Annotated in this window: 63 protein-coding genes, 1 other RNA gene and 1 riboswitch (1 of these 65 running past the window's edge); of the genes, 56 read left to right on the top strand and 8 right to left on the bottom strand. The window is 32.5% G+C overall.

All coding sequences use genetic code 11. The features are described 5' to 3' along the window. Positions 1–625, bottom strand: partial view of a glucose-6-phosphate dehydrogenase gene (zwf, locus tag LQ693_RS04155; RefSeq protein WP_025907035.1) — the 5' portion only. It extends 860 nt beyond the left edge of the window; 625 of the gene's 1,485 nt are visible here — the first part of the coding sequence; the start codon lies at positions 623–625; its stop codon lies off the left edge, out of view. Between the two features lie 195 nt (positions 626–820). Between zwf and rnz the strand changes: the two genes are divergently transcribed. Then, positions 821–1,738 carry a ribonuclease Z gene (gene rnz, locus LQ693_RS04150; protein WP_119594015.1) on the top strand — a complete coding sequence of 306 codons (918 nt, stop codon included), beginning with the start codon at positions 821–823 and terminating at the stop codon, positions 1,736–1,738. A 56-nt stretch (positions 1,739–1,794) separates the two neighbouring features. Here the strand turns inward: rnz and proC are convergent, their stop codons facing one another. Next, positions 1,795–2,610, bottom strand: coding sequence for a pyrroline-5-carboxylate reductase (proC, locus tag LQ693_RS04145; protein ID WP_025907039.1), 816 nt, complete (start codon positions 2,608–2,610; stop codon positions 1,795–1,797). Positions 2,611–2,749: 139 nt separating this feature from the next. Between proC and LQ693_RS04140 the strand changes: the two genes are divergently transcribed. Beyond that, a complete protein-coding gene (locus LQ693_RS04140; RefSeq protein WP_103362133.1) occupies positions 2,750–3,505 on the top strand; it encodes an SDR family NAD(P)-dependent oxidoreductase in 756 nt (251 codons plus the stop codon). Between the two features lie 42 nt (positions 3,506–3,547). On the opposite strand, the gene LQ693_RS04135 is transcribed toward LQ693_RS04140, so the two are convergent. After that, positions 3,548–4,459 carry an aldo/keto reductase gene (locus LQ693_RS04135; RefSeq protein WP_103362134.1) on the bottom strand — a complete coding sequence of 304 codons (912 nt, stop codon included), beginning with the start codon at positions 4,457–4,459 and terminating at the stop codon, positions 3,548–3,550. Between the two features lie 77 nt (positions 4,460–4,536). Here LQ693_RS04135 and LQ693_RS04130 point away from each other — a divergent pair, with 77 nt between their 5' ends. The 3 genes from LQ693_RS04130 (at position 4,537) to xerD (ending at position 6,626) form a co-directional block, all read left to right on the top strand. Then, the gene (locus LQ693_RS04130) at positions 4,537–5,079 is read left to right on the top strand and encodes an NUDIX hydrolase (protein WP_107565205.1); all 543 of its coding nucleotides are present in this window, start codon (positions 4,537–4,539) and stop codon (positions 5,077–5,079) included. A 100-nt stretch (positions 5,080–5,179) separates the two neighbouring features. Continuing rightward, entirely contained in the window at positions 5,180–5,620 is a 441-nt protein-coding gene (fur, locus tag LQ693_RS04125; RefSeq protein WP_025907044.1) for a ferric iron uptake transcriptional regulator, read from the top strand. A gap of 91 nt (positions 5,621–5,711) precedes the next feature. Beyond that, positions 5,712–6,626 (top strand): site-specific tyrosine recombinase XerD, encoded by a 915-nt coding sequence (xerD, locus tag LQ693_RS04120; RefSeq protein ID WP_107565206.1) that lies wholly within the window; start codon positions 5,712–5,714, stop codon positions 6,624–6,626. An 86-nt stretch (positions 6,627–6,712) separates the two neighbouring features. On the opposite strand, the gene LQ693_RS04115 is transcribed toward xerD, so the two are convergent. Continuing rightward, positions 6,713–7,216, bottom strand: a complete 504-nt coding sequence (locus LQ693_RS04115) for a DUF309 domain-containing protein (RefSeq protein ID WP_107572749.1) — start codon at positions 7,214–7,216, stop codon at positions 6,713–6,715. 97 nt (positions 7,217–7,313) lie between these two features. Here LQ693_RS04115 and LQ693_RS04110 point away from each other — a divergent pair, with 97 nt between their 5' ends. The 9 genes from LQ693_RS04110 (at position 7,314) to LQ693_RS04070 (ending at position 16,160) form a co-directional block, all read left to right on the top strand. After that, entirely contained in the window at positions 7,314–8,048 is a 735-nt protein-coding gene (locus tag LQ693_RS04110; protein ID WP_103362137.1) for a segregation and condensation protein A, read from the top strand. Continuing rightward, positions 8,035–8,595, top strand: a complete 561-nt coding sequence (gene scpB, locus LQ693_RS04105) for an SMC-Scp complex subunit ScpB (protein ID WP_037588190.1) — start codon at positions 8,035–8,037, stop codon at positions 8,593–8,595. Before LQ693_RS04110 ends, scpB begins: the two co-directional genes overlap by 14 nt. Further along, the gene (locus LQ693_RS04100; protein WP_025907054.1) at positions 8,595–9,332 is read left to right on the top strand and encodes a pseudouridine synthase; all 738 of its coding nucleotides are present in this window, start codon (positions 8,595–8,597) and stop codon (positions 9,330–9,332) included. Before scpB ends, LQ693_RS04100 begins: the two co-directional genes overlap by 1 nt. A gap of 114 nt (positions 9,333–9,446) precedes the next feature. Continuing rightward, complete coding sequence (resA, locus tag LQ693_RS04095; RefSeq protein WP_107565208.1) at positions 9,447–9,983, top strand: thiol-disulfide oxidoreductase ResA; 537 nt, start codon at positions 9,447–9,449, stop codon at positions 9,981–9,983. Positions 9,984–9,996: 13 nt separating this feature from the next. Beyond that, positions 9,997–11,640 carry a cytochrome c biogenesis protein ResB gene (resB, locus tag LQ693_RS04090; RefSeq protein WP_107565209.1) on the top strand — a complete coding sequence of 548 codons (1,644 nt, stop codon included), beginning with the start codon at positions 9,997–9,999 and terminating at the stop codon, positions 11,638–11,640. After that, entirely contained in the window at positions 11,633–12,850 is a 1,218-nt protein-coding gene (gene ccsB, locus LQ693_RS04085; protein WP_037588178.1) for a c-type cytochrome biogenesis protein CcsB, read from the top strand. The genes resB and ccsB overlap by 8 nt, the downstream gene beginning before the upstream one ends. 27 nt (positions 12,851–12,877) lie before the next feature. Further along, positions 12,878–13,585, top strand: coding sequence for a response regulator transcription factor (locus LQ693_RS04080; RefSeq protein ID WP_025907062.1), 708 nt, complete (start codon positions 12,878–12,880; stop codon positions 13,583–13,585). Then, positions 13,585–15,327, top strand: a complete 1,743-nt coding sequence (locus LQ693_RS04075; protein ID WP_107565210.1) for an ATP-binding protein — start codon at positions 13,585–13,587, stop codon at positions 15,325–15,327. The genes LQ693_RS04080 and LQ693_RS04075 overlap by 1 nt, the downstream gene beginning before the upstream one ends. 75 nt (positions 15,328–15,402) lie before the next feature. Further along, positions 15,403–15,532: riboswitch (FMN riboswitch) on the top strand. 79 nt (positions 15,533–15,611) lie between these two features. After that, entirely contained in the window at positions 15,612–16,160 is a 549-nt protein-coding gene (locus LQ693_RS04070; RefSeq protein ID WP_025907065.1) for an ECF transporter S component, read from the top strand. 41 nt (positions 16,161–16,201) lie between these two features. Here LQ693_RS04070 and LQ693_RS04065 read toward each other — a convergent pair whose 3' ends face one another. After that, positions 16,202–16,450, bottom strand: coding sequence for a ferredoxin (locus tag LQ693_RS04065; RefSeq protein ID WP_016913182.1), 249 nt, complete (start codon positions 16,448–16,450; stop codon positions 16,202–16,204). Positions 16,451–16,554: 104 nt separating this feature from the next. On the opposite strand from LQ693_RS04065, the gene LQ693_RS04060 reads away from it, so the two are divergent. The 5 genes from LQ693_RS04060 (at position 16,555) to LQ693_RS04040 (ending at position 22,384) form a co-directional block, all read left to right on the top strand. After that, entirely contained in the window at positions 16,555–17,511 is a 957-nt protein-coding gene (locus tag LQ693_RS04060) for a helix-turn-helix domain-containing protein (RefSeq protein WP_119594326.1), read from the top strand. Next, entirely contained in the window at positions 17,492–18,865 is a 1,374-nt protein-coding gene (locus LQ693_RS04055) for a RecQ family ATP-dependent DNA helicase (RefSeq protein WP_025907072.1), read from the top strand. The genes LQ693_RS04060 and LQ693_RS04055 overlap by 20 nt, the downstream gene beginning before the upstream one ends. Before the next feature lie 86 nt (positions 18,866–18,951). Then, a complete protein-coding gene (locus LQ693_RS04050) occupies positions 18,952–20,433 on the top strand; it encodes a LysM peptidoglycan-binding domain-containing protein (RefSeq protein WP_239703078.1) in 1,482 nt (493 codons plus the stop codon). A gap of 24 nt (positions 20,434–20,457) precedes the next feature. Next, on the top strand, positions 20,458–21,096 hold the full coding sequence (locus LQ693_RS04045; protein WP_103361594.1) for a CBS domain-containing protein: 639 nt from the start codon (positions 20,458–20,460) through the stop codon (positions 21,094–21,096). A 301-nt stretch (positions 21,097–21,397) separates the two neighbouring features. Beyond that, positions 21,398–22,384, top strand: coding sequence for a YpdA family putative bacillithiol disulfide reductase (locus LQ693_RS04040; protein WP_025907077.1), 987 nt, complete (start codon positions 21,398–21,400; stop codon positions 22,382–22,384). A 45-nt stretch (positions 22,385–22,429) separates the two neighbouring features. On the opposite strand, the gene LQ693_RS04035 is transcribed toward LQ693_RS04040, so the two are convergent. Continuing rightward, positions 22,430–23,398, bottom strand: a complete 969-nt coding sequence (locus tag LQ693_RS04035; protein ID WP_025907079.1) for an asparaginase — start codon at positions 23,396–23,398, stop codon at positions 22,430–22,432. 74 nt (positions 23,399–23,472) lie between these two features. Between LQ693_RS04035 and cmk the strand changes: the two genes are divergently transcribed. The 32 genes from cmk to LQ693_RS03880 all read left to right on the top strand — a co-directional run bounded on the left by cmk (position 23,473) and on the right by LQ693_RS03880 (position 51,407). Then, the gene (gene cmk / locus LQ693_RS04030) at positions 23,473–24,126 is read left to right on the top strand and encodes a (d)CMP kinase (RefSeq protein ID WP_025907081.1); all 654 of its coding nucleotides are present in this window, start codon (positions 23,473–23,475) and stop codon (positions 24,124–24,126) included. Positions 24,127–24,204: 78 nt separating this feature from the next. Then, positions 24,205–25,362, top strand: coding sequence for a 30S ribosomal protein S1 (gene rpsA / locus LQ693_RS04025; RefSeq protein ID WP_107565211.1), 1,158 nt, complete (start codon positions 24,205–24,207; stop codon positions 25,360–25,362). Positions 25,363–25,489: 127 nt separating this feature from the next. Continuing rightward, on the top strand, positions 25,490–26,800 hold the full coding sequence (gene der / locus LQ693_RS04020; RefSeq protein ID WP_025907085.1) for a ribosome biogenesis GTPase Der: 1,311 nt from the start codon (positions 25,490–25,492) through the stop codon (positions 26,798–26,800). 19 nt (positions 26,801–26,819) lie between these two features. Then, positions 26,820–27,824, top strand: a complete 1,005-nt coding sequence (locus tag LQ693_RS04015) for an NAD(P)H-dependent glycerol-3-phosphate dehydrogenase (RefSeq protein ID WP_107565212.1) — start codon at positions 26,820–26,822, stop codon at positions 27,822–27,824. Between the two features lie 17 nt (positions 27,825–27,841). After that, positions 27,842–28,048 (top strand): DUF2768 domain-containing protein, encoded by a 207-nt coding sequence (locus LQ693_RS04010; RefSeq protein WP_025907089.1) that lies wholly within the window; start codon positions 27,842–27,844, stop codon positions 28,046–28,048. Beyond that, positions 28,041–28,766: a hypothetical protein gene (locus LQ693_RS04005; RefSeq protein ID WP_103361591.1), complete on the top strand. Its 726-nt coding sequence runs from the start codon at positions 28,041–28,043 to the stop codon at positions 28,764–28,766. Before LQ693_RS04010 ends, LQ693_RS04005 begins: the two co-directional genes overlap by 8 nt. A 127-nt stretch (positions 28,767–28,893) precedes the next feature. Continuing rightward, entirely contained in the window at positions 28,894–29,166 is a 273-nt protein-coding gene (locus LQ693_RS04000) for an HU family DNA-binding protein (protein ID WP_016912122.1), read from the top strand. Positions 29,167–29,297: 131 nt separating this feature from the next. After that, positions 29,298–29,768: a hypothetical protein gene (locus tag LQ693_RS03995; RefSeq protein ID WP_025907097.1), complete on the top strand. Its 471-nt coding sequence runs from the start codon at positions 29,298–29,300 to the stop codon at positions 29,766–29,768. Positions 29,769–29,808: 40 nt separating this feature from the next. After that, positions 29,809–30,513 carry a demethylmenaquinone methyltransferase gene (locus tag LQ693_RS03990; RefSeq protein ID WP_025907099.1) on the top strand — a complete coding sequence of 235 codons (705 nt, stop codon included), beginning with the start codon at positions 29,809–29,811 and terminating at the stop codon, positions 30,511–30,513. Positions 30,514–30,525: 12 nt separating this feature from the next. After that, positions 30,526–31,488 (top strand): polyprenyl synthetase family protein, encoded by a 963-nt coding sequence (locus tag LQ693_RS03985; protein ID WP_025907101.1) that lies wholly within the window; start codon positions 30,526–30,528, stop codon positions 31,486–31,488. 75 nt (positions 31,489–31,563) lie between these two features. Beyond that, positions 31,564–32,016 carry a nucleoside-diphosphate kinase gene (ndk, locus tag LQ693_RS03980; RefSeq protein WP_025907103.1) on the top strand — a complete coding sequence of 151 codons (453 nt, stop codon included), beginning with the start codon at positions 31,564–31,566 and terminating at the stop codon, positions 32,014–32,016. A 598-nt stretch (positions 32,017–32,614) separates the two neighbouring features. After that, the gene (aroC, locus tag LQ693_RS03975) at positions 32,615–33,781 is read left to right on the top strand and encodes a chorismate synthase (RefSeq protein ID WP_037588158.1); all 1,167 of its coding nucleotides are present in this window, start codon (positions 32,615–32,617) and stop codon (positions 33,779–33,781) included. Positions 33,782–33,789: 8 nt separating this feature from the next. After that, positions 33,790–34,863, top strand: a complete 1,074-nt coding sequence (gene aroB / locus LQ693_RS03970) for a 3-dehydroquinate synthase (RefSeq protein ID WP_345772674.1) — start codon at positions 33,790–33,792, stop codon at positions 34,861–34,863. Between the two features lie 15 nt (positions 34,864–34,878). Next, the gene (locus LQ693_RS03965; protein ID WP_025905474.1) at positions 34,879–36,117 is read left to right on the top strand and encodes a tetratricopeptide repeat protein; all 1,239 of its coding nucleotides are present in this window, start codon (positions 34,879–34,881) and stop codon (positions 36,115–36,117) included. Positions 36,118–36,129: 12 nt separating this feature from the next. Next, complete coding sequence (locus LQ693_RS03960; protein ID WP_103361590.1) at positions 36,130–36,666, top strand: YpiB family protein; 537 nt, start codon at positions 36,130–36,132, stop codon at positions 36,664–36,666. Continuing rightward, complete coding sequence (locus tag LQ693_RS03955) at positions 36,666–37,097, top strand: DUF2487 family protein (RefSeq protein WP_025905476.1); 432 nt, start codon at positions 36,666–36,668, stop codon at positions 37,095–37,097. The genes LQ693_RS03960 and LQ693_RS03955 overlap by 1 nt, the downstream gene beginning before the upstream one ends. A gap of 263 nt (positions 37,098–37,360) precedes the next feature. Continuing rightward, positions 37,361–37,687: a helix-turn-helix domain-containing protein gene (locus LQ693_RS03950; RefSeq protein ID WP_107565214.1), complete on the top strand. Its 327-nt coding sequence runs from the start codon at positions 37,361–37,363 to the stop codon at positions 37,685–37,687. Between the two features lie 59 nt (positions 37,688–37,746). Next, on the top strand, positions 37,747–37,995 hold the full coding sequence (locus tag LQ693_RS13800) for an IS3 family transposase (RefSeq protein ID WP_080690523.1): 249 nt from the start codon (positions 37,747–37,749) through the stop codon (positions 37,993–37,995). A 376-nt stretch (positions 37,996–38,371) separates the two neighbouring features. After that, entirely contained in the window at positions 38,372–38,875 is a 504-nt protein-coding gene (locus LQ693_RS03945) for a Rieske (2Fe-2S) protein (protein ID WP_025905478.1), read from the top strand. Positions 38,876–38,888: 13 nt separating this feature from the next. Beyond that, a complete protein-coding gene (gene qcrB, locus LQ693_RS03940) occupies positions 38,889–39,563 on the top strand; it encodes a menaquinol-cytochrome c reductase cytochrome b subunit (protein WP_016912349.1) in 675 nt (224 codons plus the stop codon). 37 nt (positions 39,564–39,600) lie between these two features. Continuing rightward, positions 39,601–40,389, top strand: coding sequence for a menaquinol-cytochrome c reductase cytochrome b/c subunit (locus LQ693_RS03935; RefSeq protein WP_119594268.1), 789 nt, complete (start codon positions 39,601–39,603; stop codon positions 40,387–40,389). Positions 40,390–40,446: 57 nt separating this feature from the next. After that, a complete protein-coding gene (locus LQ693_RS03930) occupies positions 40,447–41,040 on the top strand; it encodes a DUF1405 domain-containing protein (RefSeq protein ID WP_239703080.1) in 594 nt (197 codons plus the stop codon). A gap of 53 nt (positions 41,041–41,093) precedes the next feature. After that, positions 41,094–41,780 (top strand): zinc metallopeptidase, encoded by a 687-nt coding sequence (locus LQ693_RS03925; RefSeq protein WP_037588148.1) that lies wholly within the window; start codon positions 41,094–41,096, stop codon positions 41,778–41,780. Between the two features lie 180 nt (positions 41,781–41,960). Continuing rightward, a complete protein-coding gene (locus LQ693_RS03920; RefSeq protein WP_025905482.1) occupies positions 41,961–42,275 on the top strand; it encodes a nucleotide pyrophosphohydrolase in 315 nt (104 codons plus the stop codon). A 19-nt stretch (positions 42,276–42,294) separates the two neighbouring features. Continuing rightward, complete coding sequence (bshA, locus tag LQ693_RS03915) at positions 42,295–43,416, top strand: N-acetyl-alpha-D-glucosaminyl L-malate synthase BshA (protein WP_049318836.1); 1,122 nt, start codon at positions 42,295–42,297, stop codon at positions 43,414–43,416. A 1-nt stretch (position 43,417) separates the two neighbouring features. Further along, positions 43,418–44,629, top strand: coding sequence for a CCA tRNA nucleotidyltransferase (locus LQ693_RS03910; protein ID WP_107565216.1), 1,212 nt, complete (start codon positions 43,418–43,420; stop codon positions 44,627–44,629). Continuing rightward, positions 44,616–45,584 carry a biotin--[acetyl-CoA-carboxylase] ligase gene (locus LQ693_RS03905; RefSeq protein WP_103361638.1) on the top strand — a complete coding sequence of 323 codons (969 nt, stop codon included), beginning with the start codon at positions 44,616–44,618 and terminating at the stop codon, positions 45,582–45,584. Before LQ693_RS03910 ends, LQ693_RS03905 begins: the two co-directional genes overlap by 14 nt. A gap of 10 nt (positions 45,585–45,594) precedes the next feature. Beyond that, positions 45,595–48,288 (top strand): helicase C-terminal domain-containing protein, encoded by a 2,694-nt coding sequence (locus tag LQ693_RS03900; protein WP_103361639.1) that lies wholly within the window; start codon positions 45,595–45,597, stop codon positions 48,286–48,288. Positions 48,289–48,350: 62 nt separating this feature from the next. Beyond that, positions 48,351–49,643 (top strand): asparagine--tRNA ligase, encoded by a 1,293-nt coding sequence (gene asnS / locus LQ693_RS03895; RefSeq protein ID WP_025905487.1) that lies wholly within the window; start codon positions 48,351–48,353, stop codon positions 49,641–49,643. A gap of 69 nt (positions 49,644–49,712) precedes the next feature. After that, positions 49,713–50,405: a DnaD domain-containing protein gene (locus LQ693_RS03890; RefSeq protein WP_103361640.1), complete on the top strand. Its 693-nt coding sequence runs from the start codon at positions 49,713–49,715 to the stop codon at positions 50,403–50,405. After that, complete coding sequence (gene nth, locus LQ693_RS03885; RefSeq protein WP_025905489.1) at positions 50,395–51,063, top strand: endonuclease III; 669 nt, start codon at positions 50,395–50,397, stop codon at positions 51,061–51,063. Before LQ693_RS03890 ends, nth begins: the two co-directional genes overlap by 11 nt. After that, entirely contained in the window at positions 51,060–51,407 is a 348-nt protein-coding gene (locus LQ693_RS03880; protein ID WP_107591060.1) for a YpoC family protein, read from the top strand. The genes nth and LQ693_RS03880 overlap by 4 nt, the downstream gene beginning before the upstream one ends. 60 nt (positions 51,408–51,467) lie before the next feature. Here the strand turns inward: LQ693_RS03880 and LQ693_RS03875 are convergent, their stop codons facing one another. Together LQ693_RS03875 and recU are read right to left on the bottom strand one after the other, a co-directional pair. Beyond that, entirely contained in the window at positions 51,468–53,798 is a 2,331-nt protein-coding gene (locus LQ693_RS03875; protein WP_107566020.1) for a transglycosylase domain-containing protein, read from the bottom strand. Continuing rightward, positions 53,795–54,421 carry a Holliday junction resolvase RecU gene (gene recU / locus LQ693_RS03870; protein WP_037588134.1) on the bottom strand — a complete coding sequence of 209 codons (627 nt, stop codon included), beginning with the start codon at positions 54,419–54,421 and terminating at the stop codon, positions 53,795–53,797. Before recU ends, LQ693_RS03875 begins: the two co-directional genes overlap by 4 nt. 168 nt (positions 54,422–54,589) lie before the next feature. Between recU and LQ693_RS03865 the strand changes: the two genes are divergently transcribed. The 5 genes from LQ693_RS03865 (at position 54,590) to LQ693_RS03845 (ending at position 57,430) form a co-directional block, all read left to right on the top strand. Next, positions 54,590–54,919: a DUF1798 family protein gene (locus tag LQ693_RS03865; protein ID WP_107566021.1), complete on the top strand. Its 330-nt coding sequence runs from the start codon at positions 54,590–54,592 to the stop codon at positions 54,917–54,919. After that, entirely contained in the window at positions 54,913–55,476 is a 564-nt protein-coding gene (locus tag LQ693_RS03860) for an SLOG family protein (protein WP_182461918.1), read from the top strand. The genes LQ693_RS03865 and LQ693_RS03860 overlap by 7 nt, the downstream gene beginning before the upstream one ends. 13 nt (positions 55,477–55,489) lie before the next feature. After that, positions 55,490–55,804 carry a cell division regulator GpsB gene (gpsB, locus tag LQ693_RS03855; RefSeq protein WP_025905495.1) on the top strand — a complete coding sequence of 105 codons (315 nt, stop codon included), beginning with the start codon at positions 55,490–55,492 and terminating at the stop codon, positions 55,802–55,804. Between the two features lie 47 nt (positions 55,805–55,851). Further along, positions 55,852–56,221: RNase P RNA component class B (gene rnpB / locus LQ693_RS03850), an RNA gene on the top strand. Positions 56,222–56,305: 84 nt separating this feature from the next. Next, entirely contained in the window at positions 56,306–57,430 is a 1,125-nt protein-coding gene (locus LQ693_RS03845; RefSeq protein ID WP_025905496.1) for a THUMP domain-containing class I SAM-dependent RNA methyltransferase, read from the top strand. Positions 57,431–57,671: the final 241 nt, after the last annotated feature.

The raw sequence follows: 57,671 nt of genomic DNA, 5'->3' as shown, positions 1-57,671 counted from the left end.
TATTATTCCATAATGGTTCGAACATCGCATTCGCAAATCTTAACACTTCGATATTCTGTACCATATCTTTACCTAAATAATGGTCGATTCTGTAAATTTCTTCTTCTTTAAATGAACGTCTAATTTGTTCATTTAATTCTTCAGCAGATGCTAAATCTGTGCCGAAAGGTTTTTCAATAATTAAACGTTTGAAACCGTCAGTATCTGTTAGACCTGAAGATTTTAAGAAATCTGTAACAGTTCCAAAGAATTGAGGTGCCATTGCTAAATAAAATAATCGATTACCTTCTAATTGATATTGTTCATTTAACTCATTTGAAAAAGCTAATAATTCTTCATAACTAGAAGGGTCACTAACATCGTGCGATTGATAAAATACATGTTCCATAAATTCATCTAACTTGTCTGTATTCTGTACATGTTTCTCTACTGAAGCTTTAATTTCATTTCTGAACTTTTCAGTAGTCCAATCTCTTCGACCAACACCAATTATTGCGATGTGCTCGTCTAATTGATTTTGTTGATATAAATGAAAAATAGATGGGAATAATTTACGGTGACTTAAATCACCTGTAGCCCCAAATATTGTAATTAAGCATGGAATATTTCTAGTTTCGGTTGTCATTTATTTACCTCGATTCTCTAACTTTTTCACAATTTACAATATTAATTATTATAACATGTTAGTGATTGATATTCTTCCATTTGAACTGTTAAATTTTCAATTTATTCAGTAAGTTGTATAATCATCATCATTTTTATGTATTTTTATAAATCATTGTACGATACATGTTATAATAATAACGTAAGGAGGAAGACGATGGAACTCACATTTTTAGGCACAAGCGCCGGATTACCGACTAAAGAAAGAAATACACAATCAATTGCCTTTAATTGCCTACCTCATGTCAATCAACTATGGTTATTTGATGTTGGTGAAGCAACTCAACATCGAATATTACATACTGGCATCAAACTTGGCAAAATAAGTCATATATTTATTACGCACTTACATGGTGATCATATATTTGGATTACCTGGATTATTAACAAGTCGTTCCTTCCAAGGTGGTAAAGATAAACCTTTAACAATAATTGGCCCTAAAGGTATAGCAAAGTTTATACAAACGGCATTAGAAATTTCTCAATCAAATTTAAATTATCCGATAACTGTAAATGAATTCAACACAGAAACCGAACTTAATATTGATGGCTTTCATATTAAAGCTTTACCTTTAAAACATGGTATATTATCTGTCGGTTATCGCATTACAGCACCTGATATTGAAGGGAAGCTTGATGTTGAAAAACTTAAAGGAATCGGTATTGAACCTGGACCAAAATATCAAGAAGTAAAAGCAAACGAAACTTTTGAATACGAAAATCAAACTTATCAATCTAAAGATTTCAAAGGTCCAAAGAAAAAGGGGAAAGTGATTACAATCTTTGGTGATACGATGCCATGTCAAAATGAACATATCCTTGCACAAGATGCAGATGTTATTGTTCATGAAACAACGTATATCGAAGGCGATAAAAAATTAGCAAATTCTTATTATCATAGTCATATTGAAGATGTCTTTCAATTAATGACTGATGTTAATGTAAAAAAAGGTCTATTCACACATTTATCTAATCGATATGAATTAGAAGATATTCAAACAGTTGAAGCCACATTACGTTCAGCTGTAAATTATGACTTTAAATTTGTAAAAGATTATGACCAATTTCAAATCTAAAAAACATCTCATCTTATATGTATTTTAAGATGAGATGTTTTTTGTAACTTATTCAATTAATCTTCATCCGCTTCTGCAAGTTCGATACTTCTCTTAACAGCTGCGTTTAAACAATCTAAGAAAATAGCTTCTATGTCATGGTTACTTAACGCATTTAAACCAGCTTGCGTTGTACCACCTTTAGACGTAATATTTTTTCGTAATTGATCCATTTTTAAATCAGAGCGTTCGATCATTTTACCAGTACCAATAATTAACTCTTTAATAGACTCTTCAACTTGAGATTGTTCAATGCCTAATTTAGTACCAGCATTTACATATTGTTCAAATACATGATATAAGAATGCAGGTCCACTACCAGTAATAGCTGTCACTTGATGTAAATGATCTTCTTTAACTTCTAATGCTGTACCGAAAGCTTCAATAAGCGTTAATACTTCTTGCTTAGAATTAGGATCGAAGTTTGTAGAGAAACTAATCCCCGTTACTGAATGCCCAACGTGCGCATTCGTATTCGGCATAATTCTAGCAATTGGATTATCGACTTGTAAATTATCTCTAATATAACTAATCGGTAAACCAGCCATAATTGAAATGAATTTATTATCACTCGTTATGAAAGGTTTAATGCGTTCAGCTAATTTTAAGAAATCATAAGGTTTTGTACTTAAGAATACATAATCTGCATCTTTCAACAATTCTTCATCATCATAACTATAGCTAACGCCTAAAGCTTCATGATAACTTTCCAATGCTTCTTGGTTCGACTTATTTGTTAAATAAATATTTTCAGGTTCAATCGACTTACTGTTAACAATTCCAGTGAATATCGCGTTTGCCATATTACCAGATCCATAAAACACAATTTTCATAATAAAATCACTCACTTCCATATGAATTCATTTTAATTATAAAGAAATATAATCTTATGTCAAAATTACTTGTATCGTATTTAGTTTTTTTGAAGTGTTATGATACATTATACATAACAATGAATAAAGGATGAGTTAAATGATCGGTAAACATTATTTATTAACTGGTGCCACAGGTTCACTAGGGGAGAGCTTGATACAATCATTGAATAATCATGGTGCTTACGTTTCTATAATTGTAAGAAATAAGGATAAAGCCAATCATTTAATGACGACCTATAAAAATATTAAAGAAGTATTTATATTAGATATGAATGACACTGCGCAAGTCGAACAATTTAATCTTGCACAGAACAATATGTATGATGGGATTATTAATAATGCTGGGTTTGGTTACTTTAAATCTAACGAGGCACATACGAATGAGGAAATTAAGGACATTTATCATACGAATCTCGTCAATTTAATTATTCTTTTGAACCGTATATTACCTTATTTAAAAAGAGGGGCATCAATCGTTAATATATCATCTATTTCTTCTAAAGTAACAACGCCATATGGTAGCCATTATGCAGCGTCAAAAGCAGCTTTGAGTAGTTTCACAAATGCTTTAAGACTTGAACGCGAAGATTTACATGTACTTAATGTCAATCCAGGTCCTTTCAAATCACAATTTCATGCTAAAGCAGACCCTTCAGGCCACTTTGAAAAGCTCACATCTCAAATACAACTTAATGTAGAAGATTTAAGTGAACAAATTGTTAAAAGTATGATTAAAAGAAAAATAGAAATAAACGAACCAAAATGGATGGATTTAGGATTGAGATTTTATCAATTGGCACCTCGTACATTTGAAAAATTATTTAAACAAAGTTTTTTGAGTAAAAAGATATAAATAGAGTCTGGGAAAATTAATCTTCTCCCAGACTCTATTTTTTTAAACTAAGTGATTTGTGTATTCAATATTTTTTACGATTGAACGAGCGTGCTTAATTTGAGCTTCTGATAATGTTCCATTATAACTTTGGATACTCTCAGCTAATTGCTCTGGTGAACTTGCACCTGTAATAATAGATCCAAGTGCGTCAAATGATTTCAAATAATTAAATGTAACACTTGATAAGTCATCATATTCTTTATTCAGTTGAGAAATGGTATCCGATAAATCATTATAATTATATTCTAGTAAGCCATCTTTAAATTTACGATCTAATACTTCGTTTGATTTATGAGTTAATAAACCTTTAGAAACTGGACCTCTCGCTAATATTTTGACACCATGTTCGTTAATTTTTTCAATAAGACTTTCAGGGCGATTATCTAAAATACTAAATTGCATCATAATTGTTTCAATGTTGCTGTTTTTCAAGTAATAATCGATCACATTAGGTCTAATTGACGAAATACCATATGCTTTTATAAGACCTTGTTCTTTTAATCTTTCGAATGCTTCTATTGTTTCATCTTTGTTATCTTCAATCGTACCGCCATGTAACATATATAAATCTAATTGTTCAAGATCCAATCTTTGTAATGATTCTTTAATGCTTTTCATAATGTGTTCTTTAGAAGGATCCCAAAAGTGTTCTTGTTTATCTTTATCAAAATGATTACCGACTTTTGATCCAATGACAATATCTTGTTGATCTTGATATTTTTTCAAAAGTTGTCCTACGATTTTTTCATTTTCACCATAATCATATAAATCAGCTGTATCAAAATATGTGATACCTTGTTTGATTGCTTCATCAACAATTGTTTCTGCATGGTTGATATCAGTTCCTAGACTCATACAACCTAATCCGACTTCTGAAATTTCAATGCCACTTTTCAATGTATTCTTTTGCATATTGAAGCTCCTTTCGCTACACTTTATTTATTAAGTTTACCAGATAAATTATTTTAATGAAAAGAGGCACACTTATAATGAAACTAACTGAAGAAACGATTTCGAAAGAAACGATATATGATGGTCGTATAATTAAGCTAGAAAAACATCAAGTTACACTTCCAGATGGCCAAACGAGCGAACGCGAAGTCGTATTACATAATGGTGCAGTATCTGTATTAGCTATAACACCAGAAAATGAAGTATTAGTGGTGGAACAATATAGAAAAGCAATGGAAAAGACATTAATCGAAATTCCTGCTGGTAAATTAGAAATAGGGGAGGAACGAGAGTCAGCTGCACTGAGAGAATTAGAAGAAGAAACAGGATACGTTGCAGATAAACTCGAACTCATCGGTGAAGTATATGGATGTCCAGGCTTCTGTAACGAGAAAGTAAGTATTTATATCGCGAAAGATTTAAAAGAAGGAAAAGTGAATTTAGATGAAGATGAATTCTTAAATTTAACTAAAATTCCAATCGATCAAATACAGTCATTATTATCAGAACATAAAATTGAAGATGCCAAAACAATGATAGCCTTCCAATACTTATTATTAAATTATAATCATTCTAAATAAAAAGATATTTTTTCTTGCTTTTTGAGAAGATTATTGGTATTTTAGTATACGAATACATTACTAATTGATAATGATTATTTTTTAGAAAGAAGGTGTCAAGTTGGAAGAACGCATACAACGTGTGAAAGAACAATTACACAAAGCTTCCTACAAACTAACTCCGCAAAGAGAAGCGACAGTTAGAGTGTTACTTGAGAATGAAGCCGATCATTTAAGTGCAGAGGACGTTTACCTAAAAGTTAAAGATAAGGCACCTGAGATTGGTCTCGCAACTGTCTATCGTACGTTAGAACTATTAGCAGAATTAAAAGTAGTCGACAAAATTAACTTTGGCGATGGTGTTGCTAGATTCGATTTAAGAAAAGAAGGGGCAAAACATTTTCACCACCATATGGTATGCATGGAATGTGGCGCAGTTGATGAAATCGAAGAAGATTTATTAGAAGACGTAGAACGTCGTGTTGAAAAAGAATTTAACTTTAAAATTTTAGACCATCGATTAACTTTTCATGGTATTTGTCATAGATGTCACGAAGAATAAATCTATAATGGACGTTACTAAATGAAGTTTTATACTGATTTTAGTGATGTCTTTTTTTATGGTAAAATAATGACAACAATGAGGTGAATTCATGGAACAAATCATAAAGGAGTTTATAGATTTTATAAGATTAGAAAAAGGTTTGAGTCAAAATACAATCCAATCGTATCAAAGAGATTTAAAACAATATAACCAATACATAACTGAACATAAAATTAGTCATATAGACAATATTGATCGTATTGTGATACAAAAATATTTTGCGCATCTTAAACAAGAAGGAAAGTCAGCTAAAACAATTGCGAGACTTGCAGCGACGATTAGAAGCTTTCATCAATTTGCGATTAGAGAAAAATACGCCGTTAAAGATCCAACCATATTGATTGAAACACCTAAATACGAACAGAAACTTCCAGATGTATTGAGTGAAGATGAAGTGAATCAACTCTTAACATTTACACATATTACAAATCCTAGAGATGAACGAGACCGAACGATGCTTGAACTTTTATATGGTACGGGCGTTCGTGTAAGTGAATTGATTCAATTAAATGTAGAAGACGTCAATTTGACGATGGGATTTATTAGAGTGTTTGGTAAAGGAAATAAAGAACGAATCGTACCGCTTGGTGAACATTTAATGGGCATATTAAGAAACTACATCCAGGAAGTTCGTCCAAATTTATTGAAGAAACATGTTACAGATATATTATTCTTAAATGCACGTGGCACAGCTTTAACGCGACAAGGATTTTGGAAAATATTAAAAAAAATCGGCTTAGAAAAAGGGATAACGAAAACTTTAACACCTCATACTTTAAGGCATTCTTTTGCGACGCATTTGCTTGAAAATGGTGCGGACTTGAGGGCAGTGCAAGAAATGCTCGGACATTCCGACATTTCTACAACACAACTTTACACACACATCTCTAAAAAACAAATACGTGAGATGTATTTAACGTATCACCCTAGAGCCAAGAAGGAGAAGAAAAATGAAGAACAATAAACAACAACAAAATGAATCAAAAAAATATGTCACTTTAGCAATTTTATTAACATTTGCTGTTGCTTGGGGTCTTATTTATTGGTTATTTATTGTCTAGCGTGACGTTGCTTATATGCTGAAATACGACTTTCTATCACTTCAGTACGATCTCTTAGTAGATGATAATGTTTAATATAATCTGATACATCTGTATTATAGTTAAATTCAAAATCATCAAAAGTACTTTCTAAAGCACGATAGCTTGCATCTGTTAAAGGGAGTTGAATATTTTCATAAGGATGACCTTGCTCAATGCGCATGATTTGTGAATGAATTAAAGATTGAAAAGATGCTTTTTCAATACCTAAATGGCTAAAGTCATCATTTAATTCAGCAATTTGTAGTGCTTTTTTATAAGTTTTTAGCGCGCCTTTCGTATTATCACGTCTATAGTGGTAACACGCCGTAGAGAACAATATTAAACTTACAATTGCATCATGTTTACTAAATTGAGTTTGATCTTTCCAATGATCTTCTAATATATCGTGACATTCAAAATAATGTCTTAAGACATGGAAATGATAGTGAAATGACATTATTTGTGTTTCCATTTAAAATCCCTCTCAGCATAGAATATTTATACGTAATCATGGTATAATAATTTTTAGGTTTATGCACGTAAAAGGAATAGAAATGAGGAAGTTTTAAATGTATGAAGTAAAACTTGATGCCTTTGAAGGACCTTTGGATTTATTACTTCATTTAATACAAAAATACGAAATAGATATTTATGATATTCCAATGAAGGAACTAACCGAGCAATACTTAAGTTATATACATCAAATGAAAATATTAGAAATAAATGTAGCGAGTGAATATTTAGTGATGGCATCTGAGTTATTGATGATCAAAAGTAAATTATTACTACCTACACAACCATCAGATATTGATGAATTTGAAGATGATCCAAGGGACGATTTAGTTAGACAATTAATCGAATACCAAAATTATAAAGAATATGCTGAATTATTAAATCATAAAAAACAAGACAGAGAACAAATATTCATCAAAAAGCCAGCAGATTTATCCAAATTTGAAGCCGTTCATGACAAACGTGCACCTTTAGATTTAGATATGACGGATTTAATTATTGCATACCAACGTACTAAACGTAGACAGAGATTTAATAAACCACAGAATGTTACCGTTAACGAAGATAGTTATACGATTGAAATGGCAACTGCTTCAATACAAGCACGACTTGCCGAACATAAGAGTTATAAATTTTTCGAGACATTGCCATCTGATTTATCTACGAATGTATTAGTGACGTTGTTCTTAGCAATATTGGAAATGATGAAATTAAGACAAATTGATGTATTCCAACAATATCAATTTGGAGAAATAACTATAAATCGAGGCGTGAATTATGTCAGTGAGTAAATTAGGATTATTAGAAGGATTATTATATTCATTAGGTGATGAAGGCATTGAAGTTAATCAGTTATGTGAGTTATTAGAATTAACGCCATCACAATTAAAAGATTTAGCAAATGAATATGATCGCGAAACATTACAAATTATTTTTTACGGTAATAAATGCATTCTTACAGCAAAGCCAATTATGCATCAATATCTAGAAAAATTAATGATAGATAATATGAATACTAAATTATCACAAGCTGCGTTAGAAACATTATCTATTATTGCATATAATCAACCTGTTACGAGAAGTGATATAGAAGTGATTCGTGGTGTAAATTCAGATGCTTCTGTTAAGACTTTAATTGCGAAAGGTGTCGTTGAATCGAAACATAACGATCAATCTAGAAGCCAATTATTATATACGACAGATTACTTTTTAAATGTATTTGGACTGACTTCTTTAGACGAATTACCGAAATCAACAAATGAAGAAAATGAACAAGAAGAAATGGATTTGTTTTTTAGTAGCATGAACGAAAAACAAAACAATGAGGAGCAATCATAATGAGTGAAGAATTAGAGAGATTACAAAAAGTTATTGCGAAAAGTGGCTATACGTCACGTAGAAAAGCAGAAAAATTAATCGAAGAAGGGCTTGTATATGTTAATCATAAACAAGTGACAGAACTTGGCACTAAAGTGAAAGATTCTGATTATATCGAAGTAGAAGGTATTCCATTAGAAATGCCGGATAAACTATATATTCTATTCCATAAACCAACAAAAGTAATTACAAGTGTATCTGACGATAAAGGAAGAGCGGTTGTAACGGATTATTTTAAAGATATTAAGACGAGAATTTTCCCAGTTGGTAGATTAGATTATGATACATCAGGTTTATTAATTTTAACGAATGATGGTGAGTTTACAAACTTAATGACGCATCCTCGTTATAAAATTCAAAAGAAATATGTAGCAAAATTAAAAGGCTATTTACTAAGAGAAGAAGTTAAACAATTAGAAAAAGGTATACAGCTAGAAGATGGATTGACACAACCTGCAATTGTAAAAGTAAAAAGTCAAGACAGAGAGCGTAATGTAACACATGTGGAGATTACAATTACAGAAGGTAGAAATAGACAAGTTAGAAGAATGTTTAGTCATTTTGGTCATGAAGTCGTTAAACTTACGAGAGTAGAATATGGTCCACTTAATTTAAAAGGCTTAAATGCTGGACAGGGCAGAACGTTATCACCTCATGAAATCAAAGTTTTAAGACATTTGGCACAAGATGGTAAATAATCTGTAAACGTTCACAATAATGCCACTAATCTGCTTTATAGTCATGATATACTAGACAAAACACCATAACATTGCATATGTATGGTTTTTTTATTGTGTTAGGGAGGATTTTAAATGAAGAAAAAACAGAAGACTGTACTCCAAATTGTTATAACGGCAATTATTTTAATTGCAATTGTATTTACAGTATGGTCCAGTCTTACGAAAGATAAGGATAAAGTAGCGCAAGTTGGAGATGATGCGCCACTTTTCGAACTCCAAACGATTGATGGGAAAAAAGTTAATTTAAAAGATTTACGTGGGAAAGGTGTTTTAATTAACTTTTGGGGGACTTGGTGTGAACCTTGTAAACGTGAAATGCCTGAGTTAGAAAGACAATATCAAAACTACAAAGACAAAGGTGTTGAAGTCGTTGCGATACATGTCAGAAATAATCCTCAACAAATCAAACAATATTTAAGTTCATTAAAAGAATCACCAACTTTCACAGTTGCGATGGATAACGATAATTTAGTTACAGATGCATACGGTATCAATCCATTACCAACTACGATAACAGTTGATAAAGATGGTGAAATAAAAACAAAGCATACTGGTGAACTTTCTAAAAAGCAAATCATAGAAGAAATGGAAAAGGTCAAAGTGAAATAGAGGGGGATTTAAAGTGAGCAACAAGCAAATTGTTTGTGAGTGCGGGCATAAGAACCCAGAAGGAACTCAATTATGCTTAAACTGTGGTCGCTTAATAAATGACGACTATGATAAGAAAAAGACAACCGACGTTATGCGTTACGATGGGCAAGCGATACGTTCGAAAACAAAAAACAGAACAATATTAGATCGTATTTGGAATTTCTTCGCTTCAGTCAAAACAGGTGTTACTTTACTTGTATTAACGGTCATTGCAGCTTCAATTGGGACAATATTCCCGCAAGAATATTTTATTCCAATGAATGTGAATCCGGAACAATATTATTATGAACATTATGGTTCTCTCGGTTTACTATATTATAAACTTGGATTCCACAATTTATATAGTTCATGGTGGTTCTTAATTCTGTTAGGTTTAGTAGCGTTCTCTATTATTACTTCAAGCATTGATAGAGGGATACCTTTACATAAATCTTTGAAAAATCAAAGAACGAAAAAGCACAGTTCATTCTATAAACGCCAAAGATTAAACTTACATTCAGAAGACCAAGTTAATCTTGATGAATTGAGTCAATCTTTTAAAGAAAAAAGATATAAAGTTAAACAAGATGGGAATCATATCTTACTTGAAAAAGGACGTTTATCGAGATACGGTCCTTATATTAACCATACTGGTTTAATCATACTTTTATTTGGGGCAATGTTAAGATTCTTACCAGGCTTTTACTTAGATGATATGGTCTATGTAAAAGAAGGGGAAACGAAGCCAGTACCAGGTACAGATAGAGGCTATTATATAAAAAATAACGACTTTATATATGAAGAGTATGATCAAAAATCTCAATCTAATACAAACCCTGAATCAATTGACCCAAGTTTAAACAAAATTGCTAAGAACTACGAAACAAAAGCTACTTTGTATAAAAACAGTCAAGAAGAAGTAATTGGGTCAGATGCTAATCTAAAAGAAGTGGCTTCAGATTCAATTAAAGTCAATCATCCTTTGAAATATGATCACTTACAATTTTACCAAAGCAGCTTCGACAACTCGTTGTTAAAAGATATGACATTTAACTTAAAAACAAAAGACGGTAAAGCACTTGGGAAACCATTTACAGTTAATTTGGAAAGTCCTAAGAAGACTTATAAAATTACAGATGATTTAACAGTTAAGTTAAGAAGTTATGCGCCAGATTACGAAAAAATAGAAAATGGTGTACTTGCAACTAAATCACCAAATCCAAATAATCCAGCTTTTGTGTTTGAAGTAACTGATAAAGGCAAACAATCAGAATTTAGTTTCTTAAGAATTAAAGAATCACAAGATATATCTAAAGATAATAAATACGATGTGAAATTTGCCAATGCAACAAATCAATGGGCAACAGTGTTGGCAGTGAAGAAAGACTTAACACTTCCAATATTATTTACTGGTTTCGTTATTTTCTTATTAGGTTTAGCAGTCGGATCATATATTAACCATAGACGTATTTGGATTAATACTGATAACGGTGAGTTTAATATCGCTGCTCATACAAATAAGAATTATTATGGTTTCTTAAAAGAGATTAACCAAGTCTTAGATAAACATCAAATTTCACATATTGAAGATACTAAACAAGACATTCACGAAAGTAAGGAGGCAAACAATGGATAAAGATATGTTTTTAAATATTAGTAATATCAGTTTATATTCTGCTTTTATTTTGTACTTAGTTGCGATTGTGCCATATTCATTCTCAATCCGTTCACCTAAGAAAAGAGCAGAAAAAGTAGGGGTGACATTAACTGTCATTGGCTTTGTATTACAAATTCTATACTTTATTACAAGATGGATTGCTGCGGGACATGCACCAGTAAGTAATATGTATGAATTCTTAACAATGTTTGGCATTATGATGGTAGGTGGCTTCCTTGTTATTTACTCTATTTATAAGACACCTATTTTAGCGTTATTCGTATTACCAATTGCGATGTTGTTAATTGCATATGCAAGTATGTTCTCTAGAGATGTTTCGCCGTTAATTCCTGCGTTACAATCTAGTTGGTTAGCAATTCACGTTATAACCGTAACGATTTCATATGGTATTTTATCAATCAGCTGTATAGCAGGATTAATTTATTTATTCGCAGCTGTTAGTCCAGAGGAAAAATCGATACATAGTTTCTTTGTAGAAGTCATTATGTATTTCATCGTTATTGTCATTGGATTTATATTAACAACGATCATTATGAAAGATATCGTTGGTTACGATGACACTTATTTCTTTATTGATAAAAACGATAATAACTCTGTGCAACATTATCATCTTCCAGCATTTGTGACACAACAAGATAGTTTACTTGTAGATCATGTTTCAGGTAGCGATTATGAACCAAAAGAAAGAACAGATATCTTAAAATGGAGCAAGATTGAATTACCTGCTGTTATCAACGCTCAAAAACTAAACACAGTCGTTTGGTCAATTGTAGTTGGTACAGTCTTATATGGTATACTAAGATTGATTTTGAAAGGCAAGACTTTATTTAGTCTTATCAAACCACTTACGAAAAAAGTCAATCTATCCTTAATGGATGAAATAGGATATCGTTCAGTAATCATTGGTTTCCCATTATTTGCACTTGGCGGTATATTATTCGCGAGTATCTGGGCACAAATGGCTTGGAGTAGATATTGGGGCTGGGATCCTAAAGAAGTATGGGCGCTTATAACATTCTTATATTATGCGATATTCTTACATTTAAGATTAGGTAAAGGTTGGGAAGGCAGAAAATCAGCATGGTTAGCTGTTGGTGGACTTGCAATCATACTATTTAATGTTATTGCCGTTAACTTAATAGTAGCTGGTTTACATTCTTATGCTTAAAAAATGCTAGAAGGGAGTCAACGAAGCATGACAGATCGTATTTTAGTAGTAGATGATGAAGATAGAATTCGAAAATTAGTTAAAATGTATCTCGAAAGAGAAGGTTATGAGACTGATGAAGCGGATAATGGCCAAGATGCCTTAGATAAAGCTTTAAACGAAGATTATGACTGCATATTGTTAGACTTAATGTTACCTGAAATAGATGGAATCGAAGTATGTAAGAGAGTAAGAGAAACAAAATCAACACCTATTATTATGTTAACAGCTAAAGGTGAAGAAAATAATCGCGTTGAAGGATTTGAAATTGGGGCAGATGATTATATCGTCAAACCATTTTCACCTAGAGAAGTTGTCTTACGCGTAAAAGCATTACTAAGACGTACAACGAATCATTCAATGGTTAATCAAACAAATACAGCTAAAGATTTAATTGTATTTGAAAACTTAGTCATTGATAATGACGCACATCGCGTATTAGCAGATCAAAAAGAAGTAAATTTAACACCTAAAGAGTATGAATTATTATTATATTTAGCAAAATCACCTGATAAAGTATTTGATAGAGAACAACTGTTGAAAGAAGTTTGGCACTATGAATTTTATGGTGATTTAAGAACAGTTGATACGCATGTTAAAAGATTGCGTGAAAAGTTAAATAGAGTTTCTGAAGATGCTGCACAAATGATTCATACTGTATGGGGCGTCGGTTATAAATTTGAGGTTCCTGAATAATGAATCGATTAAATAGTGTTGTTGTAAAACTGTGGTTATCTATTATTTTAATAGTAACGACAGTTTTACTTTTATTAAGCGGATTTCTTATAACTTTTTTACAATCTAATAATACATCTACCACAGGTGAAAATTTATATAATAATGCAAGTAAAATAGAACGATTATTACTGAGTTCACACGAAAAAGAGTCAGCAATCGATTATGCAAGAGCACTTGTTGAAGACCCTGCTGGACTCATTATCGTTAAAAATAGTGAGGATTTGACAGCAAGATCTGAAGATCCGTTAAAAGAAGTCATGCTTAATGAGATCAGAACTAATCATGCATTCGATAAAGTCTTTAATGAAGATAAGCACGTATTAAAAGAAATCAATTTAACTTATAACGGTGAGAAACATCAATATATTTTATTAGGCTATCCTTCTCAAGCTTTTCCTGAAGATGATGCAGGTATCTTTTTATTCCAAGATATCAACTCCATTAAAGAAGCTCAAAACGTTGTTACATTGAGTATACTTGTTTCAGCCATTATATTATTAATCGTGAGTACGATCTTTGCCTTCTTTCTTTCAAACAGAATTACGAAACCTTTAATTCAATTGAAACATGCAGCCTTTAAAGTTGCTAAAGGTCATTATACTGAAAAAGTACCGATTTATACGCGTGATGAAATTGGCGAACTCGGTTTAGCATTTAATAAAATGAGTAAAGATATCCGTACAAACATAGATGATGTTAAATCAAAAAATAATATACAAGAAAAACTTATTAATTCGATGATCGATGGTGTGCTAGGTATTAATGATAAGAATGAAATCATTATTTCTAACTCCAAAGCAGATACATTCTTAAAAGAAGTAAGAGAATTTGATCATGTTGATATATCTACACAAAGAAACGACACATTTAAAGAAAAGAATACGCAGTTTTTCGAATACGAATTGGGCCATAAATATTATGTCGTAATATCTACGTATATCGATAGCATTCAAAATGATGGTTCATCAGGTATAGTTGTAATCATTCGTGATATGACCGATGAACATCATATGGATCAAATGAAAAAAGACTTTATCGCAAGTGTTTCACACGAATTAAGAACACCAATTTCTATGTTACAAGGTTATACTGAAGCAATTGTTGACGGTATTGTAACTGAGAAGAAAGACGTTGATGATTTCTTATATATTATTTTAGATGAATCTAAGAGATTAAGTAGATTGATTAATGAATTATTAGAAGTTGCCAAAATGGACGCTGAAGGCATTAAAGTTCATTTAGATGACTTTAATATTTCTACATTAATGAACAAAATTGATACTAAATTCTTACCACAAGCACGAGAAAATGGTTTGAATTTATCCGTTAAACATATTGGGAATCTTACAAATTGGTATGGTGATAGCGATCGTGTTGAGCAAATTTTAACGAATTTAATCGATAACGCGATTAGATACACACATCAAAATGATGCTATTAATGTTGTCTTTGATGATACGGATGAAGAAGACTTTGTTATAAACGTTCAAGATAGTGGCGTAGGTATTGCTAAAGAACATTTAGATCAAATATTTGATCGTTTTTATAAAGTTGATGCTTCTCGCACGAGAGGTAAACACGGAACAGGACTTGGTCTCTTTATCGTTCAAAAAATTATAGATGCACATCATGGTACGATTAAAGTCGATAGTAAAGAGGGTGAAGGCACTCAATTTACAATAACTTTACCAAAAGTTTAAATTGTTGAGTTATTTAGATGAAAATACCTGACCAATGTGCTAATATATATTTTGTAATTAAAACTAAATAAAAAAATTCATCTTCGGGGTTTGGTGAAATTCCATACCGGCGGTTAAAGCCCGCGACCCAATATATGTATGTATATTGGCTGACTTAGTGAAATTCTAAGGCCGACAGTTAAAGTCTGGATGGGAGAAGATGGAGGAAAAAATCTAGTCTTAACTAGGTTTATTTTGCGATAATTTTTCCTCCTATTCTTACGAGATGAATAGGAGGAGTTTATATGTCTAACGATAACAAAACAAAACGCTTACTCACTGTAAGTATGCTCATCGCAATCAGCTTTATTTTAATGTTTTTGAAATTTCCATTGCCATTTTTACCACCATATTTAACAATGGATTTCAGTGATATTCCTGTGCTTGTCGCAACATTTGCGTTCGGTCCAGTTTCAGGTATATTAGTCGCATTATTTAAAAACGTATTGAATTTCTTAATTGTGTCACACGAACCAATTGGAAATACGGCTAACTTTTTAGCGTCAATATGTCTCGTCATTCCAACTTATTATTTCTATCGCATGAAAAAATCAAAATTATTTATGGGATATGGATTAGCAGTTGGTACAATCTTAATGACAATTCTAATGAGTTTAATGAATTATTTTGTTCTATTACCTTTATACGGACAAATTATGAATCTTGCAGATATCGCAAATAATTTAAAATTAATCGTATCTGCCGGTATTATTCCATTTAATTTAATTAAAGGTATTGTCATTTCCGTCATATACATTTTAATATTTGATAAACTTAAGTCTATTATAAAATAAAGAAAGGCTAGGACCTCACGTCCTAGCCTTTCTCATATATATTATTCGAATTTAAGTGCATCTCCGTCGAATGATTCATCTGCTATTTTAATTGAATCTGTCGGACAACCTTCGAAAGCATCTTCCATATCTTCTAATAATTCTTCTGGGACAGCTTCGATTCCCTTATTGTCGTCTAGTATTACGTAGGCGATTCCCTCATCATCATAATCGTATATGTCAGGGGCAGCTGCTCCACATGCGCCACATGCTATACATGTATCCATATCTACTATTGTGTATTTAGCCAAAATTTTCGCCTCCTTTAAAAAACATGCTACACTTATTATACATACTTATTTTAGTGATAACACTTAGAGATTTCAACATTTTTATGTTATTTGAGGTGACTTATTTGAAACAGATTATACTGAAAACCCTTTCCATGAAGCATGAAAACAAAACTGATAAAAGTATTTATAATATTTTAATAGGTAAAAAGACTCATCAAACATATTTTGATGCAACGATAGAACATTTAAAATTGTATTATGGCTGTTTGCCAAATTTGAAATTTGAACAATTCGAACAAATCATTAACGAATCAGTAGAACATATTAATGAACCAATTATAGGCGACTTTTTCTATAGTCAGGCTATTCAATCTGTTAATACAATCTTATTATTAACTCAGATGATTAGTCAAAAAAAGCATAACCATTTAACGTATCAACCGATCATTAATGATAAAGAGATACAATTTAAAGCTAAAGAAATTTACGTACACATTAAAGAAGTAGGCGAAGATCAATTTATAGAAGAAATATATCAGCTATTTGAAGATATAAATACATACTTTCAAACAATTTATATGCATTATTTATTAGCAGGTTTTCGTGAAACGCCTTATACAATTGAACAAATTTCAATGATTGAAGACATTGGTATACTGGATTTAAGGGAACAGTTAGTAGAAGAATATCAATTTATCCAAGTTGCGATACAAAATAAAGAACGTTATCCAATATTGTCTCAGATTAACTATCAACCATTGTTAAACCAACAAACGTTCACAACATTTGAATTATTAAAGCGCACTTATGATATGGATCAACTTGCAAACATTAAACGTGTTAAGACACATACCATTCATGATCATATTATTGAAATGTTTATTAAAGGTTATTTAAAGGATAAGAATTTATACGTAAGTGATGAACAATACGCTAGATTTGTAGAAGTTATTCAACAAACACCTAATCAAAATTTGAAATTTTATTATGAAGCGTTAAATGATTTTACGTATTTCGAAATCAAACTCATGTATGTTTGCTATGCAATGGAGGGATTAAATGCTACAACAAGAACTTAAAAAGTATTTTGGATATGATTATTTTAGAAGTGGGCAAGAGGAAACCGTCCAAAACATATTAGACGGCTATGATGTGTTGAGTATCCTTTCAACTGGAGCTGGGAAAAGTTTGTGTTACCAATTGCCAGCATATATAACTGGTGGCAGAGTGCTCATTATTTCTCCACTTATTTCTTTAATGGATGATCAAGTCGTTCAGATGAAATTAAATGGCGAGAAGAATGCTGTTGCAATCCATTCTGCTATTGATCCAAATGAACGGTCAGACATATTTAGAAATTTATCGAACTATCAATTTATATTTTGTAGCCCGGAATTCATATATGAAGAACATAATTTTAAACGCTTTAAATCTATTGGTTTTAAATATATTGTCTTAGATGAAGCACATTGTTTAAGTGAATGGGGCTTTGATTTTAGACCGCATTATGCACTGATTTCAAAAGTCACACAATACTTTAATCAAGCACAAGTTATTGCACTATCAGCTACTCTGACAAATAAAATGATGCAAGATATAGAAGTGATTACAAAGCGCCGATTTAAAATACATAAAGAAGGTCTCAATCGTTCAAATATTATGTATCATCATGTTAATTTTGATAGCGAAGAAGAAAAAGATCATTACCTATTAGACACCATAAAAGACTCAGGACCAACCATTATTTATGTGTCATCTAAGAAGAAATGTCATGAATTAGCTGAAACGATTTATAAAGAAGGCTTTTTAACAGGGATTTATCATGGAGATTTAAATTATCAAGAAAGAACAACTGTACAAACTCAGTTTATCAATAACGATATTAAAATCATTGTTGCCACAAGTGCATTTGGTATGGGGATTAATAAACAAGATGTAAGAACCGTTATTCATTATCATTTACCTACGTCACCTTCTAAATATGTTCAAGAAGTGGGACGTGCAGGACGTGATGGCGAACCATCCCAAGCAATTAGTTTATTTACAGCAAGTGATATTCATATTTTAAGCCATTTAGCTAATGAGCATGGAATTGATATAGATATGCTTAATTTATTTGAACAAGGGTATCAACTAAATGAGGAGATATCTAAAAATATCCTATATCTTCTTGAATTATATCCACTTAATCAATTAAAAGAGAAAATTCAAGCTGAGCAGAATCAAAAACAATATGCATTTAGTTTTATGAGAAATTATATTCAAATCGATACATGTAGACGTACGTATTTAATGAACTATTTTAATGAACATGTTACACAAGATAATCATTGTTGTGACAATTGTAAGAATGCAAATTTATTAAAATTACCAAATATAAAAGAAGTCAAATTCAAAACTTCTTATAAAAATAGATTAAATGCAATATTTTAATAGGATTGCTTTACTTGATAAGTTCAACAAGGATATAATAAAGTATAATTCAATATATACAAAAAGATAATGATGAGGTGAGTTTATTGTCTAAAGATAATTTTAAAGACGAATTCGAAAAAAGTCGTCAAAAGATAGAACGACCTGAAGACAAGACACAAGAAGTAGAAAACAACAACGAAGAGGTAAACGATAAAAGTCAGCCAAATCGAAAAGAAACAAACGACAAAAAAGAAGAAAAACAACAAAGTAAACAAGAACAACAATATCCACCAAGAGGCGCATTAAGAAGACAACGTAGAAAAGAAGAAGCTAACAAACAGAAAGCAAAAGAAGAACAACCTAAACAAGAAACACCTAAAGCTTCAGAAACACCAAATAACGAAGATAAGTCGTCTAAAAAGGCTGGAGCAATTGGTGCTGCAGGTGCAGTTGGTGCTGGAGCAGCAGGCGCAAGTGCTGCTAATGCCAATAAAAACACTCAAAATAATAAACCAAAACAAAAAAGATCTTTAACAGACAAACCTGAAACTAAGGATCAGCAACCTAAAGATCAAAATGATTATAAAAAAGCTGCAGGTGCTGCCGCTGCTACTGGTGCAGGCGCTAGTGCCGCAAATAATTCTGCAAATCAGAATAATGCTAAAGATCAAAACAAAAATGAGTCTCAAAAAGACAAGTCAAAAGGTAAAAAAGGTGCAGCAGCATCTGCCGCATCAAATAAAAACAACAAGCAAGAATCTAACAGCAAAGATAACAAAGAAAAGCAATCTAAAAACAAAAAAGGTGCAGCCGCAGCAGCGGGTGCCGGAGCTGTTGGCGCTGGTGCAGCAGGAGCTGTAGGAGGCGGTTCAGCCGGTGGAGGTACACCACCAAGTAATGGTAGTGGTGGACAAAACGGCGATGATGGCAACTCAAATAAATTCAAGAAAGCACTTGTTCCTATAATAGCTGCAATTCTTATACTTGGCGCACTTGCCTTATTCTTAGGTATGTACTTAAATGGTGCAAATAAAGATAACGGTAAAGAAATTGCTGAAAAAACAGAGCAAACAAATAGTGACGCTAAGAAAAAAGCTGATGAACAAGCTGAAAAAGATAGAGCTAAAAAAGAAGACGAAGATAAAGCAAATGACAAAGCTAAAGAATCAAATGAAGACTCTGACAAAAACAGTGATTCAAGCGACTCAAATAATTCTTCTGAAAATAGCTCAGACGAAAGTAATTCAGATTCAGACTCAAATGCAAATAGCAATGAAGATAGCCAAAGCAACCAAGATCAAAACAGTGACGATAGCGTAAATCAATATAGTGATAGCGCAAGTAATGAAGATGTACAAAATGCAGCTGATGATGCAGCTAACAACCAAACAAATCAAAATACACAAAGTAATCAAAACCAAAATCAGTCTCAAGAATCACATACTGTAACTGGTAAAGAAAACTTATACCGTATTGCGATTCAATATTATGGTAGTGGATCACCAGAAAATGTAGAAAAAATTAGACAAGCAAATGGTATTTCTGGCAATGAAATATCTCAAGGTCAGAATTTAGTAATACCATAGACATAAACAAAAGGGGATGGCTTTATGTATTTAACGAACATTATGATACCAAAGGAAAAATGTTATATCGCGAATCCGAAAGATACGATTCACTCAGCACTTGATAAATTAGAACATCATGGTATTGATGGGTTACCAGTTGTTGCTGATGGAAAGTATATTGGCATGATCACAAGATATAGTATTTTTAGACATTACTTCTTCAAAAAAGAAAATGTCTCAAGGGATGAATTTATTGAAAGTACTAAAATTGAAGAAATCTTAACGTTAGATTTACATTCATTAAATGCAAACCATGTAGTAGAAGAATCACTACTTAACTTGCAAGACTTTCCAATATTAGCAGTTGTAAATGACGATAAAGATTTTCTTGGTATCGTAACAAGATATGATGTAATGGAACAATTTAAATCAGCATTCGGTATGAAACAAAAAGGAATCCGTATTGCGATTACTTCTGTAGAAGCTGAAGGCAGAATTAAACGATTATCAAGTATCATTGCGAAATTCAAACTCAACACAATATCATTTGTAACATTTGATGAAACAGATAAAATGTATCGCAGAATGATCATCAAAGTTGAGAAAACAAACAACTTAGAAAAATTCATTAAGTATTTAGGAAAAAATGGATTCAAAGTACTTGATGTATCAGAAGAATAAATTAAGAAAGAACCTGAACACGAAATGTGTTCAGGTTCTTTTCATTTTAAGGGTGTTGAATATGGTGTTGTGGCAGCTGTTTTGAACACTTTCGGCCAAACTTGTTCATAACGTGGTTGTTAGTTACAAAACTACTGAGAATTGTAATTACTGGTCTCCTTATTTGCACTTCTCACCAAAACTGCTAATAACACCTAGCCACGCTACAATCCCAATCTTTTCATATATTCAGTTTCATTTTATTTTACTAATCTCGCATTATTGATATAATGATTGAGGATATTATAAGGAGTGAAAGTACATGCAAGAATATGAAAGCTTAATAATCGGTGGTGGCCCTTGTGGATTGAGTGCAGCAATCGAACAGAAGAGAAAAGGTATTAATGCTGTCGTGATTGAAAAAGGTAATGTTGTAGATGCTATTTATCATTATCCTACTCATCAAACATTCTTTTCTTCTAGTGATAAACTTGGTATTGGTGATGTACCATTTATCGTTGAAGATTTAAAACCTAAAAGAAATCAAGCACTCGTTTATTATAGAGAAGTCGTGAAACATCACCAACTTGATGTAAGAACTTTTGAAGAAGTGTTAGCTGTTAAAAAGGTTGATAATAGATTTTTAGTATCAACAACTAAACAAACGTATAAAGTGAGATTCTTAACAATTGCTACTGGTTACTACGGTCAACCAAACGAATTAGAAGTACAAGGTCAAGAGTTAAGTAAAGTGATGCATTATTTCAAAGAAGCACATCCATATTTTAATCAAGATGTTGTGATTATTGGCGGCAAAAATTCAGCTGTCGATGCAGCAATTGAATTAGAAAAAGCTGGCGCAAATGTAACAGTCTTATACCGTGGATCAGAATACTCTAAAAGTATTAAACCATGGATATTGCCTAACTTTGAATCATTAGCAAAACACGAAAAAATCACGATGCATTTTAACAGTGAAGTAGAACGTATCGATGAAGACACTCTTACATTTAATAAAGAAGGTAAGTCATATACAATTAAAAATGACTTTGTCTTTGCAATGATCGGTTATCACCCTGATTACAAATTCCTAGAATCTTGTGGTGTAGAAACAATTACAAATGAATTTGGAACTGCACCTTCATATAATAGAGATACAATGGAATCAAATGTTGAGAATTTATATATCGCTGGTGTTATAGCTGCTGGTAACGATGCTAACACGATATTTATCGAAAATGGTAAATTCCACGGCGGTACAATTGCACAAGATATTGAAAGAAAAAAGCAAACACCTTTAGAATCATAAAAACAACCATGTTATTGGACAATTAGCCAGTAACATGGTTATTTTTTATGCGAAATATTCAACTAAATCTTCTTTAGATAAATGATTACTTAAACCAACAAGTAGTTTAAGACGTGCTTTTTGTCCATTTAATCCGTTTGATAAAATAATGCCCATTTGTTGAAGTTGGTATCCGCCACCTTCATATGCGTAAATACCGCCTACAATGCCATTGAATGAACGCGAAACCATTACAACTGGAATATCAGCATCGAGCAAGTTCTGAATACCTTGTAATGCAGTAGGTGGCATGTTGCCTTGACCAAGGGCTTCTATAATTAGACCATCATATTGTTTTTCTACAAAGAAATCTAATAAATCACTTGATAGGTCCATGTGAGCTTTTACAATACCTATTTTGATATTTGGATTGATGTTTGGATATTTTTTATATGGAAAAGGTTGATGATGGAATATAACATGCGTCTTTGTAACACTGCCAATTGGTCCATAGTTTGGACTTTGGAAAGTACTCGTGTTTGACGTATGTGTTTTTGTTACATTTTTAGCTGTATGAATTTCATCATTGAATACAACCATTACCCCTTTATTTTGCGCATCATCTGTTGATGCTACTTTTAAAGCTGAAACATAATTGTATAAGCCATCCGAACCTATTTCATTTGAAGATCTCATGGCACCTGTTAAAATAATAGGTAACTTCGTATCTATTGTTAAATCTAATAAATACGCCGTTTCTTCTAAAGTATCTGTTCCATGAGTAATCACAAACGCATCATATTCATCTTTATCAATTGATTCTGTAATAATATCTTTCAATTGATTAATATATTGATTATTCATATGTGGGGAAGGTACTTGGAATGGATTTATTTCTGTAATATCACCTAGAGATTGTATAAATGCTTGATGTCTATGCATCGGATGTTCAGCATTTGTTTCTACTTTACCTGTATCTTTATCTTCAGACATACTAATTGTTCCACCAGTATGTATAACTAATATTCTCTTCATTTCTTTCCTCCTATTCATATGATTATAATTTATGATAAAATATATAAGATTAAAGAACAAGAGAGGGTATACAAATGAAAAAAATAAATATAGCAATAGATGGTCCAGCAGCAGCTGGTAAAAGTACAATCGCTAAACTTGTAGCGCAACATTTTAATATGATTTATGTGGATACAGGCGCTATGTATAGAGCGATTACACTTTATTATATTGAGCAAGGCTCAGAAGACTTTGACCATCTTGTTAAAGAAATTGACTTAAAAATCGTATTAGATAACGGGCAACGTGTTATTTTAAACGGTAAAGATGTTTCAGAAAGAATCAGAGAAAATGATGTAACCGAAAAAGTTTCATATGTGGCCTCTAAAGAACCTGTTAGAACATTTTTAGTAGAAGAACAACAAAGATTAGCAGATGAGAAAAATGTCGTAATGGATGGTAGAGATGTCGGTACAACAGTGTTACCGGATGCAGAATTAAAAGTATACATGATAGCATCAGTTGAAGAACGTGCTATTAGAAGATTTAAAGATAATGAATTACGTGGCATCGAATCTGATATCGAATCATTAAAGATTGATATTGAACGTCGTGACCAATATGATATGAATCGTGAAATCTCACCTTTAGTGAAAGCAGAAGATGCTATTAGTATCGATACGACTGGATTGTCAATTGAAGAAGTGACAAATAAGATAGTCGAACTTGCAAAAAGTAAAATGGTCTAAATAGTTCGAATTTCTTGACAATTTAGCCGCTTTATAAGAAGTTATTATTATGATATTTATTTAAAGGAGGCAATTTTGATGACGGAAGAATTCAACGAATCCATGATAAATGAAGTGCAAGAAGGTGACAAAGTTAAGGGTACTGTACAACAAGTAGAAGATAAACACGTAGTTGTGCATATAGTGGGTGGTAAATTTGATGGCATCATTCCAATTAGCCAACTGTCAACTCAACACATCGAAACAGCTAACGAAGTCGTCAATATTGGTGATGAAATCGAAGCATTCGTAACTAAAATCGAACAAAATGATGAAAGCGGACATTATATATTATCGAAACGTAAATTAGATGAAAATCTTTCATACGAAAAGTTACAAAAGATTTTAGAAGATGACGCAACAATCGAAGCTGAAGTAACTGAAGTAGTGAAAGGCGGTTTAGTTGTTGATGCTGGTATTAGAGGCTTTATTCCAGCTTCATTAATCTCTGTAAACTATATTGATGATTTCTCTGACTACTTAGGTAAAGTATTAACACTTAAAGTTGAAGAATTAGATCAAACAAATAACAGAGTCATTTTAAGTCACAAGAAAGTTGAACAAGAAGCATTAAGTTCTAAAAAAGAAGACTTACTCAATAATATTTCACAAGGTGATGTATTAGAAGGTACTGTCGCTAGAATTGCGAACTTTGGTGCATTCATTGACTTAGGTGGCGTAGATGGACTTGTACATGTATCTGAGTTATCTCATGATCATGTTAAATCACCTGACGAAGTTGTAAAAGTTGGCGATACGGTTAAAGTTAAAGTACGTGCTGTTGATAGAGAAGCAGAAAGAATTTCTTTATCAATTAAAGATACGTTACCAAGCCCATTTGAACAAATCGAGTCACAATTCACTGTTGGTGATATCGTACCAGGTAAAGTCGTGCGTTTAGCTCAATTCGGAGCATTTGTAGAAATCGCACCTGGCTTACAAGGTTTAGTTCATATTTCTCAAATCAGCCACGAACACATCGGTAATCCTGAAGAAGTATTAGAAAAAGGACAAGATGTACAAGTGAAAATTCTTGCTGTCGATAAAGATGAAGAAAGAATTTCTTTATCTATTAAAGATACAATTGAACAAGAAACTGATTTTGATGAATCATATTTAAACCAACAAGATACAGATGATGACAATCCTACTTTAGGAGATGTCTTCGGAGATAAATTAAAAGATTTTAAATTATAATATGTGTATATATAAGAGACTGGAACATAATGAAATGTTTCAGTCTTTTTTAGTTTTTTAATTCGATAGGCTAAATAGTCATCATATGTTAAAATAGAAAGGATTATGAAAGAGAGGAAGTAGGTTTATGACGAAACCCATTATAGCAATTGTAGGTAAACCAAATGTAGGGAAATCTACAATTTTTAATAGAATTATAGGCGAGAGGGTATCTATCGTTGAAGATACACCTGGTATAACAAGAGATAGAATATATTCAAGTGGAGAATGGTTAACACATGACTTCAACTTAATAGATACAGGCGGAATAGATTTAGGTGATGAACCTTTCCAACAACAAATAAGAGCACAAGCAGAAGTTGCAATTGATGAAGCGGATGTTATCATCTTTATGGTTAATGGACGTGAAGGTGTAACACAAGCTGATGAAATGGTCGCTAAAATATTATACAAATCAAATAAACCTGTCGTATTAGCAGTTAATAAAATTGATAATCCAGAAATGCGTAGTGAAATTTATGACTTTTATTCATTAGGATTTGGTGAGCCATTCCCAATCTCAGGTTCACATGGTCTAGGTTTAGGTGACTTATTAGATGAAGCGGCTAAACATTTCCCTGAAGATGACGAACCAGATTATGATGATGAAACAATTAGACTATCACTGATTGGTAGACCAAACGTGGGTAAATCAAGTTTAATCAACGCCATTCTTGGAGAAGAACGTGTTATCGTTTCACCAATTGCTGGTACAACAAGAGATGCGATTGATACAATATACACATATGATGATCAAGAATATGTATTAATTGATACTGCAGGTATGAGAAAGAAAGGTAAAGTATACGAAAGTACTGAAAAATATTCAGTATTACGTGCTTTAAAAGCCATCGAACGTTCTAATGTCGTACTTGTTGTGATTGATGCTGAAGAAGGCATTATTGAACAAGACAAAAAAGTTGCTGGATATGCGCATGAAGCCGGTAAAGCAATTGTTATTGTTGTTAACAAGTGGGATACCGTTGAAAAAGATTCGAAAACAATGAAGAAGTTTGAAGAAAAAGTTAGAGATAACTTCCAATTCTTAGACTATGCGCCAATTGCGTTCGTATCAGCATTAGAAAAATCACGCTTAAAAACATTATTCCCATTAATTACGATGGCAGATGAAAACCACCGTAAACGTGTACAAAGTTCTACACTTAATGAAGTTATTACAGATGCTGTAGCGATGAATCCAACGCCTACTGATAATGGTAGAAGATTAAACATTTTCTATGCAACACAAGTAGCGATTCAACCGCCAACATTCGTAATATTTGTTAATGATGTTGAATTAATGCATTTCTCTTACAAACGTTTCTTAGAAAATCGTATAAGAGATGCGTTCGGTTATGAAGGTACACCAGTTCATTTAATCTCAAGAAAAAGAAACTAATATTAAAGGATTGATAACTATGACAAATATAACTGTATTTGGTACAGGTAGTTGGGGAACTGCTTTAGCAAACGTATTAGCAGACAACCAACATAATGTATTAATGTGGGGTAAAACTGAAACAACTATTAACGAAATCAACAAAGAACATAAGAATACAAAATATTTAAAAGAAAATATTTTAAATGAAAATATTAAAGCAACAACTGATTTAAAGGATGCTGTTCATCATGCGTCTATCTTTATTATTGCTGTTCCGACAAAAGCCATTCGCGAAGTATGTGAAAATATTAATGAAATCGCTTATGGTAAAAAAGTATTCATCCATGTGTCTAAAGGTATCGAACCTGGCACTTTCAAACGTATTTCTGAAATGATTGATGAATCAATCGATAGCAAAATCAATGGCGGTATCGCTGTATTATCAGGACCAAGTCATGCAGAAGAAGTTGCGATAAAACATCCAACAACAGTTTCAGTATCATCTGAAAACGAAGAAGTTGCTCGTTTAGCTCAAGATTTATTTATGACGGATTATTTCCGTGTATATACGAACAATGATCTTGTCGGTATTGAAATAGGTGGCGCGTTAAAAAATATCATTGCACTTGCTGCAGGTATTACTGACGGAATTGGATATGGTGACAATGCGAAAGCAGCACTTATGACGAGAGGTTTAGCTGAAATTACACGTTTAGGTGTTAAAATGGGTGCTGATCCTATGACATTCCTAGGTCTTGGTGGTATCGGTGACTTAATCGTTACTTGTACATCTGTACATTCACGAAACTGGAAATGCGGAAATATGCTTGGTAAAGGGGCTACATTAGACGAAGCATTAGAAGAAATGAATATGGTCGTTGAAGGCGTAAGAACAACAGAAGCTGCTTACAACTTAGCAAAAGAATATGATGTTGAAATGCCAATAACTTCAGGTTTGTATAAAGTGTTATTCGAAGATTATCCAGTTTCTGAAGGTGTTAAAGATCTTATGGAACGTGACAAAAAGTCAGAGAATATTTAAGCAAGAGGGGTATTTAAATGTTTGATATATCAAGAATGGATTTAATGTGGGTGTCATTTTATTCTATTGGTTTTATGATTTTGGCAATTATACTCGTATATTTATCAAGATTTAAATTAAAAAATAAAATCATCAGTAGTATAACAATGTTTTTAGCAGTCATTTCTCTTATTATTGCTGGTATCTTTATGATTGTTGTATTAGGTGGATCGAGCCATGCATAATTACAAAAAAATATCGATCTTATTAATATTGAGTACTTTAATTTTGTCAGCATGCGCTTTTCCTAATAAAGAGAAAACAGAAAACCAAGTGCCAGCGAAAGACCAATTAAGTATGGTTCAAACAGCGGTAGATGAATACAAAAAGGCAAGTGGTGGATTATTACCTATCAAAGATAGAGATGATAGTTATTCATTATACTTAAAACACCCAGTTGACTTTAATAAATTAAAACCAAAGTTCTTATCACAATTACCAGGTAATTCATTTGAGAACGGCGGTATTTATCAATATGTAATCATGGATGTCGACAAAGACCCTAAAGTGCATTTAATCGATTTAAGAACGTCAGAAGTCTTAAAAGATATTCGAATTCGAATAGATGCATCAGGTAAACCATTACAATTAGGTAAAAAAGTTGCACCTAATGTATATGAAATTGAATACAAAAAATATGGTTTCAAGAAACAACCAACTGTACCAAGTCCATATAGTAATGAGCGATTACCTGTTTATATGAACGGCGGAAATGATTTTGTTATTGATTATAGATTAGATTTAGCAAAAGCAATTAAAAAAGAAAAATCACTTCCTAAACCAGGTGAAGATATTCGATATTTATTATACAAAGATTCGCCGATATTACCGGCTTATTCGCCTGAATTTACAATAAATAGTAAAAATGAGCCTGTTTTTAAATCAAAAGTGAAAAAATATTAATAAAAATATAGAAATTATGCATTTATAGCTTGTAAATCGTTGCAGTGGCACAGGTTGTTGTGTTAAAGTCTTATCATAATGGTATTTATACATATCATTAGATAACCTTTTGGGAGGTGAAATTGAAATGAACAAAACAGAATTAATCAACTCAGTAAGTGAAAAAGCTAATTTAACTAAAAAAGAAGCTGGTCTTGCTGTAGATGCAGTGTTCGAATCAATTCAAAAATCTTTATCTGACGGTGAAAAAGTACAATTAATTGGTTTCGGTAACTTTGAAGTACGCGAAAGAGCTGCTCGTAAAGGACGTAACCCACAAACTGGTAAAGAAATTGATATCCCTGCAAGCAAAGTTCCAGCTTTTAAAGCAGGTAAAGCATTAAAAGATGCAGTTAAATAATTGATTGTATCAAAGCCCTTTTTAAGGGCTTTTTTTATTTGTCTTATTTCTTTATATGAAATGAATATATGCATTTTCAATTCATTTAACTTAGTGTTAAGATATATAGGTGATATTGTTGAGGTGATAAGATGGATAAAATTGAAAAAATTTATAAAAAAGATATTTCTAATTTGTTAAAAGGTGTAGAGAATAGTAATGTACCTGTAGTTAATCCAATCATAGCTGACGTACTAGATGAAATGAACATCGATACTAATGCTAAGTTAGCTACATTATCTATTGATGCCTCAATGCGCTTTTTAAATAGAATAGGCGAGCCAAATGTTTCTAATCAAGATATCTTAATAGGTGATCTTGTTAGTGCATATTTTTATAAATGTGCTACATTAAATAAAGACCTCGTATTTTTAGATATTATGACTCAAGCAATTAGTAAACAAAATGAATTAAAACAAACGTTGGCTCATGATAAAATAAATCAAGATACAGCTATTATAAAAGAAATAGAATCAATCTTTATTACAACAGTGATTGATTACTACAAAATTAATATGGATAAAGAAACTTTGAAAGATCAAATTTATGCATATTATTATTAATGAATAACTACATTTTTAAACTTAAAGGAATGAATAACTAGTGGATAATAAATCGAAATCAGAACACGTACATGAAGTTTTCCAAAATATATCAGGTAAATATGATACATTAAATAATATCATCAGCTTCGAGCAACATAAAAGATGGCGTAAATATACAATGAAACAAATGGATGTTAAACCAGGTTCAAAAGCTTTAGATGTTTGCTGCGGAACTGCAGATTGGACAATTCAATTAAGTCACGCTGTGGGACCATATGGTGAAGTAGTTGGTATCGACTTTAGTGAGAATATGTTAGAAGTCGGTAAGAAAAAAACAGATAACATGGCAAATATACATTTAATTCATGGTGATGCTATGAACTTACCATTCGAAGATAATGAATTTGATTATGTAACAATCGGATTCGGCTTACGAAACGTACCCGATTATAAACATGTCTTAAGCGAACTTAAAAGAGTCGTTAAACCAGGCGGCATGGTTGTATGTCTAGAAACAAGTCAGCCAACAATGCCAGTATTCAAACAATTATATAGATTTTATTTCAAAAATATCATGCCACTATTCGGTAAAATTTTTGCGAAATCTTTAAAAGAATACAACTGGTTACAAGAATCTGCTGGAAACTTCCCTGGCAAAAAAGAATTAGCAGAAATGTTTGCTGATGTAGGATACGAAAGAATTAAAGTGAAAAGCTTCACTGGCGGCGTTTCAGCAATGCATTTAGCTTACAAACCTAAATAACAAGGTGATTACATGTATGACAAAACTAAAATTCATATAAATAAAGAAGTAAAAGAAATAGAAAAACAATTGAATAGTTATATAAATAGTGACCAAAACACTATAAACGAAGCTTGCCAATATTTATTAACTTCTGGTGGTAAACGTATACGACCATTATTCACTTTAATTGCAAGTCAATTTGGCGAGCATTATTCAAGAGATGTAATCACTGTAGCAACTACATTAGAACTTATACATATGGCCAGTTTAGTTCATGATGATGTCATTGATAAAAGTGACAAAAGAAGAGGTAAACCAACTATAGCAAAGAAGTGGGATGTGCAAACTGCAGTTATTACGGGTAACTATTTATTATCTCAATCTTTAAATGCAGTTAGCCAAATAGAACATCCAAAGCTTCATGAACAATTAGCAAATGGTATTATCGAAGTATGTCGTGGAGAACTATTCCAATTCGAAGATCAATTCGTATCAAATCAATCGATAACAAATTATCTACGTAGAATTAAACGTAAGACCGCATTGCTTATTTCACTATCTACAGAATTAGGTGCGTACGCGGCACGTGCAGATGATGAAACTGTGAAGAAGTTAACTAAAATTGGATATTACATTGGTATGAGTTATCAAATAGTAGATGACATTTTAGATTTCACAAGTACTGAAAAGAAACTCGGTAAACCAGTTGGATCTGATTTAAGAAACGGACATTTAACTTTACCAGTCTTATTAAGAATGAAAAATTCTAAAGATTTTAAAGCAAGCATCAATGAACTACAACCAGATAGTCCTTCAGAAGTATTTGACGGATTAGTTCAAGAAATTATTACATCACCAGAATTACAAAAATCTAAAGAAGTAAGCAATCATTATTTACAAAAAGCAGAAAATTTAATTGATACATTAAATAATGAATCAGGTAAAAAAATGCTCTTGGAAATAATTGTGAAAATAAGAGATAGAAACCACTAGAAAGCGCTTGCAAGTATGCGTAGTCAATGATAAACTTATCTTGGATTTACATAAAACAAAGGTAGGGATTACGCAATGGAAAGAACTTTTTTAATGATTAAACCTGATGCAGTACAAAGAAACTTAATCGGTGAAGTTGTTTCACGATTAGAAAGAAAAGGCTTAAAATTAGTTGCAGCTAAATTATTCCAAGCTAATGAAGAATTAGCTAAAGAACATTATGCTGAACATGTTGAGAAACCTTTCTTCAACGATTTAGTAAGCTTTATTACATCAGGACCAGTATTTGCAATGGTAGTAGAAGGTAAGAATGTAGTAGAAGTAACAAGAACACTTGTTGGTGAAACAAACCCTACTAAAGCAGCGCCAGGTACGATAAGAGGGGATTATGGTATCGATTTAGGCAGAAACATTATTCATGGATCAGATTCAAACGAATCAGCAGAACGTGAAATTGGTCTCTGGTTTGATCAATCAGAACTAAATGATTATAAATTAAACAATGAAAATTGGGTTTACGAAAAATAAATACAATAGAGAAGTAGTTCAACGATAATTTGTTGAACTACTTTTTTGTTAAGAGGCGGAAGTGGGTATTTTCGGGGGGTTACACGAGTATTCGGGGGTATTCTCAGGTCGTTACGAACACTTTCGCCCAAACTTGTTCGTAACGAGGGTCTTGTGAACACTTCTGGTCAAACTTGTTCATAACGGGGGGCTTGTAAACACTTCTGGCCAAACTTGTTCGTAATGAGGGCGTTAATTACAAAACTCGGCTGAAGTGTTACTATGGACCGCCTTAGTTACAAAACTCGGCCGAAGTGTTACTATGGACTGCCTTAATTACAAAAGTCAGCGAAATTGTTACTATGGATAGCTTTAGTTACAATACTACCGAGAATTGTAATTACTGGTCTCCTTATTTGCACTTCTTGCCAAACTTGCAAATAACGACCTCAGTATTTGCACTTCTCACCAAAACTGCTAATAACAACATATAATTCACACTTATTTAAAATCAAAAAAATCTAAAACTTTGTTAAACTATTCGTCTGTTTTTGTTAATTTAACGCGCTAAATATGATATGATTAATTTTATATTTAATTAACAGTAGGGAGAGATAATATGCGTTACTTAACATCTGGTGAATCACATGGACCACAACTAACTGTCATTATAGAAGGTGTACCAGCAAACTTGAAAATTGACGTAAACGAGATTAATGAAGAAATGTTTAAACGTCAAGGTGGATATGGACGCGGTCGTCGTATGCAAATTGAAAAAGATTCTGTAGAAATCGTTTCAGGTGTGAGACATGGTTATACATTAGGTAGCCCTATTACACTCATCGTTAAGAATGATGATTTTAAACATTGGAGAAAAATTATGGGTGCAGACCCATTAACTGAAGAAGAATTAGAAAATATGAAACGAGTTATCACTAAACCTAGACCTGGCCATGCCGATCTTGTTGGTGGTATGAAATATAATCATAGAGATTTAAGAAATGTACTTGAACGTTCGTCTGCTCGTGAAACAGCTGCAAGAGTTGCTGTTGGTGCAGTTTCTAAAATTTTATTAAAAGCTTTAGACATTGAAATTTATTCAAGAGTTATTGAAATCGGTGGCGTTAAAGACGATTATGAATACACGCTTGAAGAAGTCAAACAAAATATTGACCATAATGACGTACGTTGTATAAATGATGACGTTGCTGAAAAAATGAGAAATCGTATTGATGAAGCTAAAAAAGATGGTGATTCAATCGGTGGTATCGTTGAAGTAGTCGTTGAAAATATGCCTGCTGGAATTGGAAGTTATGTTCATTATGACCGTAAACTTGATGGTCGTTTAGCACAAGCAGTCGTAAGTATTAACGCATTTAAAGGTGTTAGTTTCGGTGAAGGCTTTAAAGCTGCTGAAAAACCAGGTAGTGAAATACAAGACGAGATTGCTTACGATAGCGAAATCGGCTACCATCGTTTATCAAATCACTTAGGTGGTCTTGAAGGCGGTATGTCAAATGGAATGCCAATCGTCATCAATGGTGTTATGAAACCAATACCAACATTATATAAACCATTAAACTCTGTAGATATCGATTCTAAAGATAGCTTTAAAGCGACAATTGAAAGATCAGATAGTTGTGCTGTTCCTGCTGCAAGTGTTGTTTGTGAAAATGTTATCGCATTTGAAGTTGCAAAAGCTTTAACTGAAGAATACCAATCTAATCACATTGACCAATTACAAGAAGCTATTAAGAATCATCGTAATTGGAACTTAAACTTCTAGGTGATGAAATGATTTTTGAAACAGCATATACTAACAACAACTATCCGATAATATTAAAGCAGAACGCACTAGCTGAACTTAATCAATATCTTAAAGCAGATGAACAAAATATTGTGTTAATTGACCAAGATGTTTATAGATATCATAAAGACTATATTAAGTCACATCTTCAAGACCAAGATATTAAATTTTTAACGGTTATGAGTGGTGAAGCTTGTAAGCAAATGTCATATTTTGAATCGCTCAGCGAAAAGCTCTTATCAATGAATATCACAAGACAATCTCAACTCATCGCTATCGGTGGTGGCGCAACTGGAGACTTTGTTGGTTTTCTAGCTGCAACTTTGTTACGTGGCATTGATTTTATACAAGTTCCTACAACACTTTTGGCACACGATTCAGCAATCGGTGGAAAAGTGGGCATTAATGCATCGGTCGGTAAAAATTTAATCGGTGCATTTCATAGACCACGCGCTGTTATATATGATATAAATTTCCTAGAAACATTGCCACATATTGAAATACGTAGTGGTTATGGTGAAATATTTAAACATGCCATTTTAAATAGTGAAGCCGACACACTTCATTTAATGGATGTTTATCCTTCAATTAAAGAATTAGCGCAATTGAAAAATATAGAAGATTATTTAAAAATGGGCATTGAAACTAAATTGAAAATTGTGATTGAAGATGAATTTGAAGGTGGCGTACGTAAACATTTAAATTTAGGACACACTTTTGGACACGGACTTGAATACTTAACAAAAATTGCTCACGGTGAAGCTGTGATGATCGGTATTCTTTTCCAGAAAGTGATAAATAAAAATAGAAATATGTACGATAGCACTTCAAGTGTGCATCTGTTCATTAATTATTTAAAAGAATTAGGTTACCCTTTAAATGTCTTAAATCATGCTGATATTGAACAAATTTTTGAATATATGAAAAAAGACAAAAAGAATATTGGACAAACGATTCAAATGGTTTTACAAAATGGTGAAGCTTCATTTACAATTGAATCCGTTTCTAAAGAAGAAGTATTAGATGCATTTAAAGAACTTAAATCTCTAATAAATGAATAGAAGGAGTCCTTTAACATGGAAGATGTATATAAAGTAATTGACGATATTCACATGAAGAATATCGAACATTTAGATGAGAAAGTAAACAGAGTTCTACAATCTGACGATCACGACGCTTTATTTATGTTAGGCGAAACATTATATAAATACGGTATTGTCGATCAAGGCGTTAAAATATTCGAAGAACTTTATTTACTTTATCCTGATGAAAATGAATTGCTTGTTTATTATATAGAAGGGCTAATTGACCAAAACGACTTAGATAAAGCGCATGAAGTATTGTATAACAGCCCACATTCTACAGAGAAATTAATGCTTGAGGCTGATTTATACCAACAACAAGGCTTATTCGAAGTTGGAATAGAGAAATTAATTGAAGCAAAAGAAATGGAACCAGATGATATTGTGATTACATTCGCTTTAGCTGAAATGTACTATTACGATGGTCAATATTTAAAAGCGATTTCTAACTATGAAACAATCACGCAAACTGGTGAAGATATTATTAATGGTATTTCGATTTATGCACGAATGGCAGACGCAAGTTTACAAAGTGGTGCATACGAAGAAGCAATCAAATATTATGAAAATGTATCAGAAATGGATATGACAGCTGAAGATTATTTCAAACAAGCAATTAGTTACCAAAAAAATGACTTAACAAGAGAAGCAATTAAGCAACTTGAAAAGTTATTACAAAAAGACCCAGACTTTATGCAAGCTTACCATTACTTATTGCAAATTTATGAATCAGAAAAAGATTATGAAAAAGCAATAGAAATCGGTAAAGAAGGGCTACGCTTAAACGCATATTATAAAGAACTTATGACAGATACTGCTAGACTAATGTTAACAACTAACGATGAGCATGGTGCAATTCTGTTACAAGATGCATTAACAGTTGATCCTTCTTATACTGAAGCTGCCATTATACTTGCTGATTATTATCGAGAAAAAGATAACATAACAGGTCTTATTAATTTATTAACGTATGTTGATCATGAAGATATAGACCCAGTAGTAGCTTGGCACGTTGCATATGCATTCGGTGAAGAAGAAAGAGATAAAGAAGCTCAACACTTCTATGAATTAGCATATCCAGATTTAACACAAAATATTGATTTCTTAAACGACTATTACCATTACTTAATTGAAATCGGTCATGTCGATAACGCTAAAAATATATTAGAATCTGTTCGCAAACTTGATCCTGAAAATCCATATTGGGACCAAGAATACGAAAGATTATTATAAGTAGGGTTAATTATGAATCATACATGGTTAAACTATGAAAAACAGCGATTTATTGAATATATTCTATATCAATACGATTTTAAAATTGCTGAAAGTGTATGGATATTAAATTTATTAAAAAGCAGCCCTAAATATTTATCTAACATTTCATTCGTCAATGAATTTTCAGATGAACGCATATTGTCCATAAGTACCGAGCAATCTAAACAACTGCCTTTACTTTATTGTAAAGATCGCTTCTGTATAGAAGATGGTCGACAAATCTTCCACGATATTCGACTAGATAATACACATTTAAATGTACTTTTATATTTGAACAAAAATGATGATCGACTAAATAAGTTACTGTTGTTGCAAATGCTTGTTGATTATTATGGAGATGATAAAGATATTCGTGCTTTAAATAATAACAATACACATGGACTAGGACATTGGCGTAAACTCATCAGTAATGAAATAGATAAATCTTTAGATAATAACGATCAAGACATGTTTATAGAAATGTCTAAAATATTACAATTCATTAATGAGTTGGAGGAACATCGATAATGTTATTTAATCATGTTGACTTAAAAGAATTAAAAAACAACTTAGAATATATCGATACAGCCATCATACCTGTATCTAATATTGATATGAATCATCAATTATTAACATCATGCGATCAAAATGAAACAGTTCAACTTGTTGGCATGTTAGCAGAAAAACAATTTAAAGGTAGATTACTACTTACACCAACATTTTTCACAAGTGGTAATCAATACGATCACGTCGTATCTTTTATACAAAGTTTAAAAGAGTATGGCTTGAACAATATAATTATTTTAAGCAGTGATCAAGTAGAACTGAACGTTGATCACGAATTGTATAAAGTAAACACGATTCCAATGGGTGACTTAGACGATGATATGAAACGCACACTCATCGAAGACGAAGTCAAACAATTTATGAAGTTTATCATAAGAACATGGAATAAATAGTAGGTAGATGCACGATAGATTATAGTGTATTATCCCTATAGAGTAAGTATTTAAAAACTAAAACTCTATAGGGATATTTTTATACATAAAGCTAGACTACCTGTCGAACTTAAACAAGGCAAATTCAATAACTTTAAAAAACTTATTCAGATATAGTGTCTTAATATATTATTTTACATCATGCTACTTTAAAAAATTGGGTGGTAAAGTATACTGAAGGAAAGTAAAATAAATCTTATTTTCCATATCTAGAGGTAGACACTATGAATACTAGAAAAACAACATTTGAAGAGAGAATTGAAATAGCTAAATATTGTATTGAAAATAATAGAGACTTTAATAAGACAGCTGAAAAGTACCAAGTTAACTATTCACAAGTCTATAATTGGATAAAAAAATATGAAAAACATGGTGATATTGGTTTAGTAGATGGTAGAGGTAAAGGAAAACCAGTTGAAGCTTTAACTAGAGAAGAAGAACTTGAATTAAAAATAAAAGCACTTGAACAAAGAAATAAATTTCTCCAAATGGAGAATGAGGTATTAAAAAAGCAGGAAGAAATAGAGAGGCAGTTGATGAATCGAAAGTAAGACAAATAGTAGAATATCAGACAATTGAATCATTAAAAGATAAATATTCAACGAATCAAATGTGTACCATTCTTGGAATATCAAGGGCAAGTTATTATAAATGGAAAAACAGAGAAGAATCACAATCCGAGAGATTCAATAATGAATTAAAAGATGAGATATTCAGAATTTACCATGAACATGATGGCAAATATGGATCTAGAAGAATACATAAGTATTTGAGGGCACATACTAAATTCCAGGTTAATCATAAGCGTGTCTATAGAATCATGAAAAAATATGGATTAATTGCCTCAAACAATTTATGAAGTTTATCATTAGAACATGGAATAAATAGTTGGTAGATGCACGATATCTTTGAGTCTTCGTGCGATAATAACCAACTTCTAGATAACTTCACATCATAATATCCGTAACAAATCTTAACTAAATAAGATTTGCTGCGTTTTTTTTATTTCCAAAATACAATTGTCCTTTCTATGTGGAAAATAGGCTTATTTTCACAGTTTTTCATCAATATTTTCGCCTTTATAATAAAGCCTTTTCATTTTTTTAAAAATTCCTAGATAAAAGGTTAATAAATAAACATTTAAATTGTGACAAAGCGTTGACCGTCTTGAAATAATAGGCTAAAATTAAGTTGTCCTAGTTATAAAAGAACGATTAATAGAGGGGGGAATCTAAATGAGCCAACGTGTCACACGACGCCAATTTTTAAACTATTCATTGATGGGTGTTGGGTCATTTATGGCTGCTGGTATGATTTTACCTATGGGTAGATTTGCGCTTGATCCTGTATTCAAAGCTGATGCACAAGGCGATATGATTGCTACAGGCGTAAAGGAGTCAGAACTTGGTAAAGAGCCTATTAAAGTGGACTTTAAATTCGAGCAAGAAGATGCTTGGTACACAAGTGAAGTTACAGAATTTGCTTGGGTGTACAAAGATGGAAATGAAATCGTAGCATTATCACCGGTCTGTAAACATTTAGGATGTACAGTACAGTGGAATGGCGATAAATCAAATCCAAATCAATTCTTTTGTCCATGTCATAACGGTCGTTATGAAAAGAACGGTAAGAATATTCCAGGTACGCCGCCATTAGCACCACTTGATCAATACGAAGTAAAAGTTAAAGGTGGCATTATTCAAATCGGTAAAAAGCACGAGAACGAATTAGCTAAATAAGGAGGGATTAACAATGATAGATAAAATCTATGATTGGGTCGATGACAGACTTGATATTACACCAATTTGGCGAGATATTGCTGATCATGAGGTGCCAGAGCATGTTAACCCTGCTTATCACTTTTCAGCTTTCGTTTATTGTTTTGGTGGTCTAACGTTTTTCATTACAGTAATACAAGTTTTATCAGGTATGTTTTTAACGATGTACTATGTTCCAGATATCGTTAATGCATGGAAATCAGTTTACTATCTACAACACGATGTAGCTGCTGGTGTTATCGTACGTGGTATGCACCATTGGGGAGCAAGTTTAGTAGTAGTAATGATGTTTTTACATACACTTCGTGTATTCTTTACAGGATCTTATAAACAACCTAGAGAATTAAACTGGGTTGTCGGTGTATTAATATTCTTCGTAATGCTTGGATTAAGTTTTACTGGTTATTTATTACCATGGGATATGAAAGCACTATTCGCAACAAAAGTAGGTTTACAAATTGCAGAATCTGTTCCTATCATTGGGCCGTGGGTTAAGACATTACTAGCAGGGGATGCAGAGATAGTTGGTGCACAAACTCTAACTCGTTTCTTTGCGATACATGTATTCTTCCTACCAGCTGCACTATTCGCGTTATTAGCAGCACACTTTATAATGATCAGAAAACAAGGTATTTCAGGTCCACTATAAAATTAACGTGAATAAATGAAAAAGGAGGTCATGCGACATGCATCGCGGTAAAGGGATGAAGTTTGTTGGTGATTCAAGAATAAAGTCATACGACAAACCGAAATTAAATCGAGATTATTCAGAATTTCCAGGTCGTACAGAAAGTTTCTGGCCTGACTTTCTACTAAAAGAATGGATGACTGGTGCGGTATTCTTAATCGCGTACTTATGTTTAACAGTTGCTCATCCATCGCCACTTGAACGTGTGGCAGATCCATCTGATACTGGTTATACACCATTACCAGACTGGTATTTCTTATTCTTATATCAAATACTTAAATATTCATTCGCATCTGGTCCTTATAACACATTCGGAGCAATTATCTTACCAGGTATCGCATTCGGTGCTTTATTATTAGCACCTTGGTTAGATAGAGGCCCTGAACGTAAATGGACAAAGAGACCATTTGCTTCTGGATTTATGTTAATCGCAATTGCAATCTTATTCTATACAACATGGGAATCAAGTTATTACCATGATTGGAAGCAACAAGCTAAACAAGGTGAAATCGTCTTCTCTAACTTAGACAAGTCAGACCCAGTTTATACTGACATCATCAAGTCAAACTGTACAAGTTGTCACGGTGGTGAGTTAACAGGTGGACAAGGTCCAAACTTAGTTGAATCGAAACTACCTAAAGATGGCGTTAAAGGATTCGTAGAAAATGGTGCAGGTAAAATGCCTAGCTTCAAAGACACACTTTCTAAAGATGAAATTGACAAAGTTGCTAAATACGTTGCAGATTTACATGAAACAGATGCAAGCGGTAAAGAATTGAAAAAATAATTAAATTTGAGCCTGGGGCATATGCGTGCCCTGGGCTCTTTTCAAAGGAGTAATAAAATGGAATTTTGGAGATATGTAATGGGGCAGAAATCTATTCTCATTACGCTATTTATTGCAAATCTTCTCGGCACCATTTATGGATACATATGGTATGGTAGTCAATTACTTGATAGCAAATGGTACTTTTGGCCATTTATACCCGACAGTCCAACAGCAACATTATTCTTAGTGATTGCGATAGCTGCACTCATTTTCAATAAGCATTTAGGTTTGTTTGAATGTTTAGCATTTATTACATTAATTAAATATGGTGTATGGGCGGTTGTTATGAATATATTTGTAATGATTCATTATGATCAACTTGTTCCAATGGCAATTATGCTGATGACTTCACACGGCATTATGGCTATTCAAGCATTGATGTTTTATCCTTTATTCAATATTAAAAAGTGGCACATTGTCGTAACTATGATTTGGGTATTTCACAATGATGTTATTGATTATGTGTATCATCAATATCCTGTTTATAGTATGTTAAGTCAGTATGAGTCACATATAGGATACTTTGCTTTTTGGCTAAGTGTTATCGCTTTTCTGTTATTACTATATTTCCAAAAAAACATCGAATTACGTTCAAAATATTTGACGTAAGAGCCGTCACTCCGTAATATAATAAATAACAGGGATAAAAAGGAGGAAGTTATTTGTTTTCATATATCATATATTTTATTATCATTATGATTGTCCCTATGTACTTCCAATTTAGAGTAAAATCAACATACAATAAATACTCAAGAGTACGTTCAACAAGTGGGAAGACGGGTAAACAAGTTGCAGAAGAAATTTTAGCTGCAAATGGAATTCATGATGTAGAAGTGTTACAAGGTGAAGGATTCTTATCAGATCATTTTGATCCAACTAAGAAACGTGTTGTATTATCACCGGCAAACTATCAACAACCAAGTGTTGCGGGTACAGCAATTGCAGCACATGAAGTAGGACATGCTATTCAACATGCTCAAGGATATGGATTCCTTAAATTTAGATCAGCGCTTTTACCGCTTGCTAATTTAGGAAGTTCGTTATCATACATTATCATTTTAGCTGGTATCGTATTAACAGCAATGAGTAGTACATTCGGTACAACATTATTATGGGTTGGTATCGTATTTATGTCATTCGCTGTATTATTCTCAATCATCACATTACCAGTTGAATTCGATGCAAGTAAACGGGCAATGCGACAAATTGAAAAATTAAATATCGTTAACCAACAAGAATATAGACATGCTAAAAAAGTATTATCTGCAGCTGCTATGACATACGTTGCAGCAACAGCTGTAGCGGTAGCTGAATTAGCAAGATTTATTCTAATGGCACGTAATAATTAATGAAATCATTTTAATACCAATAAAGTCTTTTGACTTTGTTGGTATTTTTTATTTTTAAATATTTATGAGGTTTGTAGATATAAGCTTATTACGTTGTCATTATGCATGATTATCATATATAATTTTATTATGTGAGTTCTTTTATATAGAGATATAAAAGATATGTAGGGAGGAAATTTTATGGACATGAAAGAGATGCAACATGAAGTTGATCAATATATTTCTCAGTTTAAAGCAGGTTATTTTTCGCCCTTAGCAAATTTAGCGAGATTAACAGAAGAAGTTGGAGAACTAGCTAGAGAAATTAATCATAGTCATGGTGAAAAGAAAAAGAAACCAACAGAAGAAGACAATACAATTGAAGCTGAATTAGGCGATAATTTATTCGTCTTAATTTGTTTAGCAAATTCTTTAGACATAGATTTAAATAAAAGTTTCCAAGATACAATGAATAAATTCAATGTAAGAGATAAAGATAGATTTGAACGTAAATAAGTCATAATGGAGGATTAATATGAAAATCGGTATAACTTGTTATCCATCAATGGGGGGCTCAGGTATCGTTGCAACTGAGCTTGGTTTGGAGATGGCGAAAAGAGGGCATGAAATTCACTTTATAACTTCTAATATGCCTTTTAGAATGAGAGAGCCTGTTCCAAACGTAACATTTCATCAAGTTGACGTAAATCAATATTCTGTATTCCAATATCCACCATATGATATTACATTAAGTGCTAAAATTGCAGACGTCATTAACGATTACGACTTAGATATATTACATATGCACTACGCGGTACCGCATGCAATTTGTGGTATTTTAGCGCGTCAAATATCCGGAAAAGATGTCAAAATCATGACGACTTTGCATGGAACAGATATTACAGTATTAGGTTATGATACATCATTACAAAGTGCCATTCGATTCGGAATTGAAAAGAGTGACGTTGTAACAAGTGTCAGTGATAGTCTAAAACAAGAAACATATGACATTATAGAACCTGATAAAGAAATCAAAACTATATACAATTTTGTACAAGAAGAAAGTTTCCCACAAATTTATAATACAGATTTAAGAAGCCGTTATGGCATAGAAGAAGATGAAAAAGTCATCACGTTTGTATCAAATTTTAGAAAAGTTAAGCGCGTGCCTGATGTCGTAGATACGTTTTACAAAATTAACAAACAAATTAAATCTAAACTATTACTGATCGGTGATGGTCCAGAGTTACAAGTGGCCAGAGAACAAATTAAACAGCTTAATATAGAAGACCAAGTTCTATTTTTAGGTAAACAAGATGAAGTGAATATCTTCTATCAAATGTCTGATTTAACGTTGTTATTAAGTGAAAAAGAAAGCTTTGGACTTGTATTACTTGAAGCTATGCTTACAGGTGTTGTGCCGATTGGTACAAATGCAGGTGGCATTAAAGAAGTCATCAAAAACGGTGAAACGGGTTATACGGTTGATGTCGGTGATACAGATAAAGCGAGTGAATATGCGGTCAAATTATTAACAGATTCAGAACTTTATCGCAAAATGCAAAACGCTATGATTCAAGATGTACGTGAAAGATTCTCATCTAAAGTGATTGCTGATCAGTACGAATCTTGCTACAACGATATGTTAGGAGAATAATATGCGTGAATATCAAGTATTTGAAGATGCGAAATGGATAATTGAAACACTTGAACGTAATGGGCATCAAGCATATTTTGTTGGTGGTTCAGTAAGAGACTATTTAATGGAGAAAGAAATTTCAGACGTTGATATTACAACAAGTGCTTTACCTGATGAAGTTGAACAATTATTTGATAAGACTTTACCAATAGGCAAAGAGCACGGCACGATGATTGTGATGGGTGAAAATCAACAGTATGAAGTGACAACATTTAGAAAAGATGGGGATTATGTTGATCATAGAAGACCTACATCTGTTCAGTTTGTAACGGATTTATATGAAGATGTAGCAAGAAGAGATTTCACAATGAATGCTATCGCTATGGATAAGTCGTATCAACTCCATGATTATTTCAACGGGTTAAACGATATACAATCCAAAATTATAAAAGCTGTCGGAACACCTATTGATCGCATGGAAGAAGACGCATTACGTATTATGAGAGGTGTAAGATTCCAAGCTCAGACAGGCTTTGCACTTGATCACGATACTAAAGACGCCATGCATCAAACAGCACATTCTTTAAGTGCCATTGCAATTGAAAGAATTGTTGTTGAACTTAAAAAAATGATTCAAGGTCAATATATTCATGATACAAAAAAGACTGCTCATGAACTAGAAATATTTAAATATATTCCATTTTTCAAAGAAATTAATCAAACTAGTATCTTCATGCCGGAACATGCCCATTTCGATTTATGGGTGGCTGCATTATGTTATTTATACGAATTAGATTTAACAAGCTTGAACAGTTTGAAAATCAGTAATCAAGAAAAGCGTGATATCTCATCTTACGTTCAATCATTGATAACACTTTCTGAAAATAATATTTCAAAGCAAGATATGATTCATCTCGTATATACGTATCATCGTGATAAAATGAAAGAAATCATTCACTTTATTTCTGAGCATAATGCACAACTGAATATCTCTATCCATCCTACAATTATGAATGACCGTGTAATTGATGAAATATATGATAAACTACCTATATATGATAAATCAGAATTACAAATTAACGGTCAAATATTGATGGCTACATTTAATAAAAAAGGTGGACCATGGATCAAAGATATTTTAAATAAAGTTGAACAAGCTGTTATTAACCTTAAAGTGGATAATACAGAAAATGATTTAATAGAATGGGTGCGAGAGAATGTCAAAATATAAACGTGAAATTATTAAATATTTATATCAAAATAATGAATATTTGTCAGGACAACATATAGCTGAAACGTTAAATTGTTCACGTGTAACAGTTAAAAAAGTCATCGATCAATTGAGAAAAGAAGGCTTTGAAATTGAGTCTATTTCAAATAAGGGATATAAAATCTCAGAAATCCCCACAACTTGGCAAGAAGGCATTGTGAATATTACACTTCAAGATCAAAGTATATTGAATCACGCAATTGTTCAAACACAAGTAGATTCAACACAATTGTTAGCCAAGTCTCGTGTTAATGACATTGATCATGACTTTATTGTTTTGAGTGATGAACAAACAAATGGGAGAGGGCGTTTCCAAAGAGAATGGTCATCTCTTAAAAGTAAAGGGCTTTGGATGTCAGTTGTATTACGCCCAGATATTCCAATTCAAAGAATGTCGACATTTAATCTATTTATAAGCCTTGCTATTCAAGAAGTGATTGAACAGCATTATGGCATTCAAAGTAGAATTAAATGGCCTAATGATATTTATATAGGCGATAAAAAAGTTTGTGGCTTTTTAACAGAAATGATTGCAGATACAGATGGCGTTAATGCGATTATTTGTGGCATTGGTATAAATTTAAACCAAACACAAGAAGATTTCGATCGAGCTGGTCAATCACGTGCGACAAGTTTAAAAATAGAGAATGAACAATCTATAGAACCTTATCAATTTTTGAAATTATTAATAGAGGCTATTGAACTGAGATATGATCAATTTTTAGAATTACCATTCAGTGACATTAAAGAGTTATATAAAAGTAAAAGTATGATTTGGGACAAAAAACTAACTTATACAGAGGGTAAAAAGCAAGTATTTGGTCGAGCAATTGATATACAAGATAATGGGTTCTTAACCGTGATATCTGATGATGGTCAATTACACCAATTTATGAGTGCAGATATCGAAATATAGGAGAGATAATATGGCGCAAAGATACGCTGTTGTAGATTTAGAAACAACCGGAAACCAAATTCAATATGATGAAATCATTCAAATTGGGATAACATTTATAGAAAATAACCAAATTACCGATACATATCATTCATATGTCAAAACGGATTTGGAAATTCCATCTTTCATTCAAGCATTAACCAATATCAATGAATTAGACTTAGAAGAAGCTCCATACTTCGAAGAGATCAGTCAATCATTGTTTAACTTGTTGAAAGATTGTGTATTTGTCGCGCATAATGTTCTATTTGATTTAAACTTTCTCAAATCCCATTTCGAAAAGCATCAAATACAATTCGAACCTAAATTAACAATTGATACGATGGAATTGTTTAAAATCGCATTTCCAAACGAAGAAAGTTATCAGTTAAGTGAATTGAGTCAATCGTTAAAAGTTGATTTAAACCAAGCGCATAGTGCTTATGAGGATGCTAAAGCAACTGCATTATTATTTATCAAAGCCATTCAAAAAATAAATGGTCTTCCGATTGATACCATTAAACAACTTTATTATTTATCTAAATCTTTAAAGCATGATTTAAAGGACGTTCTATTTGAAATTGTAAGAACACATCAAGGTGCCGAAACGCATAATCGCAATATTAAAAAGTACCAGAACATCCATTATTTAAAGCAAATGCCAATACGACATTCTAGTGATCGTACATCAATTACACTCGATGAAGCTTATGATAGAATACTTAAAACGTTTAATTTCGATTATCGTAAAGAACAATATCAACTCGTTCAACAATTGTTCGATTCATTAATGCACAATGAGAATGCTTTAATTGAAGCACCGCTTGGTAGTGGGAAATCGATGAGCTTTGTGCTCGCTGCATTGTTGTATTATTTAGAAACTGGTGAACATATTCTCGTTTCAACACATACGAAGTTACTTCAAAATCAACTGCTAGAACAAGAATTTAATAAAGTCTTAAATGCATTAGATTTAGATTTAAAAGCGATGATTATTAAAAGTAAAGATCATTATATTTCGCTTGGTTTAATCTTAAATATATTACAAGATGATACAGACAACTATGAAGCGACTATTTTAAAAATGCAGTTGCTTGTATGGATTCTTGAAACGGAAACAGGTGACATTGAAGAGCTTCATCTTAAAGGTGGTCAAAAAGTCTTCTTTGAACAAAAACGCACGACTTATGTACCGTTTAAAAATGATATACATTACTATCAATTTATTAAAGAGAGTGCGCAGCATGTAGAGATCGGTATAACAAACCACGCGCATTTGTTACAACATAGTACAGAAGATACCGTATATCAATTGTTCAAACATATCATTGTTGATGAAGCACATCGTATTCAAGATTACGCACTTAATCAAGTAACAGATGATTTAAGTTACCAACATATTAAATATCATCTCGGTTTATTAGGTAAAAATGAGCAAGAAAAATTATTTAAGCGATTAGATAAATTAGAAAATAGAAGAGTCATTGAACAATATCCTATTGAACCAATCGATATTTATCAACTGAAACGTGATATTGATTTACTGCACGAACAAAACGAACAATTATTTGATGATTTAATGGCTCAAATTTCAGATAAGCATCAAGAATCACATGAAGATGATAAACAAATTCATTACTTCTATGATATTGATGTCGCGAATATATCTGAAATATTTAAACGACAAATTAGTACAATCAATCAAATATTATCTAGATTTAAATCTTACTCACACGCACATGTTAAAGCGTTCAAGAAAGAGTTAATTTATATTTATCATCAATATACTAAAATTTATAACATGATTAAGTCTGGTCAAGTGCCATTCGTATCCATTAAGAAAATATCTCAGAAATCTACACTTTCACTATTTGTTAAAAAAGCAGAAGTTAAAGATTTACTGAATGAAGTGTTTATAGAGCAATTCAATAGCAATATTTTCATTTCTGGGACATTAACCGTTAATCATTCATTTACATCATTTAAATCTATGTTTCCTGAAGACATTCAATTTAACACTTATTATTTAAATGATATTTACGACTTGAAAAATCAAGCAACATGTTTTGTACCGGAAAATATGCCGACTTATCAATATCATCAACAAGATGACTATATAGAAACGATTGTTAGTTATTTATCTACATTTGTAAGTGAAACAAATCAAAAATGTTTAGTACTGTTTACGAACTATGCGATGTTGTATCAAGCATATCGATACATGGAAGAACTTGAAATCTTTGATGATTATGTCGTATTAATGCAGCAACAACATTCACACGTATACAAACTCGTACAACAGTTTAATCAATTTGATAAGACGATTTTACTAGGTACTTTATCATTCTTTGAAGGATTTGATTATCAATCTTCAGGTATTAAATGTGTCATGATGACGAAGTTACCGTTTATACATCAAGATGATCCACGATACCATTTAATGAAAGATGAATTTGACAATCCATTTAAAGACTTTGTCTTGCCAGACGCTGTAACTAAATTTAGACAAGGCATCGGTCGATTAATTCGAAACAAACATGACCAAGGTTTATTAATTTGCTTTGATAGACGAATATTAGATAGTAATTACAGTAAATACTTTATTAATGCATTAGGTGAAATACCTGTTATCGAAGGCGATTTAAATAAATTCCAAGATAAACTAAGAAAATATCCAAACAGATAGCAGTTGTATGCATAATTTGATAAAATAACTATAGGTAATTTATTTGAATAGGAGAAATAATAATGAATATTACGATTAAACAAGCTAAAGATTATGTCAATCAAGAAGTGACAATCGGTGCTTGGATTGCAAACAAGCGATCAAGTGGGAAAATAGCATTTTTACAATTAAGAGACGGAACAGGATTTATGCAAGGTGTCGTTGTAAAAGCTGAAGTATCAGAAGACATCTTCCAATTAGCTAAATCATTAACACAAGAAACATCTGTTTATGTTACGGGTACAATTACAGAAGATGACCGTTCTAAATTTGGCTATGAAATGCAAGTAAGTGGTGTAGAAGTCATTTCAGAATCACATGATTATCCAATCACACCGAAAAATCATGGTACAGAATTCTTAATGGATCACAGACATTTATGGTTACGTTCTAAACGTCAACATGCCGTTATGAAAATTAGAAACGAAATTATTCGTGCGACATATGAATTCTTTAACGAAAGTGGATTCACTAAAATTGATCCACCAATTTTAACAGGTAGTGCACCTGAAGGTACAAGTGAATTGTTCCATACGAAATATTTCGATGAAGATGCATTCTTATCTCAAAGTGGTCAATTATACTTAGAAGCTGCAGCTATGGCGCATAATAGAGTATTTAGTTTCGGTCCAACTTTCAGAGCTGAAAAATCAAAAACAAGAAGACATTTAATTGAATTCTGGATGATCGAAGGCGAAATGGCATTTATGAAACATGACCAAAGCTTAGAAGTTCAAGAAAATTACGTACACCACATCGTTAAAGCTGTGTTGGCAAATTGTAAATTAGAATTAGAACTTCTTGAAAGAGATACTTCTAAGTTAGAACAAGTTTCAACACCATTCCCAAGAATCACTTACGATGATGCCATTAAATTCTTACATCAAGAAGGATTCGATGATATTGAATGGGGCGACGATTTCGGTTCTCCTCATGAAACTGCAATTGCAAACCATTATGATAAACCAGTATTTATCATTAATTATCCAACAAAAATTAAACCATTCTATATGGAACCAAACCCTGAAAATCCAGACACTGTATTATGTGCAGATTTAATCGCACCAGAAGGTTACGGAGAGATCATTGGTGGTTCTGAAAGAATTAGTGATTTAGATTTAATTAATCAAAGAATTAATGAACATGGTTTAGATCCTGAAGCATATAGTTATTACACTGACTTAAGAAAATACGGAAGTGTACCACATAGTGGATTTGGCTTAGGACTTGAAAGAACAGTAGCATGGTTAAGTGGCGTAGAACACGTTAGAGAAACTGCACCATTCCCACGTTTATTAAATCGATTATATCCATAATAATATGCGAGTCTGGGAGCTGAATAGTGATCCCAGACTCTATATTTTTATAATGAAGTAGGTGAAAAAATGTATACAAGTGCTATGTTAAAAGAAAAGCCAGTCGTTGTTCAAAGAGCTTTGTTTGATCATTATGCCAATTTAGGATTAAATGAAAAACAATTCGTTATCCTTATTAAATTGTTGGATCAAGAGAATGATCGTAACTTACAACCTCCATTAGAAGATATCCAACGTGGCACGACATTATCTATACAAGAAGTAAGTCATATCATTAATCAACTTTCTCAATTAAAAATTATAGACATTAAAATTGAAAAAGATGACCAACATAAATATAATGAATTCATATCATTTGATCCTATGTATGAACAACTCGCATTAATCAAAAACGAAGTAATGCAACAAGGTACAGTAGAAGATCAAAACTTACAATTCAAGAAACTATTCCAAGAATTCGAATCCACTTTCGGTCGACCATTAACACCATTAGAAGTGCAAACATTAAACCACTGGATTGATACTGATAAACATTCAAACGAACTCATTATGAGCGCACTTAACGAAGCGCATAGTTTAGATAAACTCAGCATCAAATATATCGACCGTATCTTATTGAACTGGAAGAAGAAGAACATCACGACTGTTGAATCTTCCAAAGAAGAAAGTGAAAAGTTTAATCAAACTAAAAAAGTAAAGCAAAATGTTAATTTAATCCCGACTTTTGATTGGGTAAATGGGGAGAATCCTTATGATAAGTAAAAAGAAAGCATTAGAAATGATGGATGTTATTGATGAAATGTTTCCAGATGCTGAATGTGAACTCGTTCATGATAATCCATTTGAACTAACAATCGCAGTATTACTTTCTGCACAGTGTACAGACGTACTCGTCAACAAAGTGACGAAATCGCTTTTTGAAAAGTATAAAACTCCTGAAGACTATTTAAATGTAAGTTTAGAAGAACTTCAAAATGACATTCGCTCAATCGGTTTATACCGCAATAAAGCTAAAAATATTCAAAAACTTTGTCAGTCATTGTTAGATAATTTTAATGGTGTCGTACCAAGTACACATCAAGAATTAGAATCATTAGCTGGTGTAGGGCGTAAAACAGCGAATGTTGTGATGAGTGTAGCATTCGGGGAACCATCATTAGCAGTAGACACACATGTAGAACGCGTATCTAAACGTCTTGCAATATGTAGAATTAAAGACAATGTGCGCCAAGTTGAAGATCGTTTATGTAGTATCATTCCAAGAGAAAGATGGACAAAAAGTCACCATCAGCTTATATTCTTTGGACGCTATCACTGTGTAGCACGTAAACCGAAATGTGAAGTATGTCCATTATTTGCAGATTGTAGAGAAGGGCAAAAACGATTAAAAGCTGGGTTAGTAAAGGTTGAAGGCGCATGATACAAAAAAATGATTTCATAGAACTTGAACAACAAATAGAACCACTTGTTAAAAATAAAAAGCTTAAAACAAATGAAGCACATCAATTGTTAGATCAATATTATCATTTGATCATTGCTTATATAGAACAAATCAATCAAATAGAAACGTTTGATATAGCGCATATCGAAGAATATCCAGTTATACCAATGAATTTTGAAGAACGCTACCACTATATAAACGAGAGAATATATCACTTTATGGGATATAGACAAATGGTAACATTGAAAGAAGAATTAATTAGAATGAACGCGAGATATCAGATTCAACTTAAAAGAGCCGCACAACGTGAAAGCGGAGAATAGAAAATATTATAATCAAAAAAGCATCACATCCTTTGCGGGATGTGATGCTTTTTCTATATCTTAGTCATCTTTCTCTTCTTTCGCAGCTTGTTTTGCTGCATCTGAGGTTGAACTACTATTGTCAGAGTCTGAATCTGAATCTTCGGATGTTGGTGTTTCTGTCGTTTGTTCTTCAGTTGTTACGTTCTGATTAGTAGATGACTGTTGTTGTGTATTATTTTGTTGTGTTGTAGATGAATTTGAATTCGTCTGTGGTTCATTTGTTGTTACATTATTATTATTATTTGAGAAGTTATAGTTATTTTGCTGATTACTACTATTACCAGAGCTAGGTGCTGAGCTTGATGTTGTATTATTGTCTTCATTACCTGCAACACTTAAGCTTTTACCGCTTCCTGTTACTGAATCTGGTTTTTCGAAGTCTGCACCGTCATAATTAGAGATTTCTGACATAACTTCATTGAATAATATTTGTGGTTTAATTTGTTCATCATGTCCTAAGAATGAGTTCTCACCGTATTCTTTAACTTTGTTGAAGCCCATCCATACTGACATAGTGTATTGTGGTGTATAACCTGTAATCCAAACGTCTTTCGCTGCATTTTCAGGTAATTGATATTCAGTATATACTTCATCACCATAAGTACCAGTACCTGTTTTAGCTGCTACGTTCACACCGTTAATGCCATATCCATAAGCTGAACCGTATGCTTGGAATGTTCCTTTCAGCATTTCAGTTAACATGTATGCTGTGTAATCTTCCATAGCTTTATGGCTTTCGCTTGAGAATTTGATTGTTTCATCATCTTGAGTGACAACTTTTCTAATTGATTTTGCTTCGTTATAAGTACCACCATTACCCATAGTCGCAAATGCTGACGCTAATTGAGTAGGGGAGAATTCTGATTGTGACCCACCCAGTACTTCTGAAGGTCCAATTTCATCTTTATAATTTAAATTCACTTTAGAAGCAAAGTCTTTAACTGCTTTTTCACCAGCGTTTTGGTTTGTTTCTTGCCAAGATTTCAATGCTGGAATGTTATATGATCTTGCTAATGCATCAGCCATTGTAACTGAGCCGTGACCTTGACCATCATAGTTCTTGAAGATACTACCATTGATATTATACTCGCTTTCATCTTGGAACTTATGGTTTGTCGCATATTGCATATTCTCAATTGCTGGACCATAGGCTAATATCGGTTTAAGTGATGAACCTGTAGGATGAACGTCTGTTGCTTGGTTTCTATCAACTACATCTTTGTAATCTTTACCACCACTGATACCGACTAATTTACCAGTCTTCGTATCTACTATAGATGAACCAGTAATTTGGTCTTTATTCTTGTAGAATGTACCGTTATCAACTGACTCTTGTAATGTTTTTTGAACATCTTTATCCATGTTTGTGTAGATTTTAAGACCGCTTGTCATAATATCATTTAATGATTGACCTTTGAACGCTTTGTTCTGAGTAATTTCTTGTTTAACGTAGTTAATATAAGAAGCGTACTCATTGTCAGGCGTATCAGTCATTGCATCGTTTCTTTCTTCAACTGTACGTTTAACTAAGTTCTTATCGATAGGTGTATCTTGTGCTTCTTTCATTTCTTTCTTAGTAATTCTACCGTGTCTTTCCATTAAATAAAGAACAGTGTCTTTACGTTTTTCAGCCGCTTCAGGATTATCATAAATGTTATATTGGTTTGGCACTTGTGGTAAACCTGCTAAGTAAGCTGTTTCAGCTAAGTTTAAATCTTTTAATTTCTTATTGAAGTAATATTTAGCTGCTGTTTGAGAACCGTAAATACCATCTGAGTAATAGATTTTGTTTAAGTACATTTCAAAGATTTCATCTTTTGAATATTCTTGTTCTAATCTATAAGAAAGGTAAGCTTCTTGAGCTTTTCTTTCGATGGATTTCTTATCTGTTAAGAATGAACGTTTTACAACTTGTTGTGTTAATGTAGATGCACCTTGTGAACCAAAGCCACCTGTAAAGTTCTTCATAACTGCTCCAGATAAACGTTTGTAGTCTAATGCACCATGATCGTAGAAGCGATTATCTTCAGTTGCGAGTACAGCATCTTTCATTTGGTCTGGAACATCGTCAAATTTAACATGTTCTCTCTTTTGTCCCATATAGAGGGTCGTGACAAGTTTATTATTTTTGTCATAAATTTTAGTTGGTAATTGGTCTTTAAGCGCACTTTCATTGAAAGCAGGAGCTTTCCAAGCATAATATGCAAATACGAGAACACCTATGATTACCATTGCTAAGAATGCTAGCACGAGAATACCGAACACCTTAATTATCGTCCTTTTGATATTCCTCTTCTTCTTAGGTTGTTCTTTACCATTTTTACTATTAGAAGCTTTTGATTGACTCATTTGAGCGCCTCACTTTCTGTTTTTATCAATTGATCAACTATTGTTATGTAGTTAATTCTTGGTTTAAATTGGATTGGTATTAAGTAACCATCAGTTTCAATCTCTTTAAGCGTGATGGACTTCTTGCCTCCAGATTTATATCTGTCCCAATATACCATAAACTTCCTAAAAGGCAATAAAAATACGCTATCATGATAGCTAAATTTTATCAACAAAAAACATATACCTTTTTGGTTTAATACTTGTTCCATATGTGATACTTGGTGATCGTGGATATTATTTAAAGGGAAACTTGTTTTATTTTTCGTTTCCTTAGCTTCAAAATCAATATAGTATCCATTATAAACACCGTTATAATCTGTTGTTGAAGGCTTTCTAAAATAAGCTTCTTTAATGACAGCTTTTTGTCTTTTAGGGTAGTCAACATCAACAATTTGAATAGGTGTCGGTTTCTTATGAATAACTGCTATATTTTCTAATCTGAAGTATTCATTGGATTTATCAATTTCCTCCTCTAATCTCATACCCCGTTTACCATATTGTATTCTACTATATTTAGGGTCATCTTGGATTGAGACTTTAGAAGTATTTTTTGTTACTTTTTTTCCGTTTGGATAATTCAAATTCATCACCTAGCTTCATATCATAAAACTCTAAATATTATACCTTATTTCATTATAAGTTACAAAAGTTTTTTATGATACATAAATATTCTAGAACTTTTCTAGTTATGTTATCATTTTATCGTGAGCACATTTAAAATACAAACTTCATTAATAGTAGGTGTAGCGATGATACAAGAACTTTTAAATAAATTAAATGACATGCTAGATATTTTCCAACATGCGAAGGACGATCATGAATACGACTTTTATAAAGATGTCGTACCATTTGTAGAACAAGTCGATGTTCTGCTAGACAAACTTGCTGTACATCAAGATGCCGTATTGAAATTACAATATATGAATGAACAGAAATTCCAACTCTTAATTAGTAACTACAAAGAATTGTCTGTAGAATGCCATTATAAACGTACAAGTAAGAAACTCTTCTTTGAAAAGCATAAAGCCGTACAACATGATTTAAATTATATTTATACCCATATAGGTGATTTATCATGACGTCTGTATATTTTACAGGATACAAACCGTTCGAACTGAATATTTTCAAAAATGATCAGGCTGAAGTAAAAGTCATCAAAGCATATCTTAAAGAAATCATTGAGCAAGAAATAGAAGAAGGTATGGAGTGGGTCATCATTTCAGGTCAATTAGGATTTGAGCTTTGGGCAGCAGAAGTGACAATTGAAATGAAAAATAAATTCCCTCAATTGAAACTTGCGATATTGACACCATTTTTAAACCATTATAATAAATGGAACGAAACAAACCAACAAGCTTACCAAAATATTGTTACACATGCAGACTATGTCAATGCGATTCATCAAAGTGAGTATCAAGGTGGGTTCCAATTTCAACAAGCCAATGAATTTATACTCGATAATACGGATAAGACGATATTATTTTATGATGATGAACAAGAAGCATCACCTAAATACTTCAAAAGTAAGTTAGTTGATTTTGCTGAAAAGACAAACTATACTTATAATGTTATTACATTCATGGATTTACAAGACTTTATGGAATTTAATTATAATAATGACAACGAATCATATTAAATGAGGTGTAAAAATGGCTGATGTAACATTAAAGCTATCTGCAAAAGATATTTATGAAAAGGAATTTGAAAGAGGTTTAAGAGGTTTCAAAACTGAAGAAGTAGATGCTTTTTTAGATGACATTATTTCAGACTATCAAAAAATGGCTGAATTAAATAACGAAGTCATCAAATTAACAGAAGAAAATTCTAAACTTAAAAAAGAAATCGAACAGTTAAGAATCCGTGTCGCGTCAGGCAGACCACAAGGTTCTCAACAATACAATTCTAATAATGTAGATATCTTGAAACGAATTTCTAATCTTGAAAAAGCAGTATTTGGCGAATAAATGATAGTTATTTAACGCTGTTTATGCTATAATTCTTTGTTGAGTGGTATTTCGGATAATCGCTACGTTAAGTAGAGGAAAGTCCATGCTCACACATTCTGAGATGAATGTAGTGTTCGTGCTTGGCGAAACAATAAGCCAGGGCAATTAATTGACGGCAACGAAATAACCTAAGTTAGTAATAATATGGTTAAAGTAGTTTGAAAGTGCCACAGTGACGTAGCTTTTACAGAAATGTAAAAGGTGGAACGCGGTAAACCCCTCGAGTGAGCAATCCAAAATTGGTAGGAGCACTTCTTTGACGGAAATGAACGGAATAAGAAGGTATGTAATCATACAGACAGATGATTATCACTGGCGTACGAGTGTAACTAGTACACGTTAGCAGTACTAAAGGACAAAACATGGCTTACAGATTTATCACTTACTAGTGTCGCTCTCCCAAGTAGGAGAGCTTTTTATTTGTAAATAATTATAATTTAAATATAAAGGAGTATATGCATGTATCAATTACTCGCTACTAGTCCAATGGGATTAGAATCAATTGTTGCTAGAGAAGTTCAAGAATTAGGATATGAAACAAAAGTAGAAAACGGTCGCGTACTTTTTGAAGGTGATGAAACAGCAATCGTTAAATCAAATTTATGGTTAAGAACTGCTGACAGAGTCAAAATCGTAGTAGGACGTTTCCATGCAACAACTTTTGACGAATTATTCGAAAAGACGAAATCATTACCATGGGAAGATGTAATTGGCGCTCAAGGTATGTTCCCAGTTCAAGGTAAAAGTGTTAAATCTAAATTATTCAGCGTATCCGACTGTCAAGCAATCGTTAAAAAAGCGATAGTTGAGAGATTGAAACATGCGTATCAAATTAAAGGTTGGATCGATGAAACAGGTAGTAAATACCAAGTTGAAGTATCATTGCTGAAAGACGAAGCTTTATTAACAATCGACACTTCAGGTTCAGGACTTCATAAAAGAGGTTACCGTTTAGCACAAGGTGACGCACCAATGAAAGAAACATTAGCTGCAGCACTTGTAAGATTAACAAACTGGAGCGGTGAAACACCATTTATCGATCCATTCTGTGGTTCAGGTACACTTGCAATAGAAGCAGCACTCATCGCTCAAAATATTGCACCAGGATTTAACCGTGATTTTGCGAGTGAAGATTGGGATATCATACCAGAAGGATTATATGACCAATTAAGACAAGAAGCAGATGATGCGGCATTATATGATAAAGAAATTAATATCATAGCAAGTGATATCGATCCTAAAATGGTTGAAATTGCGAAAGACAACGCAACAGAAGTTGGGTTAGGGGACATCATTCAATTTAAAGTCCAAGATGTTCATAACCTAGAAGTACCAGAAGGACCCGTTTCAATAATCGGGAACCCACCATATGGCGAACGTATCGGTGAACGAAGTGAAGTAGAAGCAATGTACAAACACTTAGGCGAAATCATGAAACAAAACGACCAAGCATCATTATATATGCTTACAAGCTATAAAGAATTTGAACCATTAGTAGGTAAGAAAGCCACAAAAAGAAGAAAACTCTTTAACGGCTATATCGAATGTACGTACTATCAATATTGGGGCAAACGAAATAAATAGATAGTAGGAAAGAGGAAACCACCTGCAGAGCAGGTGGTTTTTTGGTTTGGAGAAAGGTGGGGATGTATGGTTTGGACTAGATCTAATATCTCTTGGCTTAAGTAGGGAGTTAAGCTATGACTTGGACAATCTCTCGGCTTAATTAGAGCGTTAAGCCATGACTGTACTGAACCCAAAAATCTAAACCTTAATTAGTATATTATTTCAAAGGTTTGTCTCCTGTAATTTTTGGGAGATAAGC

Origin of the sequence: Mammaliicoccus sp. B-M6, assembly GCF_022386965.1 — a bacterium.
GTDB lineage: Bacteria > Bacillota > Bacilli > Staphylococcales > Staphylococcaceae > Mammaliicoccus > Mammaliicoccus sciuri_A.
Note: the sequence above shows the minus strand (reverse complement) of the source record. Positions and strands in the feature narration are given on the sequence as shown.

Bases quoted from the DNA above. Each gene is read 5' to 3' on its own strand.
- LQ693_RS04045 (WP_103361594.1), top strand. From the start codon at position 20,458: ATGTATTTAACGAACATTATGATACCAAAGGAAAAATGTTATATCGCG.
- LQ693_RS04055 (WP_025907072.1), top strand. From the start codon at position 17,492: ATGCTACAACAAGAACTTAAAAAGTATTTTGGATATGATTATTTTAGA.
- LQ693_RS04070 (WP_025907065.1), top strand. From the start codon at position 15,612: ATGTCTAACGATAACAAAACAAAACGCTTACTCACTGTAAGTATGCTC.
- der (WP_025907085.1), top strand. From the start codon at position 25,490: ATGACGAAACCCATTATAGCAATTGTAGGTAAACCAAATGTAGGGAAA.
- LQ693_RS03875 (WP_107566020.1), bottom strand. From the start codon at position 53,798: ATGAGTCAATCAAAAGCTTCTAATAGTAAAAATGGTAAAGAACAACCT.
- scpB (WP_037588190.1), top strand. From the start codon at position 8,035: ATGTCAGTGAGTAAATTAGGATTATTAGAAGGATTATTATATTCATTA.
- LQ693_RS03935 (WP_119594268.1), top strand. From the start codon at position 39,601: ATGCATCGCGGTAAAGGGATGAAGTTTGTTGGTGATTCAAGAATAAAG.
- LQ693_RS03905 (WP_103361638.1), top strand. From the start codon at position 44,616: ATGTCAAAATATAAACGTGAAATTATTAAATATTTATATCAAAATAAT.
- LQ693_RS03985 (WP_025907101.1), top strand. From the start codon at position 30,526: ATGTATGACAAAACTAAAATTCATATAAATAAAGAAGTAAAAGAAATA.
- LQ693_RS03950 (WP_107565214.1), top strand. From the start codon at position 37,361: ATGAATACTAGAAAAACAACATTTGAAGAGAGAATTGAAATAGCTAAA.
- LQ693_RS03930 (WP_239703080.1), top strand. From the start codon at position 40,447: ATGGAATTTTGGAGATATGTAATGGGGCAGAAATCTATTCTCATTACG.
- LQ693_RS03890 (WP_103361640.1), top strand. From the start codon at position 49,713: ATGTATACAAGTGCTATGTTAAAAGAAAAGCCAGTCGTTGTTCAAAGA.
- LQ693_RS04080 (WP_025907062.1), top strand. From the start codon at position 12,878: ATGACAGATCGTATTTTAGTAGTAGATGATGAAGATAGAATTCGAAAA.
- asnS (WP_025905487.1), top strand. From the start codon at position 48,351: ATGAATATTACGATTAAACAAGCTAAAGATTATGTCAATCAAGAAGTG.
- LQ693_RS03845 (WP_025905496.1), top strand. From the start codon at position 56,306: ATGTATCAATTACTCGCTACTAGTCCAATGGGATTAGAATCAATTGTT.
- LQ693_RS03910 (WP_107565216.1), top strand. From the start codon at position 43,418: ATGCGTGAATATCAAGTATTTGAAGATGCGAAATGGATAATTGAAACA.
- bshA (WP_049318836.1), top strand. From the start codon at position 42,295: ATGAAAATCGGTATAACTTGTTATCCATCAATGGGGGGCTCAGGTATC.
- LQ693_RS03865 (WP_107566021.1), top strand. From the start codon at position 54,590: ATGATACAAGAACTTTTAAATAAATTAAATGACATGCTAGATATTTTC.
- xerD (WP_107565206.1), top strand. From the start codon at position 5,712: ATGGAACAAATCATAAAGGAGTTTATAGATTTTATAAGATTAGAAAAA.
- LQ693_RS04015 (WP_107565212.1), top strand. From the start codon at position 26,820: ATGACAAATATAACTGTATTTGGTACAGGTAGTTGGGGAACTGCTTTA.
- LQ693_RS04035 (WP_025907079.1), bottom strand. From the start codon at position 23,398: ATGAAGAGAATATTAGTTATACATACTGGTGGAACAATTAGTATGTCT.
- LQ693_RS04100 (WP_025907054.1), top strand. From the start codon at position 8,595: ATGAGTGAAGAATTAGAGAGATTACAAAAAGTTATTGCGAAAAGTGGC.
- LQ693_RS03920 (WP_025905482.1), top strand. From the start codon at position 41,961: ATGGACATGAAAGAGATGCAACATGAAGTTGATCAATATATTTCTCAG.
- LQ693_RS13800 (WP_080690523.1), top strand. From the start codon at position 37,747: ATGTGTACCATTCTTGGAATATCAAGGGCAAGTTATTATAAATGGAAA.
- aroB (WP_345772674.1), top strand. From the start codon at position 33,790: ATGATTTTTGAAACAGCATATACTAACAACAACTATCCGATAATATTA.
- LQ693_RS04140 (WP_103362133.1), top strand. From the start codon at position 2,750: ATGATCGGTAAACATTATTTATTAACTGGTGCCACAGGTTCACTAGGG.
- LQ693_RS04130 (WP_107565205.1), top strand. From the start codon at position 4,537: ATGAAACTAACTGAAGAAACGATTTCGAAAGAAACGATATATGATGGT.
- cmk (WP_025907081.1), top strand. From the start codon at position 23,473: ATGAAAAAAATAAATATAGCAATAGATGGTCCAGCAGCAGCTGGTAAA.
- LQ693_RS04135 (WP_103362134.1), bottom strand. From the start codon at position 4,459: ATGCAAAAGAATACATTGAAAAGTGGCATTGAAATTTCAGAAGTCGGA.
- LQ693_RS04110 (WP_103362137.1), top strand. From the start codon at position 7,314: ATGTATGAAGTAAAACTTGATGCCTTTGAAGGACCTTTGGATTTATTA.
- LQ693_RS03995 (WP_025907097.1), top strand. From the start codon at position 29,298: ATGGATAAAATTGAAAAAATTTATAAAAAAGATATTTCTAATTTGTTA.
- LQ693_RS03880 (WP_107591060.1), top strand. From the start codon at position 51,060: ATGATACAAAAAAATGATTTCATAGAACTTGAACAACAAATAGAACCA.
- proC (WP_025907039.1), bottom strand. From the start codon at position 2,610: ATGAAAATTGTGTTTTATGGATCTGGTAATATGGCAAACGCGATATTC.
- ndk (WP_025907103.1), top strand. From the start codon at position 31,564: ATGGAAAGAACTTTTTTAATGATTAAACCTGATGCAGTACAAAGAAAC.
- LQ693_RS04000 (WP_016912122.1), top strand. From the start codon at position 28,894: ATGAACAAAACAGAATTAATCAACTCAGTAAGTGAAAAAGCTAATTTA.
- LQ693_RS03965 (WP_025905474.1), top strand. From the start codon at position 34,879: ATGGAAGATGTATATAAAGTAATTGACGATATTCACATGAAGAATATC.
- LQ693_RS03945 (WP_025905478.1), top strand. From the start codon at position 38,372: ATGAGCCAACGTGTCACACGACGCCAATTTTTAAACTATTCATTGATG.
- LQ693_RS04075 (WP_107565210.1), top strand. From the start codon at position 13,585: ATGAATCGATTAAATAGTGTTGTTGTAAAACTGTGGTTATCTATTATT.
- LQ693_RS04040 (WP_025907077.1), top strand. From the start codon at position 21,398: ATGCAAGAATATGAAAGCTTAATAATCGGTGGTGGCCCTTGTGGATTG.
- LQ693_RS04115 (WP_107572749.1), bottom strand. From the start codon at position 7,216: ATGGAAACACAAATAATGTCATTTCACTATCATTTCCATGTCTTAAGA.
- ccsB (WP_037588178.1), top strand. From the start codon at position 11,633: ATGGATAAAGATATGTTTTTAAATATTAGTAATATCAGTTTATATTCT.
- LQ693_RS04005 (WP_103361591.1), top strand. From the start codon at position 28,041: ATGCATAATTACAAAAAAATATCGATCTTATTAATATTGAGTACTTTA.
- gpsB (WP_025905495.1), top strand. From the start codon at position 55,490: ATGGCTGATGTAACATTAAAGCTATCTGCAAAAGATATTTATGAAAAG.
- LQ693_RS04010 (WP_025907089.1), top strand. From the start codon at position 27,842: ATGTTTGATATATCAAGAATGGATTTAATGTGGGTGTCATTTTATTCT.
- LQ693_RS03900 (WP_103361639.1), top strand. From the start codon at position 45,595: ATGGCGCAAAGATACGCTGTTGTAGATTTAGAAACAACCGGAAACCAA.
- LQ693_RS03955 (WP_025905476.1), top strand. From the start codon at position 36,666: ATGTTATTTAATCATGTTGACTTAAAAGAATTAAAAAACAACTTAGAA.
- LQ693_RS03960 (WP_103361590.1), top strand. From the start codon at position 36,130: ATGAATCATACATGGTTAAACTATGAAAAACAGCGATTTATTGAATAT.
- rpsA (WP_107565211.1), top strand. From the start codon at position 24,205: ATGACGGAAGAATTCAACGAATCCATGATAAATGAAGTGCAAGAAGGT.
- resA (WP_107565208.1), top strand. From the start codon at position 9,447: ATGAAGAAAAAACAGAAGACTGTACTCCAAATTGTTATAACGGCAATT.
- rnz (WP_119594015.1), top strand. From the start codon at position 821: ATGGAACTCACATTTTTAGGCACAAGCGCCGGATTACCGACTAAAGAA.
- nth (WP_025905489.1), top strand. From the start codon at position 50,395: ATGATAAGTAAAAAGAAAGCATTAGAAATGATGGATGTTATTGATGAA.
- aroC (WP_037588158.1), top strand. From the start codon at position 32,615: ATGCGTTACTTAACATCTGGTGAATCACATGGACCACAACTAACTGTC.
- qcrB (WP_016912349.1), top strand. From the start codon at position 38,889: ATGATAGATAAAATCTATGATTGGGTCGATGACAGACTTGATATTACA.